Origin of the sequence: Sagittula sp. NFXS13, from assembly GCF_040148795.1 — a bacterium.
In the GTDB taxonomy this organism is placed as follows: Bacteria; Pseudomonadota; Alphaproteobacteria; order Rhodobacterales; family Rhodobacteraceae; genus Sagittula; species Sagittula marina.
Genome location: NZ_JAGEMH010000006.1, coordinates 167,755 through 216,752, shown reverse-complemented (window position 1 = coordinate 216,752; position 48,998 = coordinate 167,755). Strand labels below are relative to the sequence as shown.

54 protein-coding genes and 5 pseudogenes (1 of these 59 running past the window's edge) are annotated in these 48,998 nt (G+C 60.2%); 33 read left to right on the top strand and 26 right to left on the bottom strand.

Annotated features, from left to right (window positions below):
* Positions 1–175: 175 nt before the first annotated feature.
* Positions 176–754 carry a sodium:calcium antiporter gene (locus J4E08_RS14445; RefSeq protein WP_349539096.1) on the bottom strand — a complete coding sequence of 193 codons (579 nt, stop codon included), beginning with the start codon at positions 752–754 and terminating at the stop codon, positions 176–178.
* A gap of 139 nt (positions 755–893) precedes the next feature.
* Entirely contained in the window at positions 894–1,208 is a 315-nt protein-coding gene (locus J4E08_RS24570; protein WP_502949279.1) for a calcium:cation antiporter family protein, read from the bottom strand.
* A 538-nt stretch (positions 1,209–1,746) separates the two neighbouring features.
* On the opposite strand from J4E08_RS24570, the gene J4E08_RS14440 reads away from it, so the two are divergent.
* The 3 genes and pseudogenes from J4E08_RS14440 to J4E08_RS14430 all read left to right on the top strand — a co-directional run.
* Positions 1,747–2,067: a hypothetical protein gene (locus tag J4E08_RS14440; protein ID WP_349539095.1), complete on the top strand. Its 321-nt coding sequence runs from the start codon at positions 1,747–1,749 to the stop codon at positions 2,065–2,067.
* 332 nt (positions 2,068–2,399) lie between these two features.
* Positions 2,400–2,594, top strand: a pseudogene (locus tag J4E08_RS14435) (transposase); the annotation flags it as partial.
* A pseudogene (locus J4E08_RS14430) lies at positions 2,555–3,586 on the top strand (IS5 family transposase); the annotation flags it as partial. The pseudogenes J4E08_RS14435 and J4E08_RS14430, both read left to right, overlap by 40 nt.
* A gap of 65 nt (positions 3,587–3,651) precedes the next feature.
* On the opposite strand, the gene J4E08_RS14425 reads toward J4E08_RS14430, so the two are convergent.
* The 5 genes from J4E08_RS14425 to J4E08_RS14415 all read right to left on the bottom strand — a co-directional run bounded on the left by J4E08_RS14425 (position 3,652) and on the right by J4E08_RS14415 (position 5,512).
* Entirely contained in the window at positions 3,652–3,933 is a 282-nt protein-coding gene (locus J4E08_RS14425) for a hypothetical protein (protein WP_349539094.1), read from the bottom strand.
* Between the two features lie 84 nt (positions 3,934–4,017).
* Complete coding sequence (locus J4E08_RS24565; protein WP_502949278.1) at positions 4,018–4,329, bottom strand: AAA family ATPase; 312 nt, start codon at positions 4,327–4,329, stop codon at positions 4,018–4,020.
* Between the two features lie 68 nt (positions 4,330–4,397).
* A complete protein-coding gene (locus J4E08_RS14420) occupies positions 4,398–4,748 on the bottom strand; it encodes a hypothetical protein (protein ID WP_349539093.1) in 351 nt (116 codons plus the stop codon).
* A 120-nt stretch (positions 4,749–4,868) separates the two neighbouring features.
* The gene (gene tnpB, locus J4E08_RS24560) at positions 4,869–5,153 is read right to left on the bottom strand and encodes an IS66 family insertion sequence element accessory protein TnpB (RefSeq protein ID WP_502949277.1); all 285 of its coding nucleotides are present in this window, start codon (positions 5,151–5,153) and stop codon (positions 4,869–4,871) included.
* Positions 5,057–5,512: a hypothetical protein gene (locus tag J4E08_RS14415; RefSeq protein ID WP_349539104.1), complete on the bottom strand. Its 456-nt coding sequence runs from the start codon at positions 5,510–5,512 to the stop codon at positions 5,057–5,059. The genes tnpB and J4E08_RS14415 overlap by 97 nt, the downstream gene beginning before the upstream one ends.
* A gap of 303 nt (positions 5,513–5,815) precedes the next feature.
* Between J4E08_RS14415 and J4E08_RS24555 the strand changes: the two genes are divergently transcribed.
* The 3 genes and pseudogenes from J4E08_RS24555 to J4E08_RS14400 all read left to right on the top strand — a co-directional run.
* A complete protein-coding gene (locus tag J4E08_RS24555) occupies positions 5,816–6,145 on the top strand; it encodes a hypothetical protein (RefSeq protein WP_502949276.1) in 330 nt (109 codons plus the stop codon).
* Positions 6,045–6,565, top strand: a pseudogene (locus tag J4E08_RS14405) (transposase); the annotation flags it as partial. The gene J4E08_RS24555 and the pseudogene J4E08_RS14405, both read left to right, overlap by 101 nt.
* 81 nt (positions 6,566–6,646) lie before the next feature.
* Positions 6,647–6,884: pseudogene (locus J4E08_RS14400) on the top strand (integrase core domain-containing protein); the annotation flags it as partial.
* A gap of 129 nt (positions 6,885–7,013) precedes the next feature.
* Here the strand turns inward: J4E08_RS14400 and J4E08_RS14395 are convergent.
* Complete coding sequence (locus tag J4E08_RS14395; RefSeq protein ID WP_349539092.1) at positions 7,014–7,178, bottom strand: hypothetical protein; 165 nt, start codon at positions 7,176–7,178, stop codon at positions 7,014–7,016.
* A 522-nt stretch (positions 7,179–7,700) separates the two neighbouring features.
* Between J4E08_RS14395 and osmF the strand changes: the two genes are divergently transcribed.
* The 10 genes and pseudogenes from osmF to J4E08_RS14350 all read left to right on the top strand — a co-directional run bounded on the left by osmF (position 7,701) and on the right by J4E08_RS14350 (position 17,629).
* On the top strand, positions 7,701–8,573 hold the full coding sequence (osmF, locus tag J4E08_RS14390; protein ID WP_502949282.1) for a glycine betaine ABC transporter substrate-binding protein OsmF: 873 nt from the start codon (positions 7,701–7,703) through the stop codon (positions 8,571–8,573).
* Positions 8,574–8,576: 3 nt separating this feature from the next.
* Complete coding sequence (locus J4E08_RS14385) at positions 8,577–9,716, top strand: ABC transporter permease (protein ID WP_349539090.1); 1,140 nt, start codon at positions 8,577–8,579, stop codon at positions 9,714–9,716.
* Positions 9,713–10,636, top strand: a complete 924-nt coding sequence (locus J4E08_RS14380) for an ABC transporter ATP-binding protein (RefSeq protein ID WP_349539089.1) — start codon at positions 9,713–9,715, stop codon at positions 10,634–10,636. The genes J4E08_RS14385 and J4E08_RS14380 overlap by 4 nt, the downstream gene beginning before the upstream one ends.
* Positions 10,633–11,355 (top strand): ABC transporter permease, encoded by a 723-nt coding sequence (locus J4E08_RS14375; protein ID WP_349539088.1) that lies wholly within the window; start codon positions 10,633–10,635, stop codon positions 11,353–11,355. The genes J4E08_RS14380 and J4E08_RS14375 overlap by 4 nt, the downstream gene beginning before the upstream one ends.
* Before the next feature lie 314 nt (positions 11,356–11,669).
* Positions 11,670–11,858, top strand: a pseudogene (locus J4E08_RS24550) (hypothetical protein); the annotation flags it as partial.
* A gap of 993 nt (positions 11,859–12,851) precedes the next feature.
* Entirely contained in the window at positions 12,852–13,682 is an 831-nt protein-coding gene (gene phnC, locus J4E08_RS14370) for a phosphonate ABC transporter ATP-binding protein (protein WP_183968703.1), read from the top strand.
* Between the two features lie 56 nt (positions 13,683–13,738).
* Positions 13,739–14,644, top strand: coding sequence for a phosphonate ABC transporter substrate-binding protein (phnD, locus tag J4E08_RS14365; protein WP_349539087.1), 906 nt, complete (start codon positions 13,739–13,741; stop codon positions 14,642–14,644).
* Positions 14,645–14,814: 170 nt separating this feature from the next.
* Positions 14,815–15,699, top strand: a complete 885-nt coding sequence (gene phnE, locus J4E08_RS14360) for a phosphonate ABC transporter, permease protein PhnE (RefSeq protein ID WP_183968699.1) — start codon at positions 14,815–14,817, stop codon at positions 15,697–15,699.
* A gap of 2 nt (positions 15,700–15,701) precedes the next feature.
* Positions 15,702–17,018 (top strand): phosphonate ABC transporter, permease protein PhnE, encoded by a 1,317-nt coding sequence (gene phnE / locus J4E08_RS14355; protein ID WP_502949281.1) that lies wholly within the window; start codon positions 15,702–15,704, stop codon positions 17,016–17,018.
* Positions 17,018–17,629: an LbetaH domain-containing protein gene (locus J4E08_RS14350; protein WP_349539085.1), complete on the top strand. Its 612-nt coding sequence runs from the start codon at positions 17,018–17,020 to the stop codon at positions 17,627–17,629. Before phnE (J4E08_RS14355) ends, J4E08_RS14350 begins: the two co-directional genes overlap by 1 nt.
* Before the next feature lie 17 nt (positions 17,630–17,646).
* Here J4E08_RS14350 and phnF read toward each other — a convergent pair whose 3' ends face one another.
* The gene (phnF, locus tag J4E08_RS14345) at positions 17,647–18,354 is read right to left on the bottom strand and encodes a phosphonate metabolism transcriptional regulator PhnF (protein ID WP_349539084.1); all 708 of its coding nucleotides are present in this window, start codon (positions 18,352–18,354) and stop codon (positions 17,647–17,649) included.
* Positions 18,355–18,436: 82 nt separating this feature from the next.
* On the opposite strand from phnF, the gene phnG reads away from it, so the two are divergent.
* From phnG to phnN, 8 genes are all read left to right on the top strand, one after another.
* Positions 18,437–18,883 (top strand): phosphonate C-P lyase system protein PhnG, encoded by a 447-nt coding sequence (gene phnG, locus J4E08_RS14340; RefSeq protein ID WP_349539083.1) that lies wholly within the window; start codon positions 18,437–18,439, stop codon positions 18,881–18,883.
* Positions 18,883–19,455 carry a phosphonate C-P lyase system protein PhnH gene (phnH, locus tag J4E08_RS14335; RefSeq protein WP_349539082.1) on the top strand — a complete coding sequence of 191 codons (573 nt, stop codon included), beginning with the start codon at positions 18,883–18,885 and terminating at the stop codon, positions 19,453–19,455. Before phnG ends, phnH begins: the two co-directional genes overlap by 1 nt.
* Positions 19,455–20,543, top strand: a complete 1,089-nt coding sequence (locus J4E08_RS14330) for a carbon-phosphorus lyase complex subunit (RefSeq protein ID WP_349539081.1) — start codon at positions 19,455–19,457, stop codon at positions 20,541–20,543. The genes phnH and J4E08_RS14330 overlap by 1 nt, the downstream gene beginning before the upstream one ends.
* Positions 20,540–21,136 (top strand): HAD family hydrolase, encoded by a 597-nt coding sequence (locus J4E08_RS14325; protein ID WP_349539080.1) that lies wholly within the window; start codon positions 20,540–20,542, stop codon positions 21,134–21,136. Before J4E08_RS14330 ends, J4E08_RS14325 begins: the two co-directional genes overlap by 4 nt.
* Positions 21,133–21,990: an alpha-D-ribose 1-methylphosphonate 5-phosphate C-P-lyase PhnJ gene (locus J4E08_RS14320; protein ID WP_349539079.1), complete on the top strand. Its 858-nt coding sequence runs from the start codon at positions 21,133–21,135 to the stop codon at positions 21,988–21,990. The genes J4E08_RS14325 and J4E08_RS14320 overlap by 4 nt, the downstream gene beginning before the upstream one ends.
* Positions 21,987–22,757 carry a phosphonate C-P lyase system protein PhnK gene (phnK, locus tag J4E08_RS14315; protein ID WP_183968681.1) on the top strand — a complete coding sequence of 257 codons (771 nt, stop codon included), beginning with the start codon at positions 21,987–21,989 and terminating at the stop codon, positions 22,755–22,757. The genes J4E08_RS14320 and phnK overlap by 4 nt, the downstream gene beginning before the upstream one ends.
* A gap of 104 nt (positions 22,758–22,861) precedes the next feature.
* Positions 22,862–23,545 carry a phosphonate C-P lyase system protein PhnL gene (gene phnL, locus J4E08_RS14310; RefSeq protein WP_349539078.1) on the top strand — a complete coding sequence of 228 codons (684 nt, stop codon included), beginning with the start codon at positions 22,862–22,864 and terminating at the stop codon, positions 23,543–23,545.
* Positions 23,542–24,084, top strand: a complete 543-nt coding sequence (gene phnN, locus J4E08_RS14305; protein ID WP_349539077.1) for a phosphonate metabolism protein/1,5-bisphosphokinase (PRPP-forming) PhnN — start codon at positions 23,542–23,544, stop codon at positions 24,082–24,084. The genes phnL and phnN overlap by 4 nt, the downstream gene beginning before the upstream one ends.
* Here phnN and J4E08_RS14300 read toward each other — a convergent pair.
* Complete coding sequence (locus tag J4E08_RS14300) at positions 24,066–24,740, bottom strand: DUF1045 domain-containing protein (protein WP_349539076.1); 675 nt, start codon at positions 24,738–24,740, stop codon at positions 24,066–24,068. The two genes, phnN and J4E08_RS14300, sit on opposite strands and share 19 nt — an antisense overlap.
* Between J4E08_RS14300 and J4E08_RS14295 the strand changes: the two genes are divergently transcribed.
* Positions 24,739–25,932, top strand: coding sequence for an alpha-D-ribose 1-methylphosphonate 5-triphosphate diphosphatase (locus J4E08_RS14295; protein WP_349539075.1), 1,194 nt, complete (start codon positions 24,739–24,741; stop codon positions 25,930–25,932). The two genes, J4E08_RS14300 and J4E08_RS14295, sit on opposite strands and share 2 nt — an antisense overlap.
* Before the next feature lie 737 nt (positions 25,933–26,669).
* On the opposite strand, the gene J4E08_RS14290 is transcribed toward J4E08_RS14295, so the two are convergent.
* From J4E08_RS14290 to J4E08_RS14270, 5 genes are read right to left on the bottom strand one after another with little or no spacing between them, the layout of a single operon-like run.
* Positions 26,670–28,115 (bottom strand): aldehyde dehydrogenase, encoded by a 1,446-nt coding sequence (locus J4E08_RS14290; protein ID WP_349539074.1) that lies wholly within the window; start codon positions 28,113–28,115, stop codon positions 26,670–26,672.
* Positions 28,116–28,163: 48 nt separating this feature from the next.
* Positions 28,164–29,060 carry a ketopantoate reductase family protein gene (locus J4E08_RS14285; protein ID WP_349539073.1) on the bottom strand — a complete coding sequence of 299 codons (897 nt, stop codon included), beginning with the start codon at positions 29,058–29,060 and terminating at the stop codon, positions 28,164–28,166.
* A 22-nt stretch (positions 29,061–29,082) separates the two neighbouring features.
* A complete protein-coding gene (locus J4E08_RS14280) occupies positions 29,083–30,441 on the bottom strand; it encodes a TRAP transporter large permease (RefSeq protein ID WP_349539072.1) in 1,359 nt (452 codons plus the stop codon).
* A complete protein-coding gene (locus J4E08_RS14275; RefSeq protein ID WP_349539071.1) occupies positions 30,434–30,958 on the bottom strand; it encodes a TRAP transporter small permease in 525 nt (174 codons plus the stop codon). Before J4E08_RS14275 ends, J4E08_RS14280 begins: the two co-directional genes overlap by 8 nt.
* 2 nt (positions 30,959–30,960) lie before the next feature.
* Positions 30,961–32,001, bottom strand: coding sequence for a TRAP transporter substrate-binding protein (locus J4E08_RS14270; RefSeq protein ID WP_183968666.1), 1,041 nt, complete (start codon positions 31,999–32,001; stop codon positions 30,961–30,963).
* 123 nt (positions 32,002–32,124) lie between these two features.
* On the opposite strand from J4E08_RS14270, the gene J4E08_RS14265 reads away from it, so the two are divergent.
* The 6 genes from J4E08_RS14265 to J4E08_RS14245 all read left to right on the top strand — a co-directional run bounded on the left by J4E08_RS14265 (position 32,125) and on the right by J4E08_RS14245 (position 37,381).
* Entirely contained in the window at positions 32,125–33,066 is a 942-nt protein-coding gene (locus J4E08_RS14265) for a LysR family transcriptional regulator (protein ID WP_349539070.1), read from the top strand.
* 33 nt (positions 33,067–33,099) lie between these two features.
* Positions 33,100–33,849, top strand: a complete 750-nt coding sequence (locus J4E08_RS14260) for an IclR family transcriptional regulator (RefSeq protein WP_349539069.1) — start codon at positions 33,100–33,102, stop codon at positions 33,847–33,849.
* Between the two features lie 90 nt (positions 33,850–33,939).
* Positions 33,940–35,652, top strand: coding sequence for a thiamine pyrophosphate-requiring protein (locus J4E08_RS14255; protein WP_349539068.1), 1,713 nt, complete (start codon positions 33,940–33,942; stop codon positions 35,650–35,652).
* Positions 35,653–35,771: 119 nt separating this feature from the next.
* A complete protein-coding gene (locus J4E08_RS24545; protein ID WP_502949275.1) occupies positions 35,772–36,056 on the top strand; it encodes a hypothetical protein in 285 nt (94 codons plus the stop codon).
* A gap of 9 nt (positions 36,057–36,065) precedes the next feature.
* Positions 36,066–36,395: an IS3 family transposase gene (locus J4E08_RS24540; RefSeq protein ID WP_502949280.1), complete on the top strand. Its 330-nt coding sequence runs from the start codon at positions 36,066–36,068 to the stop codon at positions 36,393–36,395.
* A gap of 350 nt (positions 36,396–36,745) precedes the next feature.
* Positions 36,746–37,381, top strand: a complete 636-nt coding sequence (locus J4E08_RS14245) for a nucleoside/nucleotide kinase family protein (protein WP_349539067.1) — start codon at positions 36,746–36,748, stop codon at positions 37,379–37,381.
* A 1-nt stretch (position 37,382) separates the two neighbouring features.
* Here J4E08_RS14245 and J4E08_RS14240 read toward each other — a convergent pair whose 3' ends face one another.
* From J4E08_RS14240 to J4E08_RS14210, 7 genes are all read right to left on the bottom strand, one after another.
* A complete protein-coding gene (locus tag J4E08_RS14240) occupies positions 37,383–37,922 on the bottom strand; it encodes a PQQ-dependent catabolism-associated CXXCW motif protein (RefSeq protein WP_349539066.1) in 540 nt (179 codons plus the stop codon).
* On the bottom strand, positions 37,919–38,758 hold the full coding sequence (locus tag J4E08_RS14235; protein ID WP_502949274.1) for a substrate-binding domain-containing protein: 840 nt from the start codon (positions 38,756–38,758) through the stop codon (positions 37,919–37,921). Before J4E08_RS14235 ends, J4E08_RS14240 begins: the two co-directional genes overlap by 4 nt.
* Positions 38,742–39,281, bottom strand: coding sequence for a c-type cytochrome, methanol metabolism-related (locus J4E08_RS14230; protein WP_349539064.1), 540 nt, complete (start codon positions 39,279–39,281; stop codon positions 38,742–38,744). The genes J4E08_RS14235 and J4E08_RS14230 overlap by 17 nt, the downstream gene beginning before the upstream one ends.
* A 104-nt stretch (positions 39,282–39,385) precedes the next feature.
* Entirely contained in the window at positions 39,386–41,188 is a 1,803-nt protein-coding gene (locus J4E08_RS14225; RefSeq protein ID WP_349539063.1) for a methanol/ethanol family PQQ-dependent dehydrogenase, read from the bottom strand.
* A 174-nt stretch (positions 41,189–41,362) separates the two neighbouring features.
* Positions 41,363–41,788 carry a c-type cytochrome gene (locus J4E08_RS14220; protein WP_183968652.1) on the bottom strand — a complete coding sequence of 142 codons (426 nt, stop codon included), beginning with the start codon at positions 41,786–41,788 and terminating at the stop codon, positions 41,363–41,365.
* Between the two features lie 29 nt (positions 41,789–41,817).
* The gene (gene fghA / locus J4E08_RS14215; protein ID WP_349539062.1) at positions 41,818–42,642 is read right to left on the bottom strand and encodes an S-formylglutathione hydrolase; all 825 of its coding nucleotides are present in this window, start codon (positions 42,640–42,642) and stop codon (positions 41,818–41,820) included.
* Positions 42,643–42,649: 7 nt separating this feature from the next.
* On the bottom strand, positions 42,650–43,777 hold the full coding sequence (locus J4E08_RS14210) for an S-(hydroxymethyl)glutathione dehydrogenase/class III alcohol dehydrogenase (protein ID WP_349539061.1): 1,128 nt from the start codon (positions 43,775–43,777) through the stop codon (positions 42,650–42,652).
* A gap of 179 nt (positions 43,778–43,956) precedes the next feature.
* On the opposite strand from J4E08_RS14210, the gene J4E08_RS14205 reads away from it, so the two are divergent.
* The gene (locus J4E08_RS14205; protein ID WP_349539060.1) at positions 43,957–44,562 is read left to right on the top strand and encodes a hypothetical protein; all 606 of its coding nucleotides are present in this window, start codon (positions 43,957–43,959) and stop codon (positions 44,560–44,562) included.
* On the opposite strand, the gene J4E08_RS14200 is transcribed toward J4E08_RS14205, so the two are convergent.
* Positions 44,563–45,594 (bottom strand): quinoprotein relay system zinc metallohydrolase 2, encoded by a 1,032-nt coding sequence (locus J4E08_RS14200; RefSeq protein ID WP_349539059.1) that lies wholly within the window; start codon positions 45,592–45,594, stop codon positions 44,563–44,565.
* A gap of 125 nt (positions 45,595–45,719) precedes the next feature.
* Between J4E08_RS14200 and J4E08_RS14195 the strand changes: the two genes are divergently transcribed.
* Complete coding sequence (locus J4E08_RS14195) at positions 45,720–46,523, top strand: quinoprotein dehydrogenase-associated SoxYZ-like carrier (RefSeq protein WP_349539058.1); 804 nt, start codon at positions 45,720–45,722, stop codon at positions 46,521–46,523.
* A 34-nt stretch (positions 46,524–46,557) separates the two neighbouring features.
* Here the strand turns inward: J4E08_RS14195 and J4E08_RS14190 are convergent, their stop codons facing one another.
* The 3 genes in view from J4E08_RS14190 to J4E08_RS14180 are tightly spaced (at most 16 nt apart) and all read right to left on the bottom strand, a layout consistent with a single transcriptional unit that may run on beyond the window.
* Positions 46,558–46,899, bottom strand: a complete 342-nt coding sequence (locus J4E08_RS14190) for a hypothetical protein (protein ID WP_183968647.1) — start codon at positions 46,897–46,899, stop codon at positions 46,558–46,560.
* The gene (locus J4E08_RS14185; RefSeq protein ID WP_349539057.1) at positions 46,896–47,564 is read right to left on the bottom strand and encodes a hypothetical protein; all 669 of its coding nucleotides are present in this window, start codon (positions 47,562–47,564) and stop codon (positions 46,896–46,898) included. The genes J4E08_RS14190 and J4E08_RS14185 overlap by 4 nt, the downstream gene beginning before the upstream one ends.
* Positions 47,565–47,580: 16 nt before the next feature.
* Positions 47,581–48,998, bottom strand: partial view of a hybrid sensor histidine kinase/response regulator gene (locus J4E08_RS14180; RefSeq protein ID WP_349539056.1) — the 3' portion only. It continues 835 nt past the right edge of the window; the window shows 1,418 of its 2,253 coding nt (coding positions 836–2,253); the start codon falls outside the window, past its right edge; it ends in the stop codon at positions 47,581–47,583.

Here is a 48,998-nt window from a genome sequence, read left to right as displayed (position 1 = left end):
CTGGATGATCCTCGCAGATCCAGTCCTCCAAACGATCCGGGAACAGGGTCGTCTGCTCCCGGTCCACTCCTTCGATATAGCCCGACATCACCAGCCTCCATTTGGTAAAGGCAGTATAGCTGAACCTCTAGTTTTCACACAGCCTCGGCCGGGAGCGACGCCGCCCGATGGTCAATCAGGCGCTTGGACCGGCGGCGCAGCGAAGGTCTGAAAAGGAGCCCTTAGTTACTGCGCGAGCCACACGTAGGCCAAATATTCGATCAGCGCCACCAACACGATGCCCCCTCCCGATCACTGGACGGGTCAAAAGCAGCGCAGTCAGTACCAGTGAGGCCGCAATCATGATTGGCAGATCGAAGGTCAGGAACCGGTCGGCGACAGGTATCAGCTTGATCAGCGCCGTCACGCCCAGAATATCCAGCACGTTGAAGATGTTGGACCCGAAAATATTGCCGATCGCGAATTCTGACTGACGCCGGACGGCTGCGATGATGGACGTGGCAAGTTCTGGCAAGGATTTGCCCACCGCCACAATTGTCAGTCCGATGAACGCCTCGGAGATGCCAAAGCCCCGGGCGATGGACAGGGATCCATTTACCAGAAACCGTGCACCAAAAATCAAGACGACAAAACCACCCACAACCCAGAGCGCAGAAATAAGCATCGAGGAGGGCACCGACGTATCAGCGTCGTCATCGACGGCGTCACCGGGTTGCAGGTAGGCCCATATGAGGTAGCCAAACAAACCAAGCACCAGCACGGCACCCGGCCGATTTCGCCCATCGCAAAGTTCGGCACTAGGGCAATCGCTGCCGTGACCATGACAGCTGTATTGCGCCGCAGTGTCCCGCCAGAAACACGGATCGGCCAGACGAGACTGGTCAAGCCAACGATCAGCAGGATGTTGGCGATGTTCGATCACACGATGTTGCCAACCGCGATGTGTTGCCCACCGCGATGTCAGGCACACCGCTCAACGCGGCCTGGACCGAGACGAGTAACTCCGGGGTGGACGTCCCAAAACCCACAACAGTCAAGCCACTCAGTAGTGGCGCGTTCGTCACACACCTTGGCAACCCCGACGCAGCCGCGCACCAGTGCCTCGCCACCGAAAAAAGGCCGATAAGACCGGCGACGATGTAAATGTAGTCCGATTCAATTTTCCATATGGGAAGCCCGTCTGCCCTTCGTGAAAGTAGGCGCCCCATTCATTTACCCCAAGAGCGATTGCGAAAGAATGTTTGCTGCGATGATCAAGAAAGCGCGCACCACGCAGCAAGCAGCCGATGCGTCATCCATTCGTGTATGTCACAGCGTCCTGCCCTGAGGGCAGCGAAGGGCAGGAAAGTTCGATCAGCGCTCATCCAGGCATTGAAAATGCTGCGCGATGGAAGAATGGCAGGTTTGGTCAAACTGCGTCGCGGCTTAGCCGAACCCAGCCAAGGTCGGCTATGGGTCGACACCAGTGGGGCGATATGGCGATGGCGCTACTGCCGCGCGTTTCATTGCAGTGACCGATGGTCAACTTCCGTCTGAATCAGCAAGTTGCCGCCGCCCGCATGGTGGAAGATCGTCAGCTTTCACGAGCCTCGACATACTCCCCCGCGTAAACACCCTGGAGATGCCTGATGACACGTTCGCCCGAGCCACTATGCAAGTTCTCGATTTTGAAACCGGCATGTGACCGGTGTAACCATGAGGCATAGTTCACAATGGATTCGCTTTCAGCATCGGCGTGGGAGACCGATGAAGGTCGATCTGAAGAGGGCCTTGCTGAACCCGAGAATGTTCAATCTCTACGTGAAGGAATGGTACGGCAGACGTGTCTGTGAGGGATATAAGGCCGGCGCCGCAGCGCTTTTATCTGGCGGGATCGTCGTTCTGATGCTCAATGATCCAGAGTTTGTCGCCTCCATGGCGTCGCTGGTGAAATGGGGGATGATCACCGTTCCAGCCGCGTTTTCGATCTATAGCATTGCGGCAATATTTTTCCCATCCACCCTATTCTGGCTCAGCCATCAGCGAGAGGACATAGAACGTGCGCTGGCTGAGAAAAAATACCGTTAGCACACGCCAAGCCGGATAGACCGATTTCGGAAATTGCAAAAGTTGATCTCCATATGTGTTCAGTGAAGTCCCCGAAGTCGACCTTCATCAAGTCTACGATACTGCGTGCCCCCCCCCGGAAGGTCCGCTTTTCGGAAGCTGCGGCGCAGCGCCGGCTTGGCTGGCCAGTTTAGGGTTAGGGCCGTTCTTGTCGGTCCACGCGAGGGGCGGGAGGCTTACCTCCGCTGCGGAGGTAAGCAAGGTCTAGGAACGGCGCAATCTGTTGAAAAACTCTTCCTTGATCGAGGGCTGTGTCGCTGATGCAATTCCGGTATGGGGCGGAGGGAATGGCAATGATGGGACCGCGGCAGGACGCGCAACCGGCGCTTTTCTACAAGTTCTCTCTGGAGGATCAGGTCGCTCTAGATCACTTACTGCGATCCATTGACCGGTTCGTCGATCTGAGCGGCATCCGCAACTACCTCGCGGATTTCTATAGTTTTACGGGGCGGCCTACAATGCTGCGCTCCGCAGGCGTGGGTCGTTGCTGATCTGGCTGGACAAGGAGATTGCCTGGCACGCGCCACATGAGGGCTGCCCTGGGCGCCCATCGGTGTTCTCGAATGCGGCGATCCAGTTCTATCGGTCGATCAAGGTGCAGTTTAGCTTGCCGCTCAGACAGACCGCCGGGATGGTCGCCAGTCTGCTGCGGCTCGCAGGGCTGCACTGGCCCGTTCCGGAGTACTCGACCCTATGCCGCAGGCAGACGACCCTGAAGGTTCAGATTCCCCTATCTGCGTGTTGGCGGGCCACTGAACCTGCTGGTGCCCTCTCGGGACGTTGCTTCGCAACACCTGCCGGGTGACAGACAGCACCGGCATAAAGTTCCTCGGCGATGGCGAGTGGCAGGTCCGAAAGCATGGTGTTCAACAGCGACGCCAATGGCGCAAGATCCGTCTGGTCATGGACACCGCCACATCCGACATCCGCGCGGTCGAGTTCACCCCGAGCCGGGAAGGCCCCTCTCATGGTTTGCAAGCAAACGACTGTCGGGCAGTGGACAGCCCCGTTCTGTCAGACCTGTTGGGCCAGATCCCCGGGGATGAGGACGCCGGCACCGTGACCGCGGATGCCGCCTACGATCCGGGTCTCCCCCCGTTCAGGGCTGAATTGATCCACTGGATCAACTCCGGGACGCCCTTCACCCCGCCGCTGCCACGGCGCCATCATCGCACGCGACGGAAAGGCTATCATGCCAGTCCGCTAGAGTGGCCGACCCTGAAAAGAGGACAGCCCAGCCGCTCGGGCCTACAACGAAACCCTGTGCGCCACGCGCCACTACGATCGGGCATTCTGGAAGCGGTGGAAGGGATACCACGCCCGCAGCCGCGTAGAGGCGAAGATGCGCTGCCTCAAGTCCTTCGGCGAGCGCATCGCGGCTGGGGACCCCAATCGCCAAAGCGCAGTAATCCACATCCGCGTCGCCCTTATCAATCGCTTCAACGCACTCGGCACCGCCAACGTCGTGCGCGTTTCCTGAGCCTGTATCGGAAAGGGGCAATCACGCTTCAAGCCGCCTTTCTGCAACAAGGCCAGCCAGCCCTCTCAATGGAGCGTCCCAGCCTCCTCCATCACCTCTCCCCGCTCCAGCATCCTGATTACGTTACGCAAGTTCAGCTGGTCGGTGCGGCTGGCGGTTTCCAGCGCCTCGATCAGGGTGTCAACAGAGGGCCCGCTTAGTCCGCGTTTGTGACCCTCACGACGGGCAAACTCGATCAAATGGGCACATGAGACCTGCGAGAGGCGAAGTACCTCAAGGCGGCTGAGAAACGGCGCTGGAAAAGTGGCCAAGGAGTTGGAGGTCAGGACCCAACTGATCCAGAACATGTCGAAGTTGATCTGAAATTAGGGGCACTTCCAGCTGGTCGCCGAAGATCGCTCCAGAAGTGGAAGCAACCCTTCCTGCAGCCCTTAGGTCTGTCTGGTCGTGGAAGTCGGTTTGCCCGCCTTCTCTATTTCGTCGGTGACGATAATTGAGTTCGCGCAAAGGCTTTGCAGTATGGTTTGGATGGGGCGCCTTGGAAAGGTGTTACGCCAACCTTTTTGCAATCCGTTGACCACGATGGACGCCTGCTCAGCCGTACCCTCGATCGCGGAGCGCGGCACTCCCAGATGTCGGCTGAGCTGACGTGACCAAATGCTCTTACCAATCCCCGGCGGCCCGTCGAGGAGAACGGGCGGCAAACGGAACCTAGGGCCGCCGACATGAACAGATCGGCGCATCGCCTTCCAGAGGAGGTCGGTCGCGGCCCCTCATCCAAGGCATTTCCGATTGTATCGTGGCGGCGATCTCATCGGCGCGGTGTTCGCTTTTGATCCAACAGATCCGCCCCATTTTGGAGCACCGCCAACCTGTGCTTGTCGTCACTGGAAAGATGGCTGGTGCGAGACAAAGCGGCTCGGCGCTGCACAAGGTACTGCGCCCTGCGAAGGATCTTGTTTCGGTCATTGCTGGAAATCCACACCTCGCTCAAATCACCTTCCCAACGGAGGGCGTCCACGAAGTCTCCCGCTGTCTGGGGCGTCACCCCGTTATGCAGGGCTCTGAGCTTACGAAGGTGTCCCTCGAGGCGGCGCTTGAAACCCATCTCGTCCAAGTATCCTTCGGGGCCGCGGGCCTCGATAAGCTTGATTTTGGTCATTTTTGATTTTCCGAATGTAGTACGCTGAGTTCTGCGAAGATAGAATCTCGCGCGTCTGAACGTGACGGAGCCGACGACTGGTCGCGCTTCGTTCACCGCCGCCTTGGCATGTCTGCTGACCTACAGAAACACGGGATTACGTAAGGGTAAGGAAGCCACCTTGGTCCAATCGATACCGTCTAAAAGGGCGTCGAACTGAACTTTGGTCAATATAACGGGGCCGGTTTGCGGCTTTGGCCACGTGAACCGCTTGCCCTGCAACCGTTTCATGACCAGGACGAGACCGGAGCCAGCCCAGACAAGGATCTTTACACGATCAGCGCGCCGGGACCGAAACACGTAAATCGCGCCGGAATAGGGATCGAGCTGGAAACTGTTCGCGACACAAGCGGCGAGCCCATCCAATCCTTTTCTGAAATCTCCAGGCCGCGAGACCAAATAAATTCTGAAATTGCTGGCTGGAGATATAATTGCGTTGCGCTCACGGCCCGCAAAATCTCCACAAGGTGATCTGTGGGATACCCTTGGGGTATCTCGATCGTTGCGATGCCGACGCTGATCTTGCAGGAGGTGTCACCCTCCCAAGAGGCATCTGCGGGCATCGTTGGCTGGGTTGTCGGTAAGGCCCTAGGCGTGATGACTTCCACAAAGGCGGGACCGTCAGACAGACGTTCCGCGTTCTTGACCCAGAGCGCCACAAGGGATTTGTTGGCGGCAATCTCCCTGATCCCGGCGCCCGCTTGGATTTTCTGCACGGCCATCAAGCGCAGCCCATTGGGTCATTTCCGCCGCCCTGACGAGGACACGGGGATCCTGATCCCCCAACCGTTCGTCTCTTGCAGAGCCATTTCATCCAGCATTGCCACCTCCTTGCATCAGGTGGTGCCAGTATCTCAAACCCCATATTTCATTGAAATAAGGGGGCTTTGCACCGTTTCCTTACAACGTGAATCCGGACAACGTGAATCCGGGGCCTTTCGCAATGGAGCGGCGATTACAAAAATGCCGGACGCTTTCCGCCAGCGGCAGGATCACAAAGCTCGCGCAAAGAGGGGGGAGAACGAGAGATGGTCGATCTCCTGTCACTGGCTCTTCAGCACAATGAGGAAGATGTCCTGTGCTCAGTGGAACTGGCGGTGGAAGCGGGTGTGCCAACCAAAACGCATATCCTGAACTTGGCTCGCATCGATGAATTGATCGCAAACCGACAGGCCGCCCCGATCTTGAGTGGCCGCAAAAGCAGGCTTTCTCGCCGGATGAACGAGAAGATTCCGATGAAGGTAACACGTTTCACCGATGCCCGGATCACGGTTGTGCCGCGGACATGGCATGAGCAGCGCCACGCTGTACAAGTGGCGGGAGAGGTATGGCGGCATGGACGCCAGATTCATGGGTGAGATGAAGCAATGGCCGATGAGAACCGCTGTTTGAATCGTATGGGCGCGGACGTCAGCATGCAGGATGACATTTTGAAGGAAGCCTCGGAAAGAAACTAGCGGCCAGCTCAACGATGGGAGTTGCCCGTGAAAGCGGTGGCTATGAAAGGCGTCAGCACCGCGTCCGACCATTTTCCACGGACCAAAGGCGGAAATGGTCTCACCGTGTCGGGGGTTTGACGTCAGCGAGACATGCTACCGATACAGCTCGGAGCTGGATGACGATAACGAGCAGAGCGCCGACCTGCTGATAGGGCTGACGAAGTCGAAGAAGACCTGGTGCTTTGGTTTGTGCCTCCCGTACCTGCGTAATGATCAGAGACATCGCGGGAACCACAAGCTGGCTACCGTATTTATCGCGATCTTGAGCTGAGCCTTCGCCCCTAAGGGGACCTCCCTTCGGGATGCCCTGCCGGGTGATAATCAAGGTGCGCAAGCGACTGAGACGAGAGAAATCTGACGCAGAACGCCTATGTCGAGCGCTGCAACCGCGTGGTCCGACACGAATGCCTGGAGCTCGATATCTTCGAAACCATCGACGCGGTGCAGCAGATTGCCACCAGAATGGCTCTGGTCCTACAAAAACGAGCGACCCACCAGGGGCAATAATGCCATGACGCCCGCCCAGAAACTGAGAATGGCCGCGCCAAATCCAAGACCAAGTCCCCGCAAAATGCGGGCATTCCCCGCTGCTGGATAGGCTGACGCAACGCTGTCATATTCTACGACAGCATCTGCGTCACGGTCAGCGCTGATGATGCAACGAAAATAGGGACAAAGATCAAAACATCGACCGCGTTATAGACCACAACGCATAACTGAGGGTGGGTCAGTGCTTAGTGACAATTAACAGGTCCACTTCAAAATTGGTCATGGCGTAATTGGCCCAGCAATCCATCCCCTTGCGAAAGTCGACGGCCCGATCAGAGACGCACCAGTCTCTTACCAGACAACCGTAGGCGTCCAGATCGGCAGCGACACTTTCTCGTGGCATGCCTTCTTCCTGAAGGCGCTTGAGGTCGTTCGGCCAAATACTTTTGCCCGACGGGGATGTCCGTACCTTGTCCACCAGACTTCTGGTTTCACCATAGTGACCTCCGATCATAGGTCGGATGCAGACCAGATGACCCGTTGGGGTGAGGTTTGGAGAGCAATCAAGGGGCGAGATGCAACGCTTACATTGAACTGGCAGCTTTTCGGTTCGGGGATCCCTGACGACCCAACGCGGCTGATCCAGTCAAGTCCGTTTCGCGGGCAGGATATCCAGAATACGTCGCTTTGACCGATGCGTCTGAAATCAAGCGCACAGAAGGTGTCTGCATTTGCCACGCATCGTGCAATTTGGCCGGACGGTCTGACCCGTCAGTATTTTCTTTACGCTGCGGTTGGAAATTGCCTGAAACTGCCTACCATTGATCGCAAGTCGGAGCGCAAACCTGCGTTCCCTGGATCCCTTTTGGCAGGAGCTTCCTCCATGTTTACCAAATCCCTGATCGCGGTGGCGCTGACCTCTTCTATGTTGTCGGGACTATCGACGGCAGCATCAGCCGATATCACCGTGTCTTCAAAGATCGACACCGAAGGTGGCCTCTTGGGCAATGTCATCGCACTGGCACTCGAAGATGCCGGTCTGCCGGTGGAACGCCGCCTGCAACTGGGTGGCACGCAAATCGTGCGAGAAGCCATTCTTGCCGGTCAGATCGATATCTACCCGGAGTACACCGGCAACGCGGCTTTCTTCTACAATGAGGCCGACAGCGACGTGTGGAAAAACGCAGACGCCGCCCATGACCGCGCCGCGGAACTGGACGCGGAAGCCGGCATCACATGGCTCGACAGCGCACCGGCGAACAACACTTGGGCTATCGCGCTGACCGGTCCCGTGGCGGAGGAAAACGACCTGTCCACCATGTCCGATTTCGGCGCATGGGTCGCGGCGGGCGGGGACGTCAAACTGGCGGCCTCAACGGAATTCGTTTCTTCCCCGGCTGTTTTGCCCGCAATGCAAACCACCTACGGCTTTGAATTGGGTCAGGATCAGACCGTCATCCTGTCCGGCGGCGACACGGCGGCCACCATCCAGGCTGCGGCGCGCGGCACATCTGGGGTGAATGCGGCAATGGTCTATGGCACTGACGGCGGCGTTGGCGCAACAGGCCTTGTGGTCATGGAAGATGACCAGGGCGTGCAGCCGGTTTATGAACCCACACCCATCGTGCGCGACGAAGTGGTGCAGGAATACCCCTCGATCCCCGAGGTCCTGAACCCGATCTTTGCAGAGCTGGACATGAAGACATTGCAACAGCTCAACGGTCGCATTCAGGTCGGTGGCGAACCGGCAGAGGCCGTAGCCCGAGATTATCTGACGCAGATCGGCATTCTGGACTGATCAATGCGTGCGGTTTCCCCGCCGGGGCTGGTGTTTGCCATCGTGGGAGGCGCGCTGCTCTGCGTGCCTTTCATGACGCTCGCCGCCAATCGCATTGTCGCCGGCGATGGTGTGATGGTTTGGGCGTTGGGCTATTGGCCTCCTCTGATGGGGATGATCGCGGCATTGGGTGCTGGTCTGTCACCCCGCCCTACCCTGCGGCTTTTTGCAGGCCTCTTAGGGCTGGCGTGTATCACCGCGCAAGTATCACAGGGCGCCGACCTGCTTCTGGCAGATGCAGGTGACTACGCCCGCACCTCTCCCGCAGCTGGGTTCTGGGGTTTGCTTGCAGTGTTTTCGCTGCTGATTGCGGACGCGTTGACCCAATTGCACCCTCGCCCGCTGCTCCGTGCTGGATTGCTGACCGTCGCACTGGCTGCGCTTGCGGTGGTGTTCTGGTCCGGCTTGCTGGGGGACCTGTCCATCGCGCAGGAATATGTCTCACGCGCGCGACAATTCTGGACAGCTTTGGCGCAACATTTGCAACTTGCGCTCGGCTCTCTGGCCGTGGCGGTGGTTATCGGCTTCCCATTAGGCGTGCTGTGCCACCGACGTGGTGGGCTGCGGCGCGCCATGCTCCCTCTGTTGAGCTTTCTGCAAACCATTCCGTCGTTGGCAATGTTTGGCATCATGATCCCGCTACTAGCATGGGTCGCCACGACTGTGCCCGGCGCCCGCGAGATTGGGATTGCAGGCATCGGCTTTGCCCCGGCTTTTGTCGCTCTGGTGCTCTATTCCTTGCTGCCGGTGGTAGGCAACACCGTGGCGGGGCTGGACGCCGTGCCGCCCGCCACCTCTGATGCGGCGCGCGGCATGGGTCTCTCCGCCACGCAGCAACTGTGGCAGGTGGAGTTGCCGCTGGGACTGCCCGTGCTGCTCACAGGGGTCCGCATCGTCATGGTACAGAACATCGGTCTGGCCGTTATAGCCGGGCTGATCGGCGGTGGCGGCTTTGGCAGCTTTGTTTTCCAAGGGTTAAACCAGACGGCCACCGATCTGATCCTGCTCGGCGCGCTGCCCACTGTGTTACTGGCCTTGGTGGCTGCGGTCCTGATGGACATTCTCGTCGACCTCGCCCGCCCCGTATCGGAGACTGCAAGATGATCGAAATCGACCAATTGACCAAACGGTTTGGCGAAACGACGGCTGTGGATTCCGTCAGCATGACGGTCGAAACCGGAACGATTACGGTCATCGTCGGCACATCGGGATCTGGCAAAAGCACCCTGATGCGCATGATTAACCGCCTTGAGGAACCGACGTCCGGCCAGGTCCGCATCAACGGCGAGGCCACGGGCACGATGACCCCACATCTACTGCGGCGACGGATCGGCTACGCAATTCAGGGCCACGGACTGTTCCCGCATCACACGGTTGCGCGCAACATCGGCGCGGTGCCACGCCTTCTCGGCTGGCGAAAGGCACAGATCGCAGAGCGGGTCGACGAGCTTCTCACCTTGTTCTCCATGGCGCCGGACGCGTTCCGAGATCGGTATCCGGGTGATCTATCCGGCGGGCAGCAACAGCGCGTGGGCGTGGCGCGGGCGCTGGCCTCGCGGCCCGATGTGATGCTGATGGACGAACCCTTTGGCGCGCTCGACCCGATCATACGACACCGCGCCCAAGAAGATCTCGCCCGCATTCAACGGCAACTTGGCTCGACCATCATCCTCGTCACACACGACATGGAGGAGGCGATCCGGCTTGGTGACCGCGTCGCTGTCATGGACAAAGGCAAGCTTGTGCAATACGCGCGCCCATCCGAAATCATAGCCAACCCCGCCAGCACATTCGTCCGCGAAATGCTGGGGGACGAGGACCGGCCCCTGAGGCAGCTATCCCTGATGCATGTGTCCGACCTGATCGAAGCTGGGGACGCCGACGGTGTGGCAATCGACGCGGATGCCTCACTGCGAGAGGCGCTCTCCGCCTGTCTTTGGTCTGGGCGTGATGCGCTTCCGGTGGCTCAAGGCGGCCGTATCACGCTAGACGCCATCCGTGCGCAAGCGGAGCAACCCGCATGAAGTCAGGCCTGATCCTACGACCCCTTCTGGTCGTGCTTCTGCTGGCCATGGTGCTGAGGCCGGTCTGGTTCACGCCTTTGCTGGCGCCGCTGGCGCCAGAGAACGGGCCGGTGATCTACGAACGCGCATCGCTCTGGTCCTTGACGATCAGCCACTTCGGGCTGGTGCTGGCCGCGTCACTTTCTGCCACAGTAGTGGCAGTTGGACTGGCGGTTTTTGTAACGCGGCCAATCGGTGCGGCGTTTTTGCCGCTGTCTCGCACGGTGACCAATATCGGTCAGACCTTTCCGCCCGTGGCCGTTCTGGCATTGGCGGTGCCTGCCCTCGGGTTTGGGGCCGGGCCGACTTTAGTGGCGTTGTTTCTGTACGGTTTGCTGCCGATCTTTGACAATGCAGTGACAGGCCTGCGCACTCTGCCTCCGGTCACGATGGACGCCGCACGGGGCATTGGACTATCGCCGTCACAGCGTCTGCGCACGGTGGAACTGCCGCTTGCCCTGCCCGTTATTCTGACCGGCGTCCGGCTGTCGGTCGTGATCGCCCTTGGCACAGCAACCATCGGCTCGACCGTCGCGGCGCGCACATTGGGCGAAGTTATCATCGCGGGCTTGCTCACCAACAACACAGCTTTCGTTGTCCAAGGCGGCGTGATCACCGGACTGCTGGCCCTGCTGATCCACGACGGGTTGGTCCTGTTGGAAAAGCGTCTGTCGGCCTGAAGCAGTAGGTCGCTGTGTATGTAAAGCTTCAATCTCCTTCGAAAATACGCCCTCGCAGTCAACCTCCAGAGCCAAACCTAAGCCACGTCTGTCCAATCGCCGGTTTATACGACCTTCCCCAATGCGCTATCGTTATCGAAAGTCGCTAAGGCGTCGAAACATAGGCTGTTTATTTCGCGTTGGTTCTTTCGGCGCGGCTAGGCGGACAGTCCATTATCGCCACCTGAGACGTCTCCGCGCTGCGTTTTGGAAGCCAAGGATGAGGCGTCCCGCCCTTCTCATAGCGTTGACCGGAGGATTGAGGCGCAAGGCGTCGTCGTGTAGGTCGTCTGTATCCGCCTGAACAGCATCTACGTTAACAGAAACCGCGAACACAAGGTGACGGCCCTTGCCCGGAAGGCGATTGCAAAGCAACCTGCCGTGAGGGGGACATCGACCGCCAGTTCAACATTGCGCCGTGGCTTCTCGACCGAAATTTCACAGCGGATGCCCCAAACCAGAAATGAGCGGTCGCTCTCGTGACATTGGCTTCGCGCATTGCATCGCCGGGCATTGAACATCAGCCAAGCCCACTGCTGAGCGCGATCCGCACCGCATCTTCGAAATTCGTCTGTTCATATTTACAATAAGCGGCCCATGCGGGGCAGAACGGCATGCCTCCTACAACTGTCTGGGGGCATGCTGAAGCCGTCCACACCGCCAGACAGGAAAACGATCATGCCGGCGCATGGGGGCCGCTCTGCCGCCTTCCAAGTGCCGCAAGTATCGCAACAAAATGATACGGGAGTGCCGATCAGGTCGGGAGCATGGAAAGACCCGTGGCAAATCCGACAAGCGGCGCAATCGCCCCTCTCCAGACATTGTTCCGCAATACGCGACCTGCGCCCGTGTTGGGCTGCGATTGAGACATTGTTCGTGAGGCTCATGGGTTCGCGGCGCGAGGCAACCCGATTTGGCAGGAGCTCATTGGCTAGTCTCTCGACCATCGCTCTGGCCACTTGCGTCAAATTCCGAGTGTGAATCCAGACCCTAGGCGTACGTCATGAATCTGTTACAGTACCTTGGATGAGAGCATTGTTCTTTTGCACAATATTGACCTGCCAAGCGCTATTCGCCCCGGCGGCGGACGCGGCGGATCCGCTTGGGCAGGTGATTTGCGCACCTTCATCGGACATGACGTTGCGTTTGTCTGGGCGGCTTAAGGCTCAGAAAACAGCATCGGGGATGCGTAGCCCGGAAGAGATTCTAGAGGTTTGGACCGATGATCACGGGGCTTGGACGATGGTTGTCAGATATGCCTCAGGGACTGCCTGTATCGTGGCTATGGGCGATGATTGGCATAGAACACAGGGGTAAATGTCCTCCTGACTTGAGATGCGCCGACTTGCGTCTGCAACGTTACCAAAACGTTAATTTTCCGTCATGAAATCGTAGGCAAACCGTCAAGAAACTGACGCGCAGGCCGCTTAGGACCCCCTCAACACATAGGGGACCGCATGCTTGAACTGATTTCACTGACCAAACAATTCGGCACGAAAACCGCTGTTGAACGTGCCAGTTTCAAGGTCGACCACCCCATGATGATCGGCATCATCGGCCGGTCCGGTGCGGGAAAGTCGACACTGCTGCGGATGCTCAACCGGCTGTCGGACTCCACGGATGGCCGCATCGTGTTCCAAGGCAATGACATCACCCGCCTCAAAGGCTCATCACGCCGCCATTGGCAGTCGCGCTGCGCCATGATCTTTCAGCAGTTCAACCTGGTGCCGCGCATGGACGTCGTGTCCAACGTCCTGCATGGCACGCTGAACCAGCGGTCCACTCTGTCGACAATGTTCAACCTGTATCCGCAGGCCGACATCCATCGCGCCATCGAAATTCTCGACCGTCTTGGCATCGCCGAACAAGCTCCCAAGCGCGCCGAAGCGCTGTCCGGCGGGCAGCAGCAGCGCGTGGCCATTGCACGCGCCCTCATGCAGGACCCGGCAATCATCCTGGCGGATGAGCCGATTGCTTCGCTCGATCCAATGAACGCACAGATCGTCATGCAAAGCCTGCGCGACATCCACGAGCAGGACAACCGCATGGTGATTGCCAACCTGCACACGCTGGACACTGCGCGCCGCTATTGTGACCGGGTGATCGGCATGCGCGACGGACGCATCGTCTTTGACGGCACGCCAGAGCAACTATCCACCAATGTAGCCCGCGACATTTACGGTGCGGACGCCTCGTTTTCCGAGGCCGCGACCTCGACCCAGATCGACACCCTCGACCGCGAAACGGCGCGCCTTCTCGAAGAGGCCAAGGCCGAAGCGCTCGTCTGACTTCACCACCCCAGCCCGTCCATACCGGGCGGGAGATTTCATTCATGGAGACCCTGATGAAAAAAACCATCGCAATTGCCCTGATGACCACCGCCCTGACCGGCACCGCACAGGCTCAGGACATCGAAGAATTCCGCATCGGTATCCTTGGCGGCGAGAACGCTCAGGACCGTATGAACAACTACGCCTGCCTGTCCGAATACACCGAAGAAGCGCTGGGTGTTCCGGTCAAGCTCTTTGCGCCTGCTGACTACAACGGCGTGATCCAGGCTCTGCTGGGCGGCACGCTGGACATGGCATGGCTGGGCGCATCCGGCTATGCCGCGACCTACCTGCAAGACCCCGAGGCCGTCGAGCCCGTGCTGGTCAAGGTGAACATGGACGGCTCCATCGGCTACCACTCGATCGGTTTCGCTCGTGCGGACAGCGGCATCACCTCGCTCGAAGACATGCAGGGCAAGGTGTTCGGCTTTGGTGACCCGAACTCCACCTCCGGCTACCTGATCCCATCCATCGAGATCCCGGCCGAGACCGGCGCGTCAATGGAAAACGGCGACTACTTTGGTGAGGTCAAGTTCACCGGCGGTCACGAGCAGACCATCGTTGCAGTCTACAACGGCGACATTGATGGCGGCGTGACCTGGGCCGACGCGCAGGGCAACTGGGAAGACGGCTACAACTCCGGCGCGCTGCGCAAGGCGGTTGATGCGGGTCTCGTGGACATGAACGAGCTGGTGCAGATCTGGCAGTCCAAAGTCATCCCCGAGGGTCCGGTTGTCGTGCGGAAGGCCCTGCCCGACGACGTGAAAGCCACCATGACCGAACTTGTCGATACCCTTTATGAGCGTGATCAAGAGTGCGCCTACGGTGTCGCGTCGGGCGAAACACTGGGCTTTCAGCCGGTGACCCACGACACGTACCAGTCGGTGATCGAAGCACGCAAAGCGAAGATCGGCGGCTGAGGCAATCCGCTGCGAAGCCCGGCGCGTGCTGCGTGCCGGGTGCTTGATCTGACAGCCGCCTCCCTCCTCCCGGGCGGCTGATCGGAGCTGGCGTATCAAAGTCCCTGTTCTGTCGCGTCACGCCGGAACGGGGCATTCCTACTATGACATTTCCAGCCATCGAGGCCCCTATGAGCGACGCGACCCTTTCGGGACACAACAGCGGACCTGCATCCGTGGACGCGATACAGTCCAGCTATCTGCAGCAGGTCCAGCGTAAGCGCCTGTACGGGGGCCTGACGCTGATGATCTTTGCGCTGTTGATGGTGGCCGGATTCATGACCGCCGATGCGCGCAATGCAGGCGGTTTCTGGGAAGGGCTGCACAATGTTGGCGACTATCCCGCCGATGTGCTGTCCGAGGCGTGGGAAAAACGCGCTGCCCTGCCCGCGCTGATCGTGAAATACTTCCCGGCTCTGGTGGAGACGATAAACATCGCTGCTGTGGCGACAATTCTTGGGGCCGGTCTGGGGCTGATCCTGTCGCTTTTGTCGACCCGAGGGCTGGCGCGGTGGCCAAGGTTGATCCCCGTGTTTCGCCGCACCATGGACATCATGCGCGCCATCCCCGAGATCGTCATCGCGCTGGTTCTGATCTTCGTGCTGGGCGGCGGGCCGGTGCCGGCCATGATCGCCATCGCCATTCACACCGCCGGTGCGCTTGGCAAGATGTTCTCCGAAGTTGCCGAAAATGCCGACCTGAAGCCCCTCGAGGGGTTGGCGTCGACCGGGGCCACTTGGGCGCAGGGCATGTGGCTGGGCATCCTGCCACAAGTTGCTCCGAACTATGTCAGTTACGCGCTTCTGCGCTTTGAAATCAACATTCGCGCGTCTGCGATCCTTGGGTTTGTGGGCGCAGGTGGCCTTGGCTACGAGCTGCGCAATGCCATGGCCTGGGGACCGGGCCGCTTTGACGATGCGGCGGCGATCTTTTTGCTGCTGTTCGGCACCATCATCTTTTTCGACCAACTTTCAGGTCGTTTCCGCAACCAGCTGACCACCGGGGGGCAGGCATGACCATGACCGCAACCGACGCGCTGATCGACACCAAGGGGCAGGCCAACCGCCTGTTCCGCCGTAAGCGCCTGATGGGCTTTGCCCTGCCCGCCCTCGTGCTGGCCTATCTGACCTACATTTTCTTTGCCTTTGATTTTCCGGGGCTGGCAGAGCGCGCGCGCTGGGACAACGCCAGGACACTGGCCTCTGACAGCTGGTCCTACAAGACACATGTGACCCGGACGAACCGCGACGGAGAGATCACCTTTGCGGTCGAGGGGGAGCGTAAGGGCGAATACCCCGAAGGGATGCGGCCTGATTGGGTGACGGGCACAGATGTAGTGACCATCGACCTTGGCGGCGATCACTTGGTGCGGCTGTTGCCTGACAACCGGACCGAGATCGAGATTCCCGGCTTTGGCAGCATCACCGCGCAGGCCGAGGAGCGCAGCGTCACCACCAATCTGCCGGAGGTTTTGCCCGAGTGGATCAATGCCTCTGACCGGCGCGTGGCGATCACGACGCCTGAGGGCCGCATCACGCTGACCGGCTCCAAAACCGAGGTGTTCAACTACTTTCCCGGGTGGGAGCTGTTCTGGTTCACCTTTGCTTCGCCTTACTACGACCACGGCGTGACCGAGATCCTGTTTGGTGACCGCATCGACCCGGCCCGGTCCAATCTGAAAGGTGCGTGGCATGACTTCTGGAGCAATCCCATGTGGCGTCACGGGGATGTGGCATGGGCCATTGGAGAAACCATCCTGATGGCTTTTCTGGGCACGATGGGCGCGGCCATGATCGCGCTGCCGCTGTCGTTCCTTGCAGCGCGAAAATTCGCTCCGTTGATGCTGGTGCGGACGTTCACCCGACGGCTGTTCGACTTTGTGCGCGGCGTCGATGCGCTGATCTGGACGGTTGTGCTGGCGCGGGCCTTTGGACCTGGGCCGATGACGGGCGCTTTGGCGATCCTCGTCACCGACACCGGCACGTTCGGCAAGATCTTCTCCGAAGCGCTGGAAAACACCGACGACAAGCAGATCGAGGGCATCGCCTCCACCGGGGCGAAGCCACTGCAGCGCTATCGGTTTGGCGTGATCCCACAGGTGGTCCCCGTGTTACTGGCGCAGGTGCTGTATTTCTTTGAATCCAACACGCGGTCGGCAACTGTCATCGGCGCGATCACGGGGGGCGGGATCGGCCTGCTGCTGACACAGGCCATCCAGACGCAGCAAAGCTGGGAGAACGTCGCATATTATATCATCCTCGTCGTGCTGATGGTCATGGCTATGGACTGGCTGTCGGGCAAGCTGCGCGCCAAGCTGATCGGGCGGAGCACCTGATGCCGCGCCTTGGTCATGATCCCGTCATTCACGCTGACTGCGAGATCACCGACAGCCGGTTCGGGGCGTTTTGCGAGGTGGGGCGCGGCAGTCGGATCGCCCATTCGACCCTGGGCGATTATAGCTACTGCGACCGCTACGCAGATATTGCCAATGCTCAGATCGGCAAGTTCGCGAACATTGCAGCCTTTTCGCGCATCGGGGCAACGGATCATCCACTGGACACCGCAGCCTGCCATCACTTTTTGTACCGATCAGACGACTACTGGGAGGACGCCGCGCGGGATGAGGAGTTCTTCACCCACCGCAGATCGCGTATTGCGAACATCGGCCACGATACTTGGATCGGCGCGGGCGCCATGATCAAGCCAGAGGTGACACTGGGCCACGGAGCCGTGGTGGCCTCCGGCGCAATGGTGACAAAGGATGTGGCGCCTTACACTATCGTCGCAGGCACCCCGGCGCGCGTCCTGCGCCTGCGCCAACCCCACCACATCGCAGAGCGCCTGATGGCACTAGCGTGGTGGGACTGGCCGCATGATGCCCTGCGCATGGCATTACCCGACTTTCGCGAACTGAGCGCCGAAGCTTTTTTGGAGCGCTACACATAGGCAGACGGGGTGGAGGCCTAGTCCTCCAGCGTCAGGGTGATCCTGTCACCCGAAAACCATGTGCGCCCGAATTCTACCGGAACGCCGCCAAGGTCAACATTCAGACTGGTGGTCTTGAGCAGCGGCGCGCCCTCGCGCACCTGTAGAACCACCGCCTGTGTCGCCGTGGCCAGAACCGCCGACACACGGGTTGACGCACGGGTGTAATCGCGAACGCCCGCGGCCTTTAGCGCATGGGTGACACCCCGCCCTTCAGCCAGCGCCTCTGGGAGGCCGGGCAGCCGGTCGAGCGGGTAATAGGATTCAGACATGGCCAGCGGCTGCCCATCCGCAAGGCTGCGTCCATGGCTGACAAAGATCCGCGCGCCCGGTGCGACGTCCAGCACTGCCGCCTCTTCGGGCGTGGCGACACGGATTTCCGTGCTCAGGACGTCTCGGCCCGGCATCCGGCCGGCGCGGCGCAGGTTCTCGGTGAAGCGGACACGTTTGCCGATCGGATAATCGGTGGGGCGCGCGGCGACAAAAGCGCCCGCCCCCCGACGGGTGCGCACCAGGCCCTCCTCCACCAAGGCAGACAGAGCGTGACGCACTGTGTGGCGGTTGACACCGTGGCGTTCGGCAAGCTGCGCCTCGGTAGGAAGCTTGTCGCCGGGGGCGTAGCGGCCCTCTGCGATATCCGCCCGCAGGGCGCGGGCGATGGCAGTCCAAAGCGGTGTGTTACTCAAAATTCACATTTCTCCCATGGCGCCCGAACGGGGACTGTGGCAATATTTGTATAGTTGTCTAGTATAGGCGAAAGTTGTCGAGATGAAAGACGGAATTGATCCGAATATCCAACGGAAGGCCTGGATGGGTCTGCTGGCAAAGGCTCCCGCTGCGCGCGTCACAGCTTTGCTGACAGAGCATCCGGCTTTTGACTGGCTGCGCCCTCCAGAGGTGGGCAGCACAATGGTTCGAGGCCGCGCAGGCGGCACAGGCGCACCGTTCAATCTGGGCGAAATCACCGTGACACGCTGCGCGCTGCGGCTGTCATGTGGGGCGGTTGGTCATGCCTATGTGCAGGGACGGGACAAGGCCCATGCACAGGCCGCTGCGCTGGTCGATGCGCTGATGCAGACCGAAGCCGCCCCCCGAATACGCGACACGGTTCTGGACCCGCTGGACAGAGAGGCACAGGCAAAACGCAGAACACGCGCCGCCAAGGCTGCCGCAACGAAGGTAGAGTTCTTTACCATGGTTCGGGGAGAAGACTGATGACCGCACTCGACGGGGGGTTTCACAGCCCCGCAATCCAATCCGCCACGGCCTTTCGCGGTGTGATGACGGTCATGGCTCAACCCGGCCATATCGTGTCACTGGCGGGGGCCAAACCCCCTGCCCCACTGTCCTCAGCAGCCGGTGCCGTGGTGCTGACATTGTGCGACGCAGACACTGCGCTGCACCTTGCCGGAGAAATGGACAGCCCGGAGGTCCGTGAATGGATCGCCTTTCACACAGGCGCGCCTTTGACCGGTCCGGCAGACTGCGCCTTTGCCCTTGGTCGGTGGGACGCATTGATGCCGTTGGCGCAATTCCCTGTCGGGACCGCGCAATACCCCGACCGCTCTGCCACGTTGATCGTCGAGGTCGACCGACTGGACGCCTGCGGCGCAATGCTAACGGGCCCCGGTATCCAAGACCAAGCGCAGTTGTCCGTGCCAGACACAGGCGCTTTGATCGCGAACCACGCTCTGTTCCCGCTCGGTCTGGACTTTATCCTGACCTGCGAGGACCGCGTCGCGGCCGTGCCCCGCTCCACCACTCTCACTGCACCGGAGGTCAATTGATGTATGTCGCAGTCAAAGGTGGCGAACGTGCCATCGAGAACGCTCATGCCTGGCTGGCCGAGGAACGGCGCGGCGATCCGTCCGTGGATGCACTTTCGATAGCGCAGATCCGCGAACAGCTTTCTCTCGCCGTCAACCGCGTGATGGCCGAAGGGTCGCTGTACGATGCCGATCTTGCGGCGCTGGCGATCAAACAGGCGCGTGGCGATCTGATCGAGGCGATCTTCCTCATCCGCGCTTATCGCACGACGCTGCCCCGTTTCGGCGGCTCTGCGCCGGTGGACACGGGCCGGATGACCTGTACGCGGCGTGTGTCGGCGACCTTCAAGGACGTGCCAGGCGGGCAGATCCTTGGTCCGACGTTTGACTACACCCACCGTTTGCTGGATTTCAAACTCGCCGCCGATGGTGACGTGCCGGAGGCCGGTACACGCAGCGCAGAGCCGACACATGTGCCCCATGTGACAGCGTTCCTGAATCGCGAAGGGCTGATCGAAGACGCCCCAGCCGACGACACACCGCCACCTGACCTGACACGCGAGCCGTTGGAATTGCCCGCCTCGCGTGCGCTCAGACTTCAGGCGCTGGCCCGTGCCGACGAAGGGTTCACGCTGGGCATGGCCTATTCCACGCAGCGCGGCTACGCCCGCAACCACGCTTTTGTCGGCGAGCTGCGCATTGGGTCGGTGCCGGTGGAAATGGACATCCCTGAATTGGGCTTTGCCCTTGAAATCGGGGAAATCGAGGTCACGGAATGTGAGACAGTGAACCAGTTCAAGGGCTCCAAAACCGAGCCGCCGCAGTTCACCCGTGGCTATGGGCTGGTCTTCGGACAAACCGAGCGCAAGGCGATTTCCATGGCGCTCGTCGACCGGGCCTTGCGATGGGAGGAACTGGGCGAAGACAATCAGGGCGCCCCGGCCCAAGACGCTGAATTCGTTTTGTATCACGGCGACAACATTCAGGCGACGGGCTTCTTGGAGCATATCAAACTGCCCCATTACGTCGACTTTCAGTCTGAACTGGAATTGGTGCGCAAACTGCGTCGCGAGGCGGGCGCACCCACTGTTCAGGAGGCCGCAGAATGACCCCGACAAACGTCGTTTTCGACATTGGCAACGTGTTGGTGGATTGGCAGCCCCATCTGGCCTGGCCAGAATTGACCGAAGCACAGGCGCGCGATTTCATGGACCGCATCGACTTTGCCGCGCGCAACCTGCGTGGGGACCATGGCGAGCGCTTTTCAGATATGGCCGAGGAGTTGGACGACCCTGCCGACCGGGACCGACTAACGCACTATGTGTCGCGCTACGCCCTGACCGTGCAAAACGAGGTGCCCGGAAGCTGGGCGCTGGTGGATCGGTTGATCGCACGCGGTGTGCCGCTTCATGCGATCACCAACTGGTCGGCCGAGACATGGCCCAAGGGGCTGACATCCCATCCCCGGCTGGGCGAGATTTTCGAAACGCTGATCGTGTCCGGCGACGTGAAGCTCATCAAGCCCGACCCGGCAATCTACCGTCTCTTTTGCGAGCGCGCCGGGCTGGCGCCTGAAGCCTGTGTCTTCGTCGATGACAAGGCCGAGAATTGTGATGGCGCGCGCAGCATCGGCATGGACGCAATCCAGTTTACCGACGCGGCGACGCTGGAGACGGCTCTGACAGAACGAGGTTTGCTATGACCGAAAACGCCTACAACTTTGCCTATCTCGATGAGCAGACGAAGCGGATGATCCGGCGCGCCATACTCAAAGGACTGGCGATCCCTGGCTATCAGGTGCCCTTTGCCTCCCGTGAGATGCCCATGCCCTATGGCTGGGGCACCGGCGGCGTGCAGGTGTCCGCGGCAGTGCTGACGCCTGAGGACAGGTTCAAGGTGATCGACCAAGGAGCCGACGATACGACCAACGCCGTGTCGATCCGCAGCTTTTTCCAGCGCACAGCCGGGGTGGAGACCACGACACATACCCAAGAAGCTACGGTCATCCAGACCCGTCACCGGATCCCGGAGGAGCCGCTGAACGAAGGGCAGATCCTCGTCTATCAGGTGCCGATCCCGGAGCCGCTCCGGTTTTTGGAGCCGCGCGAAACCGAGACACGCAAGATGCATGCTCTGGAGGAATACGGCCTCATGCATGTGAAACTCTATGAGGACATCGCGCGGCATGGCCATATTGCCACCGCTTATGCCTACCCGGTCAAGGTCGAGGGGCGCTATGTGATGGACCCCTCCCCGATCCCGAAGTTCGACAACCCCAAGATGTCAGGCAATGCTGCAATCCAATTGTTCGGCGCGGGGCGAGAGCAGCGCATCTACGCTCTGCCACCCTATACGCAGGTCGTCAGCCTAGATTTCGAAGACCATCCCTTTGAGGCGTCGAAAGCCGACCATCCCTGTGGCCTGTGCGGCGCCGATGACAGCTACCTCGACGAGGTGATCGTCGATGACGCCGGTGGGCGGATGTTCGTTTGTTCGGACACCGATTTTTGCGATGCCCGCCAAAGCGCCGGGTTCAAGGGAAAGGATGCCGCATGACGCCGCTATTGTCTGTCCAAGACCTGTCGAAGATGTACGGCGGCCATATCGGCTGCAAGGATGTGTCCTTCGATCTCTATCCTGGTGAAGTCATGGGGATCGTTGGCGAAAGCGGCTCTGGCAAATCGACGCTACTGAACTGCATGGCCGGGCATCTTGTCCCCGACGCCGGCCAGGTGGTTTTCGACACGCGCGCCGAGGGGCCACAGGACACGGTGACGATGAGTGAGCCGGAACGCAGAATGTTGGGCCGCACTGACTGGGCCTTCGTTCACCAGCACGCCCGCGATGGGCTGCGCATGGGCGTATCCGCAGGGGGGAACGTGGGTGAACGGCTGATGGCCGTGGGCGCACGCCACTACGGCGATATCCGCGCAACAGCCACTGACTGGCTGGAACGGGTAGAGATTGATGCCGGACGCATCGACGACCGACCCACGACCTTTTCGGGCGGGATGCAGCAGCGGTTGCAGATCGCACGCAACCTGGTGACTGGGCCGCGGTTGGTATTCATGGACGAACCCACCGGGGGGCTGGACGTGTCGGTGCAGGCCCGGCTGCTGGATCTTTTGCGCGGCTTGGTGCGCGACATGGGGCTGTCCGCTGTCATCGTTACGCACGATCTGGCGGTCGTGCGGCTGCTGGCGGATCGGTTGATGGTGATGAAATCCGGCCATGTGGTCGAACAGGGGCTGACCGATCAGGTGCTGGATGATCCGCAGCATGGTTACACGCAGCTGCTGGTGTCCAGTGTGTTGCAGGTCTGAAGTTGGATGCTGCGCAAAACGGATCGGCCAGCCTGCCTCGTTTGCCATTTACCAAGTGGGGCAAGCCCCCACACCCCCCGGAGTATTTTGAAAGTAAAGAAGTCATGATCGAAATCGAGAATGTGTCCAAGACCTTTACCCTGCACAATCAGGGAGGCACGGTCATCCGCGTCATGGAAGGTGCGTCAGTGTCCGTGGCCTCCGGCGAATGCGTGGCATTGACCGGTGCGTCCGGTGCCGGCAAGTCGACACTGATGCGGATGATTTACGGCAATTACCGCGCGGCGTCTGGCCGGATTTTGGTAGGCGGGGTCGATGTGAGTTGCGCAGCACCCCGTGAAATCATCGCGCTGCGCCGAACCGTGCTTGGCTACGTTAGCCAGTTCCTGCGCGTCGTCCCCCGAGTGCCGACGCTGGACGTAGTTGCCGAACCGCTGCGTGCGGTGGGTGTGTCTGCACAGGAGGCGGAAGTGCGTGCCGTCGAATTGCTGCGCCAGCTCAACATTCCGGAAACCTTGTGGGGCTTGTCACCGACAACATTTTCAGGGGGCGAACAGCAGCGGGTAAACATCGCGCGGGGCTTTGCTTACCCGTACCCGGCGCTGCTGCTGGACGAGCCCACCGCTTCGCTGGATGCGCAAAACCGCGAGGTGGTCCTGTCGCTGATTGAAGATGCCAAAGCACGCGGAGCAGCCATCGTCGGCATCTTTCACGACGAGGCCGCCCGTGATCGTATCTGTGATCGTGTCATTGACGTGACCGGTTTTACCCCGGCGCGGGCGGCATGAGCGGCAGGCTCATCGCGATCGTCGGACCAAGCGGCGTCGGCAAGGACAGCGTGATGGCAGGCATCGTTGCCGCGTCGCCAAAGGTTGGCATTGTGCGGCGGGTCATCACCCGCGCTGCTGAGGCCGGCGGAGAGGACTTTCTCGCCGTGACACCGCAGCTGTTTGAACAGATGCGCACCGAGGGTGCCTTTTGCCTGACATGGGCCGCGCACGGCCTGCTGTATGGTATACCCGAGGCCGCGCGGGATCAGGTTGCCGAAGGTGCCACATTGCTGGTGAACCTGTCGCGGGGCGTGCTGCCTGCGGCGCAAAAGATGTTTCCCGGGCTATTGGTTCTGCAGCTGACGGCCGCGCCGGAGGTATTGGCCCGGAGGCTAGCCCTGCGCGGCCGCGAAAACGCCGAGGAAATCAAGGGGCGACTGGCTCGCGCGGAATTTGCCATGCCCGAGGGAGTCGCCGCGCGAAGGCTTCACAACGACGGATCTCTGGATGAGGCCGTGGCGCAGGCATTAACCTTGATTCATCCCGAAAGCGTATAGCGATGCAGCAGCTCAAATCGACCATCGGCGCGCTCACCGCTCAGGCAGATATCGCTGACGAGAAAAGGCTGCGGCAGCGTCGGCAGCCGCATTTGGATCTGCGCTTCGATTGTGTCGAGATCCTTGGCGGGCGCCTTGCCGGTCAGGGTCAGGTGAAAGCGGAACTGATCCAGAACGAAGGGGTAGCCCCAGCGGGTCAGATGCGCGTCCTGCGTTTCGGACAGCCCACCTTTGCGACGTTTCGCAAGCTCGGCCTCCGTGGCGGCGGCGCGGAAGTCGTCAAGCTCGGTGACGCAGGCCGCCGCAACGCGACCAATTCCAGAAGTGTCGCCGGTGGGGGTGAGCGCGAACCAACGCCCGAACCGCGTCAGGACCAAACTATCTGCCTGCGCAGGCGCGGTGCGGGACGCGAGATCCGCAACAGCAGCACGCAAATCGGCCTCCGTGCGGCCTTGCCTCAAGCGGAACGGAGGTTTCAGCGTGCCGTGAAATCCGTACTTTCGCGGCGCGTCTGTCAGCGCGGCGATGCCCGGAACATCCGGTTGCGCCCGCGACTTGGCGGCTTGTGCGTCCCAGCCGAGCCACTGTGCTCCGAAATCAGCCAATGCCCCGACCGAGGGCATGTAATAGATAGCAAAACGGGAATGTTGTGACATGAACTCTCCTATCCTTTCCGGCGCTTCGACACAGGCTCATGACGCTTCTGTGTCAGGCTCCGCCTGCCTTGCCAATGCCCGGTTGATCCTGCCCGAAGTCGAAATAATCGGCTCACTTACCGTCGAGAATGGCACCATCACCGATATTCGCGAAGGCGATCACCTGCCGGAGGGCGCTATCGACTGCGGTGGCGATGTGGTGACGCCGGGCTTGGTGGAGCTGCACACGGACAACCTTGAGCGCCATATGGAGCCGCGCCCCGGCGTCAACTGGCCGCATGTCTCTGCCATGCTGGCCCATGACGGGGAACTTGCCTCCTGCGGCATCACCACGGTGTTCGACGCCATGCGCGTCGGCTCCATTCACTCCGGCACCGGCCGCTACGACAAATATGCGCGCGGACTGGCCTCCGAGATGATGGCGTTGCGGGCCTCTGGTGCATTGAGGATCAGCCACTTTCTGCACCTTCGGGCCGAAATCTGCTCCGAAACCCTGCTGGAGGAGCTAGCGGAGTTCACGCCGGACGACCGTGTGGGCATCGTCAGCCTGATGGATCACACGCCGGGACAACGTCAGTTTCGCGACCTCTCCAAGCTCAAGCAATACGTCGCCAAGAAGAAGAACATGAGCGATGCGGAGTTTGCCGACCATGTGGCGCATCTCAAGGGCCTGCAGGAGGAGCATGGCGCCCGGCATCTGCACGGCGCGGTGTCAGAGGCGCGGCGTCTGGGCGCAACCCTTGCTAGCCACGATGACACAACGCAGGCTCAGGTGGGAGACTCCGCCGCGCATGGTGTGCGCTTCGCAGAGTTTCCCACCACGCTCGAAGCTGCACAAGCCTGCCGCAACAGTGGTATCGAGATCATGATGGGCGCGCCGAACATCATTCGGGGCGGATCGCACTCGGGCAATGTCTCGGCTTCGGAACTGGCCAAGCTTGACCTGTTGGACATTGTGTCATCGGATTATGTACCTTCCGCCCTGTTGCTGTCTGCATGGCGGCTGGCGGCGCTTTGGGACGACATGCCGCGCGCCATGCGCACTGTGACGCAAGCGCCGGCCAGCGCCGCCGGGCTGATGGATCGCGGCGCATTGAAGGTTGGGCTGCTGGGCGACCTGTTGCGCATCACATCGCTGGACGACACGCCCATCCTGCGCGGTGTTTGGTGTCGGGGACGTCAGGTCGGGTAGTGCGGTCTGGATTGGCTTCGGACGCGGCCTGCCGGGCAGCTCATGGCGCGGGACTTTGACTGACGATTTGCCTGATTTCATATCTCCATCCGCGATGTCGGAGCGCAGCCCCGACATCGCCGCTTAAAGCGCATAGGAGTTTCGTGGACCCTGTTATACCTGCTATAACAATTCCCTGAGAGAGTTGTCTGACCAAGTTCGCCATCCTCAAGATCCTTGAGGCAGCGATGGTCGAGCGTCTGGCTCGGGAAACACGGCGGAAGACCCGAACGGCAATCGTCTCGTACGGCCATGTCGACAAATCGGATGAAGTCTGGACGACGTCTACTCGAATAGGGCTTCCTTCACGGCAACTGTGCAAGGGTATGCGCAGAGACGTGTAGCGATTGAGGACGGCGATGCGGATTTGATCTCTGCCGTACGGCGGTTCAAAGCCGTCGCCGCACCCCTCTTGGCAGTGCATTCGCAGCCCATGCGAAAGGAGAGCCTTGGCCCATCAATTTCATGCAATGTATCCAATGACGGAAACGGGTACTTGCTTCGGAAATAAACTGAGCATTTTTTAGATGCCGCCTCGCTATTGATATCGGCCAAGGGCATTTTTGGACGGTCTTTCAACGCTTCGCTAAAAACGCACCGCCAAGCGTCTCGTTGGAATGACAACATACCCGCGCCGGATCAGGGAAACCAGCGCGCCGGATCGGCGCGCTGGTTGGCTGGATGTACCCAATGTCGTTTTAGAACGGGTAGTGCTGGTTCGGATCCTCGATCGTAATCCAGCGCAGGTTGGTGAATTCGGCAATCGCCGCCTTGCCACCGAACCGCCCATAGCCGGAATCGTTCACGCCGCCGAATGGCATCTGTGGTTCATCCGCGACGGTCGGGCCGTTGATGTGGCAAATGCCGCTCTTGATTTTCTTTGCAGCCGAAAGCGCACGCTGGATGTCTTGGCTGAAGACCGCCGCCGACAAACCGTACTCGGTGTCATTGGCCACGCGGATCGCCTCGTCGTCGCCCTTGACGCGGATGATCGACTTCACCGGACCAAAGCTTTCTTCGCCGTAGATGCGCATCTGGGAGGTCACGCCATCCAGCAAAGTTGCGGAGTGGATCGCACCGTCGCGCTGTCCGCCCGCGACAACCTTCGCACCCTTCGCGGTGGCATCCGCAATCAGAGCTTCCATTTTGTCACCCGCTTCCGGGTTCACAAGCGCGCCGAGCACGACTTGACCGCGCGGATCGCCGTAGGGCAATTTCGACGCTCTTTCGGCCATCTTTTGCGTGAAGACATCGGCGATTTCTTCATCGACGATGATACGCTCGGTCGACATGCAGATCTGGCCCTGGTTCATGAAGGCGCCAAAGATCGCGGCATTCACCGCACCGTCGATGTCCGCATCAGACAGCACCACGAGCGGCGCCTTACCGCCCAGCTCCAGCAGCGACGGCTTGAGATTTTCACCAGCCAACCGGCCGATGATCCGCCCCACGGCAGAAGAGCCGGTGAAGTTCACGTGCTTGACCTCCGGCGCCTCGATCAAAGCCTTGACCACTTCAGCGGCGTCGGCGGGAGCGTTGGAGATGTAGTTAACGACACCTTCGGGGAAGCCCGCCTCGACAAAACAATCGACAATCATGCGATGCGTCTTCGGGCACGCTTCGGAGCCTTTCAGGATCACGGTATTCCCACAGGCGAGCGGCATCGCCAGCGCGCGGGTGCCAAGGATCACTGGTGCGTTCCACGGCGCAATCCCGAGGCAAACGCCTTTGGGCGTGGCGATACCCATGGCAAGCGTGCCGGGCTTGTTCGCCGGTATGACCTCGCCGCCAATCTGGCTGGTCATTGCAGCGGCTTCCCGAATTACACCTGCGGCGAGCATGACGTTGAACCCCGCCCATGGGCCGGTCGCGCCTGTCTCCGTTATCATGGTCGCGATGAAATCATCGGACTTCGCGTCCATGATGTCCGCCGCCTTGTTCAACAGGGCGCGGCGCTCGCCGGGACCTGTTTCTGCCCATGCGTGAAATGCAGCGCCTGCCGCTTTGGCCACGGAGGCCGCGTCGGCGGCTTTGCCTGCCGCGGCGGTGGTCGCCACTTTGCCGGTCACCGGGTCGATGCGGTCAAAGGTGCCCTTGTCAGCCGGATCAGCGTCGGTGTTATTTACAACGAATGCCACTGTCATCGTGTTCTCCTCCTGAGATGTTACTTGTTTCGGGGCGTAGAACGCCTGTCAGCTTTGGTTCTCGCGCATGCGCACAAGCGCGGCCAAAAGCCGATTCATCGGCACGTCCATGCCGCGCTTCTCTCCTTCGCGTTCGACGTATCCGTTCAGCGCCTCGATCTCTGTCCTGCGCCCTGCCTCGACATCCTGCACCATCGACGGCTTGTGGCCGATGTGTTCACGCAAGGCAAAGTCGATCTGTTTTCTGACGGCGTGGATATCGCCCGTCACGCCCGTCGCCGCACCCACCAAAAGCACCTCGGCAGCAATATCCTGCGCAAGGTCCGCGCCAATGTGTTCAGCAAGCGCGCCAACGGTTCCCTTGCCCAAGAGAGCGGTGGCGTTCAATGCGCAATTGAATGCCGCCTTCTGCCAGACCTGCGCCGCGGCGGTCTCGGTCCAGCTCAGCTGGTCGCCGTCAAGGTCGGCCGCCAGGCGCGCGGCGGGCCCGTCCGGATCAAGTGCGTCAAAGGGGGTGTAGGCCAACCCGTGGCTTGCCACGTGGCCCGGTCCGCGCAGGTCACCAGGCGTCATGGTGCATCCATAAAGGACCTGTCCGTCCGGCACGCGGGCACGCACGCGTTCCACGTTGCCAAGCCCGTTCTGCAACGTCAGCACGCAGGCCCCGCCCGAGATCAGCGGCGCGACACCCTCCAGCGCCGCGTCTGTATGCATTGTCTTGGTCAGAAGGATTATCAGGTCCATCTGCGGTGCCTCATCCGGCCGCATCGCAGGAATTTTGAGATGCTCGGTCCGGTCGTCCCAATCGACACGCAGGCCATTTGCCTTGATCGCGTTCAAATGCTCTTCGTTCAGGTCGAGCAGGACAACCTCGTGACCTGCCGTATGCAGTTCAGCACCGATCACCGATCCAAGGGCGCCTGCGCCAAGTATTGCGATTTTCATCGTGTTTTCCTTTTCACCAGATCTAGCTGCCGAAGACCTGCGGCAACCAAAGCACAAGACCCGGGAAGGCCAGAAGTACTCCCACGCGGACGATCTCCGCCCCAAAGAAAGGCAAGACGCCTTTGAAGGTCTCGGACATCGGCGTGTTTTTCGCCAGTGAAGAGATGACAAAGACATTCATGCCCACTGGTGGCGTTATCAATCCAAGCTCCACGACGATCAGCGCAAGGATGCCAAACCAGACCTTCAGGTCCTCGGTGCTCATGCCAAAGCCAGATCCCTCGGCCCCCATGTACAGCCCGCCGTTCAGCTCGACGAGGACCGGCCAGAAGAATGGAATAACCAGCAGGATCATCGACAGGCTGTCCATCAGGCACCCCAAGAGGATCAGCGCAATCAGCAGCATGATCATCACGGACATCGGCTCCAGACCGGATTGGATGATCCAGTCAGCGGTTGCCTGCGGCAGACCGATGCGGGACATGAAGATCTTCATCAATTCCGCACCCAGCAGGATAAGATAAATCATTCCGGTGGTTGATGCCGTTTCGCGCAGGGCGCCGAGGATATCGCGACTGCGGATTTCGCGCGTGATCGCCCCGTACAGCCAGACAAGTGCAACCCCGATGGCCGCTGCCGGTGTCGGGTTGTAAAACCCGCCATAAATGCCACCCAGCACGATGCCAAAGATCGAAAGCACCGGGATCATGCCAATGGTTGCGGCGCGGAACTCTGCCGCGCCGACCCCGCCGTGTGCGGGACCTGCGTCAGGCTTTATCCGGACGTAAATCGCAATGGTCAGGATGAACAGAACCACTGCCAAAAGGCCCGGCAGCAGAGCTGCGGCAAACATGGTGACGATGTTCGCCTCGACGATGATGGCGTAGATAATCAGCACCACGGAGGGCGGGATCAGGATGCCCAGAACCCCGCCTGCGGCCAGTGTCCCTGTGGCGAGCGCACCGGAGTAGCGATATTTCTCAAGCTCTGGTAGCGCGACGCGTCCCATGGTCGATGCCGTGGCCAAAGACGATCCGCAGACCGCGCCAAAGCCCGCGCAACCCGCGATGGCGGCCATGGCGGTTCCGCCACGCATCCAGCCGAGCCATGCGTTGGCACCGCGGAACAGCGCGTGGCTCAGCCCCGCCTTGGACGCAAGTGCGCCCATAAGGATGAACATCGGCACGACCGACAGGTCGTAAACAGAGAACTGACCGTAAGCCAATGTCTTGAGCTGGTTGAAAACAGGCGCGATGCCGTTCACCAGCGCGATGCCGACACCACCCACAAGAATCATCGCATAGCCGATGGGGATACGAATGGCGATCAGCGCAACGAGAACGACAAGCGCCGCGATGCCCAGCGTCAGGGGATCAGTCATGGATAGCTCCGTTCGACAGGTGCCGGACGTCCAGTAAAAGTGTGCTCAGCGCGGAAACGGCGAGCAGGGCAAAGGAAACAAGGATTGGTATGAACGCCAACCAAACAGGGATCTGCAGGATCGAGGTCTCGTAGGCATAGGTTTTCTGATCGATCATGCCGTCATACATCCGCCATAGCATCAGCAGAGCAAAGAGCAGCGCGATTACCGATCCCAGAAGGTTCAGAAAGGCCTGAGTGCGTGGCCCCGCGTTCTGGGTAAAGATATCGGCGGTCACGTTTGAGCGTATCAGCTGGCAGTACGGCAGAAAGCTGAAGGCTGCGACCGCAACGCCCATCTCGGTCATTTCGAAATCGCCGGGAACAGTCCAGCCGACCAGCGTGCCAAGCACCGAAGCCACATTCATCACGACCACCGCCAGCAGCAGTGCCCCGCCAAGAAGTGCCCAGATCACGACAATCCTCGCGACCGCCCCGGTACCTTCGGGGCGGCCGTCCTGTTCCAACATGCCAGCCATTCTCAGTCTGCCGTGTTTTCGGTGACCAGAGCGCGCGCTTTCTCGACCAGCGCGGCGCCGTCGATGTCACCGCCAGTGACCTCTTCGATCCAGCGGTCCACGACCGGCTCCATGGCGTCAAGGAAGGGCTGGGTTTCCGCCTCGCTCAGGATGCGGTGCGTGTTGCCTGCGTCCGTCGCGAACTTGATGCCGAAATCGTCCGAGGCGCGCCAGATGTCGCCAACCTGCCCCCACCAATCGCGGCCGGAGGCGTCCCGGAACGCTTGCTGGATGTCTTCGGGAAGCCCGTCCCAGCGTGCCTGGTTCATAGAGACCTGAAAGGTCGTGTTGCCAAAGCGCTCGCGCTCGTACATTTCGATCTGATACTTGGTCTGGTCCTGGATCTTCAGCGGCGGAATGATCTCCCATGGGATCAGCGCTCCCGCGACAACACCTTTTTGCAGCGCGGGTGGCAGTTCCGGCACCGGCATCGCCACCGGGGTCGCGCCGAGCGCCTCGATCACCCATGCGCCGGTGCGCGTCGGGATGCGCAGCTTGGCGCCCGCGAGATCGTCGAGGCTGGTCACGTCGAGATCGGCGGTTTGCAGCCCCTGCCCCGCGTGCACGTGCAGGAACATGACCTCAAGGCCGGCATAGTCCTGCGCAAGATCGTCCTCGAACATATCATAAAGCGCGAGGTTCGCGGCCTTGGGATCGTTCCGGTAGACGGTCGGCAGTTCCATCACCTCGGTGCGCGGGAACAGGCCCGGCGTGTAGCCGTTTACGGTCCAGATCAGATCGACAATCCCGTCGCGGGCCTGCTGCACCAGTTCTGGCGGGCGCCCCCCAAGTGTCATCGACGGAAAGATCTCGATCTTCACGCGCCCACCGGAGTTTTCTTCTACGGCTTTTGCCCAAGGTTCCAGCATCTTGGTTTGCGCCGGGGCCTGCTGGCCCAGCATATGGTGCAGGCGGAACGTATAGTCCTCCGCCAATGCGGCTGACGCCAAAGCGAGTGTCGAGGCGGCAACGGTCAACGCGCCAAAAAAGTTACGGCGATTCATGAGTATCCTCCCTTATTTGCTTCTCGTGGCCCACAGGGCCTCTCCTCCGAAAAGCTTGATGGACGATGAAAGGGATTGTGCTTAAAGTCAAAATGATAGTTTGGATAGTCGTCATTCATAAATATGATACCCTCGCGCCGAATAGACCTGAACCTGATGGAGCTGCTGCTGCAGATCTACGATGCGCAATCCGTTTCAGTGGCGGGGTCCAATCTCGGTCTCAGCCAGCCCGCGACGTCAAACGCCCTGAAGCGCCTGCGCCAGATGCTCGATGATCCGCTGTTTGTGCGCGGCGGGCAAGGCATGGAACCGACGCCCTTTACAGAACGGATCGTTCCAAACATCCGCGAACACCTGTCCGGTATCGCATCGGTCCTGAACGATGCGGCGACCTTCGATGCGGCCAACAGCAAGCGCATCTTTCGCCTGTCCCTGTCAGGACTGGGTGAGCAGGTTTTCCTTGCCCCGCTTGCCCGGCGTGTGTTCGAGCATGCGCCCGGCATCCGGTTGGAAAATGCGTCGTCGCCGTTCCTCGACCTGTATCGCACCCTCGCGACACGGGAATCGGAAATGGCCATCGGCTTGTTGGAAATGCATGATCCGCAGCTTCGTCAGGTGCATCTTTTCAATGAGGACTATCGCGTGATCGGGCCGCCGGGACTGTCGCGACAGCGCGCGGCAACAGTGGACCTCGGTCAGGAACGGATCGTGATGGCCGTGCCAAGCCTGACCTACGCAGACGACGTCGAAAAAGTGCTAGCAGAGCGCGGGTTGGCCGACAACGTCTGCATGCGGATTCGTAACTTCGGTGCCTTGCCAGAGTTGCTCTCGTCACTGAACGCCTTTGCAATCGTGCCCGGGTATCTCGGGCGGCGTATGGTCGAGGCGGCTCAGGCCACACTTCTTGACATGACATTGCCGAAAGGGCGTCAAAAGGTACAACTCGTCTGGCACATCAACACTCTGCATGATCCCGGCTGTGTCTGGCTGCGTGAACAGATCAGGGATCTCTTTCAAAGTATCGACATCTGCGACGAGGCGGCACACAGGTCGGATCGCCGGTGAAATCGTCCCGCCCCCAACGTCGGAGCAGAAAACATGGCCACACCGCTGAATGGGTCGCTGATCAAGGCCTTTGAGATCCTTGACCTCTTTTCCGAACAACAGCCCCAAACAACCGCCGCCGAGGTGGCGCAGGCCCTGGACATGAGCGCAAGCACGGCACATCGGTTCCTCGTCACACTGGAGCAAGTTGGCGCGGTGGTGCAGGTGCGCAGAGGCACCTACAGTCTTGGCCACCATATCGAGCGCCTTGGACGTATCGCGGAGCGCACCAACCCACTGGCCACAGTCGTTCAGCCCGTCATTACCGAGATCAGCAGCCGCCTGAACGAATCCGTCATGGCGGGGCAGCTCACCCGTGAGGGGGTCGTCTGCATCGCCACGGCTATCGCCCCGCGCCCGATTTCGGTGAATATCCAGGTCGGCCGGCTGCTTGACCTCCACCTATCGGCGCAAGGCAAGCTCTGGCTGGCGCACATGGAACCGGAGGCGCGGGACGCGCGGATAAAAGATCTGATCCGAGTCGGCAAAATGACTGATGCCTACGGCCAGACACTGTATCGCGAAATCGATCTCGCTTGGCGCGACGGATTCGCCTGCAACCGCGGGGAAAGTGAACCGGATATCGGCGCCGTGGCTGTGCCCGTGTTTGACGGGGCCGGAGTCATGCGCATGACGCTGTCGGCTTTTGGCATGGCAAGCCGCTTTACAGCAGACCACGAGGCGGAAATCGCGGCGCGCCTTCGCGAAGCTGCGCAAGAGGTTTCAAACGCTATTCCCGGCTAACTGATGCCGAAGCTTGACAATCCTATTTTGCCGCACAATCCTGTATGAGATATTCATCTCACTATGTGAGATATTCTAGATGAGGGCGAGATGACCGAAGACAAGAAAATGACCGCCGGGGCAGCGCTGCTATCGCGTTTCAGCGCACTGGGCGTGGACTATGTTTTCACCAACTCCGGCACCGATTTCCCCCCTGTCATCGAAGGCTTGTCCGAAGGCGAGGCGAAAGGCATGTCGCTGCCGCGCACCGTCACCGTGCCGTTCGAAAGCGCCGCAACCGGCATGGCGCACGGCTACACATTGGCCACGGGCCGCCCACAGGCCGTCATGGTGCACACAAACGTAGGGCTCGCGAATGTTTCCATGGGCGCGATCAACGCGGCCTGTGACAACATCCCGATGCTGCTTTTTTCCGGACGCACACCGACCCTCGAAAAGGGGCGGCTCGGCGCGCGTACCGTGCCCATTGGCTGGGGCCAGGAAATGCTCGACCAAGCCAGCCTGATCCGCGAGGCCAGCAAGTGGGACTACGAACTGCGCTTTCCCGAACAGGTCTTTGATGTCACCGATCGCGCCCATGGCATCGCGTCCTCGACACCAAAGGGGCCAGTTTACATCAGCCTCCCGCGTGAGGTTCTGTGCGAAACTATTCCCGCCCAAGGCGCCCTGCGCCGTCCTCAGATGCGCCCCGCAACAATCGGCCCAGATCAAGGCCTGATCGCAGAGATCGCGCAGCTGCTCGCCGAAGCGAAGAACCCCGTAATTTTTGCCCAACATGGCGCAGGCTCGCGGGAGGCATTCGACGCTCTGGCGCGTCTGGCTGAGGACTGGGGCATTGCCGTCTGCCAATATTGGGCTGTTGAACTCGCGCTCTCGACCACGCACCCGATGGCAACCGGCCCTGACCCGCGGCCTTGGCTTGAGAAGGCCGATGTGGTCCTCTGCCTTGACGCGCTCGCGCCGTGGGCCCCGGCACAGGCCGAACCGCTCGAAGACGCAACCGTCATCCAGATCGGTCCCCGCCCCTTGCAAGAGCGTACAGGCGTGCGCAATTTCCGCTCCGATCTGGCCATGACCACCGAGGTCGCTCCGGCCATTCTGGCGCTTGAAACCGCGCTCTCGAAATTCAAGGACAGTCACGGGTCCGCGTCGCAAACTCGTGCCAAAGCCGTCGCACACAGCAACGAGGAAGACAGAACCGCACGTTTCACCGCAGCATGTGCCGACGAAGGCGCCTCGGCTCTGACGAAACGCTGGGTCAGCCACGAACTTTCCATGCACCTGCGTGACCGCGACGCCGCCGTCTTTTCCGAACTCGGCTGCCAGTTGCCGTCCATGCTGCTTGAAAAGCACCAAAGCTGGTTTGACGGGCCGCATTCAGGTGGCCTGGGCTGGGGGTTTCCGGCGGCAATGGGCTTTGCCCTCGCGCAGCCGGAAAAGTCGGTTATCGCCACCATGGGCGACGGTTCCTACATGTTCGCCAATCCCGTTGCGTGCCATCAGATCGCCGAAGCGCTGGACATCTCAATGTTGGTGATCGTGTTAAACAACAGCGAATGGGGTGCGGTCCGCCAGTCCGTTCTGGACATCTACCCCGACGGCCACGCCGCGCGCGCCAATGCGGTTCCTTTGACCGACCTCTCGCCCAGCCCGAACTTCGTGAAGGTCGCGGAAGCCTCCCGCGCTTTCGCGCGTCACGCCAAGGATGTGGCAGGGTTCCGCACAGCCTTGGCCGAAGCACTCGATCATGTGGAGGCAAAGAAGGGGCTGGCGCTCATAGAGGTCACCATCGCGAAATCTTGAGCTCAGTCTCGCGCGAAGCGTGCCGAAGACCTGAAGCCCGCGATCGAGTGTGTGTTTGAGGAAAACCTCAGCGTCTACGGCGGTCGCAAGATCTCGCACGCTTCACGGTCGCACGGCTGATGAAGAATATTGCGTTTGAAAGCGTTGTACGCGGCAAGACGTGCAAAACAACGATCCCGGATAAAGCGATGCCCTGTCCATTGGACAAGGCGAGCCGGCTGTTCGACGCGCCAGCGCCAAACGTGCTCTGGGTCAGCAGCACCATCTATGTCGCGACGCCTCAGGGGTTTGTGAATGTGGCCTTCGTCACAGATGGCTTTGCCCGTAGCCGCCTTGGCTGGCGCGTAGGCCGCACGGCGACGGCCGGATTTGTTCTCGCACCCCGTCCATCAATGCAGACCTGACAGGATCACCTGGTCCATCAATCGGATCGCGGACCGCAACATCTATCGAACAAGAATAACGAACAGCTTGCAGAGGCGAAGATCGCCCCGTCTGTCGGCAGTGTCGGGGATACATATGACAATTCTCTGGCAGAAACGAATAATGGCCTGTTCAAGGCTGAAATCATTCACCGTCGTGGACCGTGGCGCAGCTTCGAGGCAGGGGAGCACGCAACATTTGAACGGATCGATTGGTTCAACAATCGTCGACTGCAGGAACCCATCAGACACAGCCCGGCAGCCGAAGCCAACTTCCATGCGGCTCTGGAGCATGGCCGTCGGTCATTGGCTCAATGGTGAGAGACGATGCGAAACTGTCATTTTCGTGGGTCAGCGGCGGCTGACGATCAAATGAAACCGATGCGACAGCCATGAACAGTTGCCCGTACCGAACCGAATTAATAACTGCCTACGATGTTGAGCGCCTCCTCAAAGCGAACAACCGCCTCATGCCTTGCGAATTCATCTGCGAGAACTGGACAACAAAGCCAGATCGTTTCATTTACGAGGCTGCCCGAAACAGGCTGGGGCTGCACAACTTGGGAGGTGTCTTGAACGCGAGGTAACCGACTTAGGCGTAGAAAGGCGGCTTGCATCGGCGAAAGGTCTTCGACACCTTTATCGCTACCATTTCATCGGGAGGGGCCAATATGACGAAAACTGTGGACTTGGATGGGTTGCTGGCTAAAGCTCTGGAGTTGCTGGAGCGCCCTGGACGTCACTTTATGGCCATCGCTGGCGCACCCGGTTCTGGCAAGAGCACCACGGTCGAGACCTTGTTTTCGATGATCGAAGAACAACGCAAAGGCTCTGTGGCCATTTTACCGATGGATGGCTTTCACTACGATGATGCGATCCTTCACGCACGCAACCGCCGACCGTGGAAAGGCGCGCCAGACACCTTTGATGTAGGTGGATTGGCCTCGGTCCTCAAGCGGTTGAAGGCCGCCGAAGAGGACGACGTCGCCGTTCCGGTTTTTGACCGCGATCTTGAAATCTCGCGTGGGTCGGCGCGGCTGATCCGGTACGATGTGCCGCTGATCCTGGTCGAAGGGAATTACCTGCTGTTGGATCGCGACCCCTGGACACGCCTGCATCCTTTGTTTGACGCCACTGTCATGATTGATGTCCCGGAGGAGGAGCTGGCGCGGCGGTTGCGGATGCGATGGAAAGGGTACCAACTGACCGAGGATCAGATCCATGCCAAACTGGAAGACAACGACATGCCCAACGGCCGCACGGTGATTTCAGAAAGCATCGACGCGGACATAAAGTTCTTGCAGTAAATCACTGAGAAGGCTGGAGTTCCATCGGGCGCACCTGCTCAGTCGGGTAGTCCATGAAGGTCCAGCCGTCCGTGCCCTCCGGAAACCAATACACGGCGGAATAGCCCCAGTCGGCCGCCCGTTTGGCAGCGTTCCAACTCATCCAGCAGTCGTTCAGGCAGAAAAAGACCACTGGCCGGGAGGGATCCGCATCAGTGGCGTTCGTCAAGCCACGACGAAAGTAGTCCGCCGTGACCTCCGCGAGAGCCCCGTAGCCGACATTCGGCAACCAGAGCGCTCCGGGGATGCTGTGACGCGGTTTGTCGCGCCAGATCGTGCCTTCGGGAAGGTTTGCGGGTTTCGGCGCATGGGGCAGAACATCGATGAAGGCCGCGCCGTCCTGCCAAAGCTGATAAGCTCCTTCGGGACTGATCGTCGTGCCGCCGGTCACCGTGTCCGGCACTGGATCGCGATAGTGGTCCATCCGAAAACCATCAGGCTCAGCCACTTGAGCGGCAAGCGGCGCTGACAGCATCAGCCAGACCAGCGCCGCGCGGATCATTGGCCGACGTCCAGCAGACCCGTTCCCATGTCATTGATCAGCGGCACGCCCGCCTCCGCCAGAATGGCGTTGATCTCATCCTGATTGCGGCGAATGAGCGAGTTCAGCTCTCGTTGCCAGACCTTTTCACCCTGACGCACGCCCATGGTGATCCGGTAATACAGTCGGGGCGGCAGCGTTTCCTCGACAAGCGGTATGGCCGCGAAATCTGCGTGCTGTTGCTTGACCAGCGGACCTCCGATGGGCCCCCAAAGAATGGCAGCGTCGATATCTCCATTCTGGAGGTCGTCGAGCATGTTCTCCGCAGGGCTTTCGTAACGCCGATCCACGGTCAGATTGTAGGGCTTCGCCTTTCCGATCAGACCGTTGCGCGCCATATGTGTTGCGGGCGGTGTGCCCGCGATGACACCGATGCGCGCGCCTTTGAGCGTCTGGTCGGACAACGACGTGACCTGCGCCAGCGGACTGTCCTGCGGCGTGATGAGAACGAAGGTCGAGGTCAGGTAATGGTTGGTGTTCAACACCAACTCGTGCCCCTGCGCGTAGCCGATGATCACATCACATTTTTTGGGCTTGAGCGTGTTGCGCACAAAACCCGTTGCCATGGGATACCATTCGTATCGCACGGGGAGATCAAGCTTTTCGCCAATCAGATCCGCGATCTTGTTCTCGTATCCGGTGCCGTCCTTGGAGGACATGGGCAGGTTGGCAGGATCAGCGCAGACGCGCAGGGCGTGCTTCGAAACCAGATCCGATGTCTGGGCCTGCGCGGTAAATGCGAGAAGGCCCAGCATCACAGATGCCAGGCCCATTTTGAGGTTAGCCCATGCAGGCATCTTCCATCTCCCGGATCAGGTCGGATTTGGCCTCTTTCTTGGCCGGGCGACCGCGCGGGACGGCGTCCATGCCGCGCGCCTTCAGGTAGACATAGATGTCGTTCAGATAGCACATGACGTTAGGGTTATCGCCAAAGTGGGGCATGACAGAGTTGCCGTTCTGGCGACCGTTTACCACCACGTCGTAAAAATCATAGTAGTCCATGTGCACGGCGGAGTTCTTGATCTTCGGTGCGTAGGTCGATCCCTCGCCGTCGGGGCCATGGCAAACGTGGCATTCGGAGTGATACCGGCGGAAGCCCGAAAAGGTCATCCAGTCAACGGTGCCATCTTCGGACACATTGTAGGTGGGAATGTCGTCTTCATTGTAGTAGATGCCACCGTCCTCGTAGGAAACGGCCACTTCGTCGGTGTGTTCAGCGGGCTTCACCGGCTGGTCACTCCAGCTCTGGGCGGAGGCAACGACGGGCAACGTCACGCAGACGGCAGCGGCAAAGAGAGTCTGGGATGCGGTGCGCATCATGGGTTCACCTTCTGGCAATTCGTGGGGGGAGGGTCCGACGCGCACGTCCTGGCGTCGGACCCGAGGGGTTTGGTGGGGCCAAAAGCTGGCCCTCACGTCATGCCTTAATCTGGCAGAGCAAAGACGGTCAGTTGACCACCCAGCGCGGTGTAGTCGCTGAGTGCCGCGTAACCACCCACGGCGCCAAGGCCGTCATTCGGGTTGGTCAGACCAGCCGCAAGGCCGATGCCGGCCCAGCCGCCAATACCCGACAGGATACCGATGAACTGCTTGCCGTCATGCTCGTAGGTCATCACGTTGCCGATGATGCCGGAGGGAGTCTTGAACTTGTACAGCTCTTCGCCCGTCTCGGCGTGCACCGCTTTCAGATAGCCTTCGAGTGTGCCGTAGAACACCACGTCACCCGCAGTGGCCAGAGCACCGGACCAGACGGAGAACTGCTCCGGCAAGGACCACTTGATTTCGCCTGCGAGGTTGTCCCAGGCGATGAAGTTACCCATGCCACCATGGCTGTCGGGCGCCGGGTACATCGCGAGGGTCGCGCCGACATAAGGCTGACCTGCGGTGTAGGACACGCGGAACGGCTCATAGTCCATGCAGACGTGGTTGGTCGGGACGTACATCAGCTGGGTCTTGGGCGAATACGCCGCCGGCTGCTGGTCCTTGGAGCCAAGCGCCGCCGGGCAGATGCCGGTGGAGTTGACGTCTTCGCCGTTTTGCTCGGTAGAGTATTCCGCCACCACTTCAGGACGACCGTAGGTGTCGGATTCCGGGTCCATGTCGACGCCGGTGGTCCAGTTCACGACGGGGTCGTACTTTTCAGCCACCAGCAATTCGCCAGACACGCGGTCCAGAGTATAGCCAAGGCCGTTCCGGTCGAAGTGGGTCAGTAGCTTGCGCTCTTGTCCATCGATCTCCTGCTCCGTGAGGATCATTTCGTTGACACCATCAAAGTCCCACTCGTCGTGGGGCGTCATCTGGTAAACCCACTTGGCTTCACCGGTATCGATGTCACGGGCGAAAATGGTCATGGACCAACGGTTGTCACCAGGGCGCTGCGCCGGGTTCCAGGTCGAAGGGTTGCCAGAACCGTAGTAGAACAGGTTCTCTTCCATGTCTGCCGCGTACCATCCCCATGTGGTGCCGCCACCGATCATCCACTGGTCGCCTTCCCAGGTCTTGATCGAGCTGTCCGCGCCGACCGGCTCGCCCAAGTTGGTGGTTTTCTCAGGGTCGAACATGATCTGGTCGTCGGGGCCGACAGAGTACGCGCGCCACAACTGTTCACCAGTGGCCATGTCGTATGCAGTGACGTGGCCTTGGACACCAAATTCACCACCAGAGATGCCGACGATAATCTTGTCTTTTACGGGCAGCACGGTCGCGGTGTTTGTTTCACCTTTGGAAGGGTCGCCGTTTTGAGCTTCCCAAACCGTTTCACCAGTCTTGGCGTCCAGAGCCACAACCTTGGTGTCTGCCTGATGCAAGAAGATCTTGCCATCGCCGTAAGCAACGCCGCGGTTCACAGTGTCACAGCACATTACCGGAATCACGTCCGGATCCTGCTTGGGCTCGTAACGCCAGATGATCCGGCCTTCGTCGTTCAGGTCCAGAGCGTAAACGATATTCGGGAACGGGGTGTGGACATACATGATGTCATCCACGACCAGCGGCGACCCCTCGTGACCGCGGAGAACGCCGGTCGAGAATGTCCAAGCCACCTGCAGATCCGCCACGTTGTCGGCGTTGATCGCATCAAGTTCCGAGTAGCGCTGGTTTTTATAGTCGCCAGTCTGAATCGCCCACTGTGTGGGGTCGTCCATCTTGGCCACGAGATCGTCGTTCGCCATGGCCTGTGTGGCCACGCAGAGCGCCAGTCCCGAAGTGAGTAGTTTGATCGATCGCATGATCTTCCTCCCGTTGATTCGCGGCCTGCGCCGCTGCTTGGCCCAGCCCGCATCTAATGGGGCGCGGCCGGTTGTTACCGAACTGCCGGGTCTCCCTCCCGGCCGTACGGTAAGCTTGTAACTGCACCACCGCGCCTCCTGCTTGGCGGTGCAGTAAATTGGTCGTCGGGCGGTTTACTTGCCCGAAAAAGTCGCCAGATAAGCGATTACGTTGGTCCGGTCTTCTTCCTTACGAAGTCCGGCAAAGGCCATCTTTGTGCCTTTGGCGTAATCGCGAGGTTTTTCGAGGAACGCAGCCAGGTTTTCCGGCGTCCATTCTTTGCCTTCATCGTGCATGCCGGCCAGCGTATCCGAGTAGTCGAAGTCTTCCTTGGACCCGACGACGGAGCCGACAACACCGTTCAGCACTGGGCCGACGCGGTTTTTGGCATCTTCGCCAACCTGGTGGCAGGCCTTGCATTTGCGGAAAACCTTTTCACCAGCTTCTGCGTCGCCCGCGACTTCGACGCTTGCGGCGTCACTGGCCATTTCGTGGCTTTCAGCGGCAGCCATCAGAGGCGTCAGAGCGACGAAGCTGGCGGCGATTGCTTGCTTGATCATATTAAACCTTTTGTCTTTCGAGTTTCGATCTATTGAAGCCGTTCAGCGTGCCAAGCGACATGGTCACCGGCAAAGGAGTTCACGAAGAAGTAAGAATGGTCATAACCCTTCTGCATTCTAAACGTCCCCGGCTGACGACGACGCGCCATCATCTCTGCCAACGCGTCCGGCTTCAACAGGTCCAGGAATTGGTCAGCCTGGCCCTGATCTACCAAGATATCGCCTTTCCAGCCCTTGTCCTCTAGTAACAAGGTCGCATCATGGTCTGCCCATGCACTTTCATCATCTCCGAGGTAGGCGGAAAGCTGCTTGCGACCCCAGTCGCTTTGGGTCGGATTCGCGATCGGAGCAAAGGCAGAGACGCTCTCGAACAGGTCAGGGTTGCGCATTGCGATGGTCAGAGCCCCATGTCCGCCCATCGAATGGCCGGTGATCCCGTGGCGATCCTGAACGTCGAACTGCTTGATCACGATGTCGCGCAATTCATTCACCACGTAATCATACATTCGAAAATGCGTTTTCCACGGGGCGCGGGTGGCGTTCACGTAGAAACCAGCGCCCTGCCCCAGATCGTAGGCCTCGTCGTTGGCGACGTTGTCGCCGCGTGGGCTGGTGTCCGGGAACACCAGCGCAATACCATGTTCGGCGGCATGTTCCTGCATACCCGCCTTTGCCATGGCATTCTCATGCGTGCAGGTCAGCCCTGACAGATACCAGAGCACCGGCACCGGACCATCCTCCGCCTGCGGCGGCATGTAGACCGCAAAAGTCATGTCGCAGCCACAGGTGTTGGAGGCGTGGCGATAGACCCCCTGAACGCCACCAAAACTGCGATTTTCGGAAATGGTCTCCATGCTGCCCTCAGAACTCGACGACGGCGCGGATGGATTCGCCTTTGTGCATCAGCTCGAAGCCGTGGTTGATCTCGTCCAATGTCAGCTTGTGGGTGATCATCGAGTCGATCTCGATCTTGCCGTCCATGTACCAGTCGACGAATTTCGGCACGTCGGTCCTGCCCTTGGCGCCGCCAAAGGCTGTACCCTTCCAGACGCGGCCAGTGACAAGCTGGAACGGACGGGTCGAAATCTCCGCACCCGCCGGGGCAACGCCGATGATGACCGACACGCCCCATCCGCGGTGCGAACATTCCAGCGCGTCCCGCATGACCTTCACGTTGCCGGTCGCGTCAAAGGAATAATCGACGCCGCCGAGGTGGTCTTTCTCCGTCTTGGTGAGGTCGACGATGGCCTGCACCGTGTTGTCTACCTTGGAGGGGTTAACAAAATGCGTCATGCCGAATTTCTTCGCCATTTCAGCCTTGTCGTCGTTCAGATCGACGCCGATGATCTTGTCACAGCCCGCCATGCGCAGGCCCTGAATGACGTTCAGACCAATCCCGCCGAGGCCAAAGACCGCCGCCGTTGACCCAATCTCAACACCTGCCGTGTTAATCACCGCACCGATGCCGGTGGTGACGCCGCAGCCGATGTAGCAAATCTTGTCGAAGGGGGCGTCCTCGCGCACCTTTGCCAGGGCGATTTCCGGCATCACCGTGTGATTGGCGAAGGTGGAACAGCCCATGTAGTGATGAATTGGCGTACCATCCAACATCTTGAAGCGCGTGGTGCCGTCGGGCATCAGGCCCTTGCCTTGCGTATTGCGGATGGCGGTGCACAGGTTGGTCTTGCCCGACAGGCAGGAGGCGCACTCGCGGCATTCCGGAGTGTACAGCGGGATAACGTGATCTCCCGGCTTCAGCGTGGTGACGCCCTCGCCGACCTCAAGCACGACGCCTGCGCCCTCATGACCCAGAATCGCCGGAAAGATGCCCTCCGGATCGTCGCCCGAGCGGGTGAATTCGTCGGTGTGGCACAGGCCGGTGGCCTTGATCTCAACCAGAACCTCGCCCGCCTTCGGGCTGTCCAGTTCAACTTCCATAACCTCAAGCGGTTTGCCGGCCTCCAGGGCCACGGCGGCGCGTGTACGCATCGTGTCTCTTCCTCTCTCGTGCCCATGGCAATCAGGCGAAGGGCGTCCTTGGTCTGAGTATGAGAGGCTGCGACGTGTTGGCACAATGCATACCATCGGATGCATCCCAGGGTCGGTCGCGCGCATGGACAGAGCGGCGGCGCTCCGTCATCCTTGCTGCCGATATGGGAGGAAACCAAATGTCCTTGAGCAAAGCTTTCGTGATCGCGCTGATCTGCGGCAGCAGTTCCGCCATCGCCGCCGATTTCACGGACCCGACGTGGCCCTGTGTCCAGCGCAAGGTCGAACGCTTATCCACCGGTCTCATGTGGCCGCACCCGATTCCCGAAAGCCTGCCTGAAGACGAATCGGTGCAGACCGATATCGCGGCCCTGGCAGAGAAGCTTTCCCTGCGCAGCCTGACGTTGGAAGAACTGGAGCCAGAGATCGCGGCCTTCGCCAAAGCGCACGGCCATGATCCGGCACTTCTGGGGCTGGTGTTTCAGGACGTATTCGACGGCCTGTCACGGCGGCGCACGCGGATCATTTCCGGAATCGGTGATTTTTCACTGGGCCAGATTGGCTTGTCGGAAAAGATTGAGGGCGCACGGATGGAAATGGACACCCAAATGACCAAGGACGAGCCGGATTTCGACCGGGTCGATGCCTTGGAGGAACAACTCGACTGGGATCAAACGATCTACTCAGACAGGCAAAAATCCATCACATACCTGTGCGAGACGCCGGTCCTTCTCGAACGACGGCTTTACGGGATAGCGCAACTTCTGGCCGGCCAGATCGAATAATCATTCCCACTCCAGTTCGGTAAAGGCCACCGTGGCGTTGCGGGGGTTATAGGCCTCGAAGAGCTGCCAGTTCGGCGCCTCGCTTTCCGCGATATGGCCGACGGCCGCGCCAAGCCGTTCACCGCCTGCTATGGCATTCCGCGTGTCCGTGGCAAGGCGATTGAGATATCGCTCTAGCGGGGCCGCGCCGTCTGGCCAAGAGAGACTGGCTGCCCCGTGGCCCGGCACAGCCCGCACGAAGGGCTGGCGGATCAATTTTTCCAGCGCACCCTGCCACCCGGGCAGGGAGCCGTCCAAAGCGGGTGTGTGCTCGTGAAACAGCAGATCCCCGGCAATCAAGGTTCCCGTGGCGCGGTCGACAACGGTTAGGTCCGTGCCGGTATGCGCGCGAGGCCATGTCTGCAACTCCAGCGTACGTTCGCCAAGGTCAATCTCGACACTGTCGCTGAGGCTATTGTCCACCTCCGGCACACGGGTGCCAATCATGCTCTGTGCACCGATCAGACGGGAAAGGCTTTCCAGGTAATTTTCCTGCCGGTCCATTAGCGCACGCGACAATCCCTCGTGCGCCACCACCTCTGCCCCTGCGCGCGCGAACACATCCGCGCCAAACACATGGTCGGGGTGCAGATGAGTCAGGATCATATGGCTTACCGGCAGATCCGTTCGTTGGCGAATCGCGCGCCATGCAGCTTCCCCCATCCAGGCCGCGGACCCGCTGTCGATCACCGCAACGGAGGTCTCTCCGATCACGATTGCGAGATTGGAAACGTCGCCACGATTTTCCTCATCTGGTTCCGCGATCTGACCCTCATGCACCCAGAGACCGGGCGCGACCTCTGTCAGCGTCAACTCTTGCGCCACTGTGCGGCAGGTCGGCGATCCCAGAGGTGCCCCGACTGAAAACTCCGGCACGTCAGGCAGTTGCGCCATACAGTCGGCCTGCGTTTCAGCCTCGGCACCGGGCAACAGCACGTCACGACAGGGGCCTTCGCCTGCATTGAGACAAACCAGTACAACGGCTTCGAACATGACAGATCCTCCCACGCTTATCCTGCCACAGCGCGGGGGGCGCTCCACACCGACTTAATGTGCTGTAGGGCGATGAGGCGCAGTATGCCAAGCTTGAAGATCATCCATGCGAGGAGGAGTAAGGCATGGCATATGCTTTTAGAACGGCAGCGATCCTGGCACTGCTGGCGATGCCTGTTTGGGCCGAGGGCATCCAGAACCCACTGACAGACAGCCCCACCTGGAACGATCTGAGATTTGATTTGGTTGGGGAGACCGTCCCCATAGACGGAGGTCCGCTGTTGGTCGAGGCGCCGTATCGCGCCCATGATGCGGCAACGGTGCCAGTGATTTTGCGCCAGACGGACCCCACAGCGGTTATCACGCACGCCACCGTCGTGATTGATGAGAACCCAGCCCCGGTCGCGGCGGAACTGAGCTTTGGCCCCGCCATGAGCCCTATCGATTTCGAACTCAGAGTTCGCGTAAACCAGTATTCCAACGTGCGCGTCCTGACCCAAACGCCAGAGGCCACCTATATGACCGGGCGCTTTGTGAAGGCGTCCGGAGGATGTTCCGCCCCGGCTTCGCGAGATCCGGACCAAGCCTTGGCAGGTCTCGGCCAGATGAAGTTGCGAATGTTCGGCGATGCGACGCAGCAGTCCACCGCACGGCGTGAAGCGCAGATCATGTTGCGGCACCCGAACTACTCCGGCTTGCAACGCAATCAGATCACACAGCTTTTTATTCCCGCGCATTTCATCGACCATCTGGAGGTCTGGCAAGGAGATGACTTGCTGTTCACAATGGACGGCGGCATCTCGATTTCCGAAAACCCTGTTTTTCGCTTCAGCTACATGGACAATGGCGTGCCCGCCCTGACCGTGAAAGCAACGGATACCGAAGGAAATGCGTTCGAACAGGTCCTGGCCAAGACAGCAGAAGGCTGAGATCGCGGGCGGCCCCCGCGGGGGCCAACCTACCTCAGAAACAGACCAATTCGGCTTCGGCCTGCGCACGCCGCAGCGCCTTCACTAGATCCTCGGCGGCCACAGCGGAGTTGAAGACGGCCATGCGCTCGCCTCCGGTGCGGCGCATGGACAGGACTGTTTCGGCCTGAAGATATCCCTCATAGGGCAAAATGGCGGCGATTTCGTCGATGGAACAAGCGCATTTCTGCAACATCTCACGCGATCGACCGTTGGTTTGCATGCAGGCAAAGACATAATCCGCGCGGGCGGCCGTTGGATAGTCGTTGAATCGTTGCGCCGTGTCCTGTGCGTTTGCAGCGAAGGGCAAGAAAACCGCGAGAAGAAGCGCCCTCATTCCGACGCCTCCAAAGCGGTGAAATCAATTTCCGAGTGATAGACCGGCGTGTCGCCTTCCCCCTGCGCGAGCGCTTCGAGGCTCAGATACCAGCCGGGCACGTCCTCGGACATCGTGACGGTCAGTTCGAGATCGCCAAAACCTTTCATCTGCGCGCGATTGGGATCATTGGCAAAGGGATACAAGCGGACGGTCTGTGTCGACACGGTTTCCCCGTTCACCTCCGCCTCTCCGACGACAGGCTCAGTGGGTCGAATAAGCGATTCCTTGACCCGATTGCGGATATAGAAGGGACTGCCACCGGCGGCCTCCGCCATGTCACGCACGACGGTTTCGTAGAAATACATGATCATCGGGTTGCCAACGCTGGCCGGAAAGCTGCCAAGACCGCGTTTTTTGCCATCCTGTTGGAACTGCAGCAGCGCCATTGTTGCCGCCTTCTCCTCGAACGACAGCACGATGCTGCCTGTATCGCGTTCTGCCGCGTCGGGTTTGAGGCTGTTCGACACCTCGCGGTTATAGCGCAGAGCCATATCCTTGGACACCGGTGTCAGGGTGCCCTCTTTGAACAGCAGGTCATAGGTCTGCTGTCCGTCCAGCGTCTCTGCCGAAAGCGGCGCCGTCATCGCCAGTAGAATGGCGATGGTCGTCAATGTCTTGCGCATGGTCGGTTCCTCCCTGTTACCCAAGATGAGCGACAGCGCATATGCTGTCATCGCCGACTTTCGGCGCAGTCCCGACGCGCAGCTTCCATTCGATAAGCGGCCGCAGACGCGAGACCTGTACTGGTTTGGTCATGACCGCGAAATCCTGCTCTGCCCCGGCGCGCAGCAGGCGTTCCCGGCGGTCGGCGGTGATCATGATCGCAGGAACGTGCGTGGCGCTTTCGTCGCGCACGGCGGCGATGGTTGCCAGCCCTGTATCCGAGCCGTCCAGCTGGTAATCCACCAGCATGATGTCCGGTGGAATACCCATGTCGCGCATATGGCCGAGCGCCTCTTCTGTGGATTTTGCGGCGAGCACGCTGGCCCCCCATGTTTCCAGTGTCTGTGTCGTGGCGAAGAGCACGTCATCGTCGTTTTCCACCACCAGCGCGATGCACCCTTCGAGCGAGGCGCTGGAGACTGGCAGAGTCGGCGGGATTTCAAGCATGGTGTCCGGGTGCACCTCGTCCAATTCGATGCAAAAGACAGAGCCGACGCCGACTTCGGATGACATCCACAAGCGGTGGCCCAAATGGCGACAGGTCCGTTCAACGATACTGAGCCCCAGGCCGACACCGGACCCGGCGGGGACATTTCCGGCGCGGGCGAATTCCTCGAAAATACGAGACTGATCCTCGGCCCCGATGCCGATGCCCGTGTCCCAGACCTGAAGCACGATCCGCCCCTCCTTGCGGCGGCAACCCAGCAAAACCTGCCCGCCGCGAGGGGTGTATTGGATCGCGTTCACCACAAGGTTCTGAATGGACCGCAAAAGATACAGCGAATCCGAGCGCACATAGACGTTGCAAGGCACCATACGCAGCGAAACGCCACGCTCCTCGGCGACGGCGGTCTGATCCTCGAACACGTTTTGCATGATTGCGCCAAGGTTCAGCGTCGAGGGGCTGACCGTATCGCTGTCGGCGCTGTCCAGCCTCGAAATATCCAACAGCGCATGCAGCAACTGCTCGATCGAGGTGAAGGCTCCCTTGATCCGCCCGACCATCGGCGCAAGATCACTCTGTGCGGAATGGCTTTGCAGCGTAGCAATCAGAAGTTTGGCGGCATTGATCGGCTGCAACAAATCGTGACTCGCGGCGGCGAGGAAGCGTGTCTTGGACGACACCGCTGCCTCCGCACGTTCCTTCGCGAGGCGCAGCTCCTCTTCGACGCGGGCTTTTTCCTCGTATTGCTCTGTCAGCTGGGTATTCGCCTGAGTGAGTTCCGAGGTCCGCTCTGACACGCGCTTTTCCAACGTCTCCGTGGCGCGGTGTTCCAGGGTCACATCCTTGAGTTCCACCAAGAACCCACCATCCGGAAGATGGTTGGCCTGCAGATCAAACACCTGATCCGCGCGTGACCGCACCTGCCGGCGCAGCCTGCCCTTTTCGATCA

Coding starts and splice junctions, on each gene's coding strand:
- J4E08_RS14200 (WP_349539059.1), bottom strand. CDS start 45,594: ATGTTCGAAGCCGTTGTACTGGTTTGTCTCAATGCAGGCGAAGGCCCC.
- J4E08_RS14350 (WP_349539085.1), top strand. CDS start 17,018: ATGCCGCGCCTTGGTCATGATCCCGTCATTCACGCTGACTGCGAGATC.
- J4E08_RS24570 (WP_502949279.1), bottom strand. CDS start 1,208: ATGGGGCGCCTACTTTCACGAAGGGCAGACGGGCTTCCCATATGGAAA.
- fghA (WP_349539062.1), bottom strand. CDS start 42,642: ATGGAGACCATTTCCGAAAATCGCAGTTTTGGTGGCGTTCAGGGGGTC.
- J4E08_RS14425 (WP_349539094.1), bottom strand. CDS start 3,933: ATGTTCTGGATCAGTTGGGTCCTGACCTCCAACTCCTTGGCCACTTTT.
- J4E08_RS14300 (WP_349539076.1), bottom strand. CDS start 24,740: ATGTCACAACATTCCCGTTTTGCTATCTATTACATGCCCTCGGTCGGG.
- J4E08_RS14195 (WP_349539058.1), top strand. CDS start 45,720: ATGGCATATGCTTTTAGAACGGCAGCGATCCTGGCACTGCTGGCGATG.
- J4E08_RS14245 (WP_349539067.1), top strand. CDS start 36,746: ATGACGAAAACTGTGGACTTGGATGGGTTGCTGGCTAAAGCTCTGGAG.
- phnH (WP_349539082.1), top strand. CDS start 18,883: ATGACCGCACTCGACGGGGGGTTTCACAGCCCCGCAATCCAATCCGCC.
- phnC (WP_183968703.1), top strand. CDS start 12,852: ATGCTTGAACTGATTTCACTGACCAAACAATTCGGCACGAAAACCGCT.
- phnG (WP_349539083.1), top strand. CDS start 18,437: ATGAAAGACGGAATTGATCCGAATATCCAACGGAAGGCCTGGATGGGT.
- J4E08_RS14380 (WP_349539089.1), top strand. CDS start 9,713: ATGATCGAAATCGACCAATTGACCAAACGGTTTGGCGAAACGACGGCT.
- J4E08_RS14275 (WP_349539071.1), bottom strand. CDS start 30,958: ATGGCTGGCATGTTGGAACAGGACGGCCGCCCCGAAGGTACCGGGGCG.
- J4E08_RS14210 (WP_349539061.1), bottom strand. CDS start 43,777: ATGCGTACACGCGCCGCCGTGGCCCTGGAGGCCGGCAAACCGCTTGAG.
- phnD (WP_349539087.1), top strand. CDS start 13,739: ATGAAAAAAACCATCGCAATTGCCCTGATGACCACCGCCCTGACCGGC.
- phnN (WP_349539077.1), top strand. CDS start 23,542: ATGAGCGGCAGGCTCATCGCGATCGTCGGACCAAGCGGCGTCGGCAAG.
- J4E08_RS14375 (WP_349539088.1), top strand. CDS start 10,633: ATGAAGTCAGGCCTGATCCTACGACCCCTTCTGGTCGTGCTTCTGCTG.
- osmF (WP_502949282.1), top strand. CDS start 7,701: ATGTTGTCGGGACTATCGACGGCAGCATCAGCCGATATCACCGTGTCT.
- J4E08_RS14255 (WP_349539068.1), top strand. CDS start 33,940: ATGACCGAAGACAAGAAAATGACCGCCGGGGCAGCGCTGCTATCGCGT.
- phnL (WP_349539078.1), top strand. CDS start 22,862: ATGATCGAAATCGAGAATGTGTCCAAGACCTTTACCCTGCACAATCAG.
- phnE (WP_502949281.1), top strand. CDS start 15,702: ATGACCGCAACCGACGCGCTGATCGACACCAAGGGGCAGGCCAACCGC.
- J4E08_RS14395 (WP_349539092.1), bottom strand. CDS start 7,178: ATGCCACGAGAAAGTGTCGCTGCCGATCTGGACGCCTACGGTTGTCTG.
- J4E08_RS14270 (WP_183968666.1), bottom strand. CDS start 32,001: ATGAATCGCCGTAACTTTTTTGGCGCGTTGACCGTTGCCGCCTCGACA.
- J4E08_RS24555 (WP_502949276.1), top strand. CDS start 5,816: ATGGTCGATCTCCTGTCACTGGCTCTTCAGCACAATGAGGAAGATGTC.
- J4E08_RS14325 (WP_349539080.1), top strand. CDS start 20,540: ATGACCCCGACAAACGTCGTTTTCGACATTGGCAACGTGTTGGTGGAT.
- J4E08_RS14265 (WP_349539070.1), top strand. CDS start 32,125: ATGATACCCTCGCGCCGAATAGACCTGAACCTGATGGAGCTGCTGCTG.
- J4E08_RS14205 (WP_349539060.1), top strand. CDS start 43,957: ATGTCCTTGAGCAAAGCTTTCGTGATCGCGCTGATCTGCGGCAGCAGT.
- J4E08_RS14260 (WP_349539069.1), top strand. CDS start 33,100: ATGGCCACACCGCTGAATGGGTCGCTGATCAAGGCCTTTGAGATCCTT.
- J4E08_RS14240 (WP_349539066.1), bottom strand. CDS start 37,922: ATGATCCGCGCGGCGCTGGTCTGGCTGATGCTGTCAGCGCCGCTTGCC.
- J4E08_RS14330 (WP_349539081.1), top strand. CDS start 19,455: ATGTATGTCGCAGTCAAAGGTGGCGAACGTGCCATCGAGAACGCTCAT.
- J4E08_RS24545 (WP_502949275.1), top strand. CDS start 35,772: ATGAAGAATATTGCGTTTGAAAGCGTTGTACGCGGCAAGACGTGCAAA.
- J4E08_RS14220 (WP_183968652.1), bottom strand. CDS start 41,788: ATGATCAAGCAAGCAATCGCCGCCAGCTTCGTCGCTCTGACGCCTCTG.
- J4E08_RS14290 (WP_349539074.1), bottom strand. CDS start 28,115: ATGACAGTGGCATTCGTTGTAAATAACACCGACGCTGATCCGGCTGAC.
- J4E08_RS14295 (WP_349539075.1), top strand. CDS start 24,739: ATGAACTCTCCTATCCTTTCCGGCGCTTCGACACAGGCTCATGACGCT.
- phnE (WP_183968699.1), top strand. CDS start 14,815: ATGAGCGACGCGACCCTTTCGGGACACAACAGCGGACCTGCATCCGTG.
- J4E08_RS14235 (WP_502949274.1), bottom strand. CDS start 38,758: ATGCCTGCATGGGCTAACCTCAAAATGGGCCTGGCATCTGTGATGCTG.
- J4E08_RS14440 (WP_349539095.1), top strand. CDS start 1,747: ATGAAGGTCGATCTGAAGAGGGCCTTGCTGAACCCGAGAATGTTCAAT.
- J4E08_RS14320 (WP_349539079.1), top strand. CDS start 21,133: ATGACCGAAAACGCCTACAACTTTGCCTATCTCGATGAGCAGACGAAG.
- J4E08_RS24565 (WP_502949278.1), bottom strand. CDS start 4,329: ATGCGCCGATCTGTTCATGTCGGCGGCCCTAGGTTCCGTTTGCCGCCC.
- J4E08_RS14230 (WP_349539064.1), bottom strand. CDS start 39,281: ATGATGCGCACCGCATCCCAGACTCTCTTTGCCGCTGCCGTCTGCGTG.
- J4E08_RS14385 (WP_349539090.1), top strand. CDS start 8,577: ATGCGTGCGGTTTCCCCGCCGGGGCTGGTGTTTGCCATCGTGGGAGGC.
- J4E08_RS14280 (WP_349539072.1), bottom strand. CDS start 30,441: ATGACTGATCCCCTGACGCTGGGCATCGCGGCGCTTGTCGTTCTCGTT.
- J4E08_RS14285 (WP_349539073.1), bottom strand. CDS start 29,060: ATGAAAATCGCAATACTTGGCGCAGGCGCCCTTGGATCGGTGATCGGT.
- J4E08_RS14185 (WP_349539057.1), bottom strand. CDS start 47,564: ATGCGCAAGACATTGACGACCATCGCCATTCTACTGGCGATGACGGCG.
- phnK (WP_183968681.1), top strand. CDS start 21,987: ATGACGCCGCTATTGTCTGTCCAAGACCTGTCGAAGATGTACGGCGGC.
- J4E08_RS14190 (WP_183968647.1), bottom strand. CDS start 46,899: ATGAGGGCGCTTCTTCTCGCGGTTTTCTTGCCCTTCGCTGCAAACGCA.
- J4E08_RS14420 (WP_349539093.1), bottom strand. CDS start 4,748: ATGACCAAAATCAAGCTTATCGAGGCCCGCGGCCCCGAAGGATACTTG.
- J4E08_RS14225 (WP_349539063.1), bottom strand. CDS start 41,188: ATGCGATCGATCAAACTACTCACTTCGGGACTGGCGCTCTGCGTGGCC.